The sequence below is a fragment of the Nonomuraea sp. NPDC000554 genome (assembly GCF_040300065.1).
Classification (GTDB): Bacteria; Actinomycetota; Actinomycetes; order Streptosporangiales; family Streptosporangiaceae; genus Nonomuraea.
In genome coordinates this window covers 281,476-336,416 of the sequence record NZ_JBEPDC010000003.1, presented here as the reverse complement: position 1 = coordinate 336,416, position 54,941 = coordinate 281,476, and the positions used below count along the sequence as shown (strand labels likewise).

The 54,941-nt window shown below is 71.2% G+C and carries 59 protein-coding genes (2 of these 59 only partly in view); 35 read left to right on the top strand and 24 right to left on the bottom strand.

Features of this window, described 5'->3' with window-relative positions; translation table 11 throughout:
* Positions 1-183, bottom strand: the 5' end (the start) of a protein-coding gene (gene rplK / locus ABT294_RS08035; RefSeq protein ID WP_350804364.1) for a 50S ribosomal protein L11. The gene continues 243 nt to the left of window position 1, outside the view; 183 of the gene's 426 nt are visible here — the first part of the coding sequence; the start codon lies at positions 181-183; the stop codon falls past the left edge of the window.
* 45 nt (positions 184-228) lie between these two features.
* On the opposite strand from rplK, the gene ABT294_RS08030 reads away from it, so the two are divergent.
* Positions 229-1,107, top strand: a complete 879-nt coding sequence (locus tag ABT294_RS08030) for a MerR family transcriptional regulator (RefSeq protein ID WP_350804363.1) — start codon at positions 229-231, stop codon at positions 1,105-1,107.
* Positions 1,108-1,112: 5 nt separating this feature from the next.
* Here ABT294_RS08030 and ABT294_RS08025 read toward each other — a convergent pair whose 3' ends face one another.
* Entirely contained in the window at positions 1,113-1,673 is a 561-nt protein-coding gene (locus tag ABT294_RS08025) for an ArsR/SmtB family transcription factor (protein ID WP_350804362.1), read from the bottom strand.
* Between the two features lie 80 nt (positions 1,674-1,753).
* Here ABT294_RS08025 and ABT294_RS08020 point away from each other — a divergent pair, with 80 nt between their 5' ends.
* Complete coding sequence (locus ABT294_RS08020; RefSeq protein WP_350804361.1) at positions 1,754-3,160, top strand: alpha/beta hydrolase family protein; 1,407 nt, start codon at positions 1,754-1,756, stop codon at positions 3,158-3,160.
* Between the two features lie 3 nt (positions 3,161-3,163).
* Here the strand turns inward: ABT294_RS08020 and ABT294_RS08015 are convergent, their stop codons facing one another.
* Both ABT294_RS08015 and ABT294_RS08010 read right to left on the bottom strand, forming a co-directional pair.
* Entirely contained in the window at positions 3,164-3,793 is a 630-nt protein-coding gene (locus ABT294_RS08015) for an NAD(P)-dependent oxidoreductase (protein WP_350804359.1), read from the bottom strand.
* Between the two features lie 23 nt (positions 3,794-3,816).
* A complete protein-coding gene (locus ABT294_RS08010; protein WP_350804358.1) occupies positions 3,817-4,737 on the bottom strand; it encodes an EamA family transporter in 921 nt (306 codons plus the stop codon).
* 91 nt (positions 4,738-4,828) lie between these two features.
* On the opposite strand from ABT294_RS08010, the gene ABT294_RS08005 reads away from it, so the two are divergent.
* The 3 genes from ABT294_RS08005 (at position 4,829) to ABT294_RS07995 (ending at position 9,824) form a co-directional block, all read left to right on the top strand.
* A complete protein-coding gene (locus ABT294_RS08005; RefSeq protein ID WP_350804356.1) occupies positions 4,829-5,344 on the top strand; it encodes a MarR family winged helix-turn-helix transcriptional regulator in 516 nt (171 codons plus the stop codon).
* A gap of 39 nt (positions 5,345-5,383) precedes the next feature.
* Positions 5,384-8,500, top strand: coding sequence for an AfsR/SARP family transcriptional regulator (locus ABT294_RS08000; RefSeq protein ID WP_350804354.1), 3,117 nt, complete (start codon positions 5,384-5,386; stop codon positions 8,498-8,500).
* Between the two features lie 160 nt (positions 8,501-8,660).
* Positions 8,661-9,824: an FAD-dependent monooxygenase gene (locus tag ABT294_RS07995; RefSeq protein ID WP_350804353.1), complete on the top strand. Its 1,164-nt coding sequence runs from the start codon at positions 8,661-8,663 to the stop codon at positions 9,822-9,824.
* Here ABT294_RS07995 and ABT294_RS07990 read toward each other — a convergent pair.
* Both ABT294_RS07990 and ABT294_RS07985 read right to left on the bottom strand, forming a co-directional pair.
* On the bottom strand, positions 9,807-10,211 hold the full coding sequence (locus ABT294_RS07990) for a hypothetical protein (protein WP_350804352.1): 405 nt from the start codon (positions 10,209-10,211) through the stop codon (positions 9,807-9,809). The genes ABT294_RS07995 and ABT294_RS07990 overlap by 18 nt on opposite strands.
* Positions 10,212-10,225: 14 nt before the next feature.
* Complete coding sequence (locus ABT294_RS07985) at positions 10,226-11,035, bottom strand: SRPBCC family protein (protein WP_350804350.1); 810 nt, start codon at positions 11,033-11,035, stop codon at positions 10,226-10,228.
* Positions 11,036-11,153: 118 nt separating this feature from the next.
* Between ABT294_RS07985 and ABT294_RS07980 the strand changes: the two genes are divergently transcribed.
* The gene (locus tag ABT294_RS07980; RefSeq protein ID WP_350804349.1) at positions 11,154-11,573 is read left to right on the top strand and encodes a VOC family protein; all 420 of its coding nucleotides are present in this window, start codon (positions 11,154-11,156) and stop codon (positions 11,571-11,573) included.
* Here the strand turns inward: ABT294_RS07980 and ABT294_RS07975 are convergent.
* From ABT294_RS07975 to ABT294_RS07965, 3 genes are read right to left on the bottom strand one after another with little or no spacing between them, the layout of a single operon-like run.
* A complete protein-coding gene (locus ABT294_RS07975; RefSeq protein WP_350804348.1) occupies positions 11,548-12,195 on the bottom strand; it encodes a TetR/AcrR family transcriptional regulator in 648 nt (215 codons plus the stop codon). The two genes, ABT294_RS07980 and ABT294_RS07975, sit on opposite strands and share 26 nt — an antisense overlap.
* 14 nt (positions 12,196-12,209) lie before the next feature.
* Positions 12,210-12,872: a DUF4166 domain-containing protein gene (locus tag ABT294_RS07970; RefSeq protein WP_350804347.1), complete on the bottom strand. Its 663-nt coding sequence runs from the start codon at positions 12,870-12,872 to the stop codon at positions 12,210-12,212.
* Complete coding sequence (locus ABT294_RS07965; RefSeq protein ID WP_350804346.1) at positions 12,755-13,495, bottom strand: hypothetical protein; 741 nt, start codon at positions 13,493-13,495, stop codon at positions 12,755-12,757. The genes ABT294_RS07970 and ABT294_RS07965 overlap by 118 nt, the downstream gene beginning before the upstream one ends.
* A gap of 89 nt (positions 13,496-13,584) precedes the next feature.
* On the opposite strand from ABT294_RS07965, the gene ABT294_RS07960 reads away from it, so the two are divergent.
* The 10 genes from ABT294_RS07960 to rfbD all read left to right on the top strand — a co-directional run bounded on the left by ABT294_RS07960 (position 13,585) and on the right by rfbD (position 21,497).
* Positions 13,585-13,953, top strand: a complete 369-nt coding sequence (locus tag ABT294_RS07960; protein WP_350804344.1) for an MmcQ/YjbR family DNA-binding protein — start codon at positions 13,585-13,587, stop codon at positions 13,951-13,953.
* A gap of 31 nt (positions 13,954-13,984) precedes the next feature.
* Positions 13,985-14,467: a GNAT family N-acetyltransferase gene (locus ABT294_RS07955; protein ID WP_350804342.1), complete on the top strand. Its 483-nt coding sequence runs from the start codon at positions 13,985-13,987 to the stop codon at positions 14,465-14,467.
* A gap of 100 nt (positions 14,468-14,567) precedes the next feature.
* Positions 14,568-14,945, top strand: a complete 378-nt coding sequence (locus tag ABT294_RS07950; protein WP_350804341.1) for a hypothetical protein — start codon at positions 14,568-14,570, stop codon at positions 14,943-14,945.
* 18 nt (positions 14,946-14,963) lie between these two features.
* On the top strand, positions 14,964-15,824 hold the full coding sequence (locus tag ABT294_RS07945; protein ID WP_350804339.1) for a DMT family transporter: 861 nt from the start codon (positions 14,964-14,966) through the stop codon (positions 15,822-15,824).
* A gap of 2 nt (positions 15,825-15,826) precedes the next feature.
* Entirely contained in the window at positions 15,827-16,453 is a 627-nt protein-coding gene (locus ABT294_RS07940; RefSeq protein ID WP_350804589.1) for a GntR family transcriptional regulator, read from the top strand.
* Between the two features lie 125 nt (positions 16,454-16,578).
* Positions 16,579-16,929 (top strand): hypothetical protein, encoded by a 351-nt coding sequence (locus tag ABT294_RS07935; RefSeq protein ID WP_350804338.1) that lies wholly within the window; start codon positions 16,579-16,581, stop codon positions 16,927-16,929.
* Between the two features lie 269 nt (positions 16,930-17,198).
* Positions 17,199-18,653: a sugar transferase gene (locus tag ABT294_RS07930; protein WP_350804337.1), complete on the top strand. Its 1,455-nt coding sequence runs from the start codon at positions 17,199-17,201 to the stop codon at positions 18,651-18,653.
* A gap of 2 nt (positions 18,654-18,655) precedes the next feature.
* Positions 18,656-19,723, top strand: a complete 1,068-nt coding sequence (locus tag ABT294_RS07925; RefSeq protein ID WP_350804336.1) for a glucose-1-phosphate thymidylyltransferase — start codon at positions 18,656-18,658, stop codon at positions 19,721-19,723.
* On the top strand, positions 19,720-20,649 hold the full coding sequence (gene rfbB, locus ABT294_RS07920) for a dTDP-glucose 4,6-dehydratase (RefSeq protein WP_350804333.1): 930 nt from the start codon (positions 19,720-19,722) through the stop codon (positions 20,647-20,649). The genes ABT294_RS07925 and rfbB overlap by 4 nt, the downstream gene beginning before the upstream one ends.
* Complete coding sequence (rfbD, locus tag ABT294_RS07915) at positions 20,646-21,497, top strand: dTDP-4-dehydrorhamnose reductase (protein ID WP_350804332.1); 852 nt, start codon at positions 20,646-20,648, stop codon at positions 21,495-21,497. Before rfbB ends, rfbD begins: the two co-directional genes overlap by 4 nt.
* Here rfbD and ABT294_RS07910 read toward each other — a convergent pair.
* Positions 21,479-22,057 carry a dTDP-4-dehydrorhamnose 3,5-epimerase family protein gene (locus ABT294_RS07910; RefSeq protein WP_350804331.1) on the bottom strand — a complete coding sequence of 193 codons (579 nt, stop codon included), beginning with the start codon at positions 22,055-22,057 and terminating at the stop codon, positions 21,479-21,481. The genes rfbD and ABT294_RS07910 overlap by 19 nt on opposite strands.
* Before the next feature lie 67 nt (positions 22,058-22,124).
* Here ABT294_RS07910 and ABT294_RS07905 point away from each other — a divergent pair, with 67 nt between their 5' ends.
* The 12 genes from ABT294_RS07905 (at position 22,125) to ABT294_RS07850 (ending at position 34,505) form a co-directional block, all read left to right on the top strand.
* Positions 22,125-23,330 (top strand): methyltransferase domain-containing protein, encoded by a 1,206-nt coding sequence (locus tag ABT294_RS07905; RefSeq protein ID WP_350804330.1) that lies wholly within the window; start codon positions 22,125-22,127, stop codon positions 23,328-23,330.
* Positions 23,327-24,103, top strand: a complete 777-nt coding sequence (locus ABT294_RS07900; protein ID WP_350804329.1) for a glycosyltransferase family protein — start codon at positions 23,327-23,329, stop codon at positions 24,101-24,103. The genes ABT294_RS07905 and ABT294_RS07900 overlap by 4 nt, the downstream gene beginning before the upstream one ends.
* Positions 24,082-24,750 (top strand): PIG-L deacetylase family protein, encoded by a 669-nt coding sequence (locus ABT294_RS07895; RefSeq protein ID WP_350804328.1) that lies wholly within the window; start codon positions 24,082-24,084, stop codon positions 24,748-24,750. The genes ABT294_RS07900 and ABT294_RS07895 overlap by 22 nt, the downstream gene beginning before the upstream one ends.
* 1 nt (position 24,751) lies before the next feature.
* On the top strand, positions 24,752-25,771 hold the full coding sequence (locus tag ABT294_RS07890) for an NAD-dependent epimerase/dehydratase family protein (RefSeq protein WP_350804327.1): 1,020 nt from the start codon (positions 24,752-24,754) through the stop codon (positions 25,769-25,771).
* Entirely contained in the window at positions 25,768-27,036 is a 1,269-nt protein-coding gene (locus ABT294_RS07885; protein WP_350804325.1) for a DUF4910 domain-containing protein, read from the top strand. Before ABT294_RS07890 ends, ABT294_RS07885 begins: the two co-directional genes overlap by 4 nt.
* A complete protein-coding gene (locus ABT294_RS07880; protein ID WP_350804324.1) occupies positions 27,033-28,004 on the top strand; it encodes a hypothetical protein in 972 nt (323 codons plus the stop codon). The genes ABT294_RS07885 and ABT294_RS07880 overlap by 4 nt, the downstream gene beginning before the upstream one ends.
* 9 nt (positions 28,005-28,013) lie before the next feature.
* On the top strand, positions 28,014-29,480 hold the full coding sequence (locus ABT294_RS07875; RefSeq protein ID WP_350804323.1) for an oligosaccharide flippase family protein: 1,467 nt from the start codon (positions 28,014-28,016) through the stop codon (positions 29,478-29,480).
* Positions 29,477-30,367, top strand: a complete 891-nt coding sequence (locus tag ABT294_RS07870) for a glycosyltransferase family 2 protein (protein ID WP_350804322.1) — start codon at positions 29,477-29,479, stop codon at positions 30,365-30,367. Before ABT294_RS07875 ends, ABT294_RS07870 begins: the two co-directional genes overlap by 4 nt.
* Before the next feature lie 36 nt (positions 30,368-30,403).
* Positions 30,404-31,300, top strand: coding sequence for a 2OG-Fe(II) oxygenase family protein (locus ABT294_RS07865; RefSeq protein WP_350804321.1), 897 nt, complete (start codon positions 30,404-30,406; stop codon positions 31,298-31,300).
* Positions 31,301-31,464: 164 nt separating this feature from the next.
* On the top strand, positions 31,465-32,427 hold the full coding sequence (locus ABT294_RS07860; RefSeq protein WP_350804320.1) for a hypothetical protein: 963 nt from the start codon (positions 31,465-31,467) through the stop codon (positions 32,425-32,427).
* A gap of 2 nt (positions 32,428-32,429) precedes the next feature.
* Positions 32,430-33,140: a YveK family protein gene (locus ABT294_RS07855; RefSeq protein WP_350804319.1), complete on the top strand. Its 711-nt coding sequence runs from the start codon at positions 32,430-32,432 to the stop codon at positions 33,138-33,140.
* Between the two features lie 3 nt (positions 33,141-33,143).
* On the top strand, positions 33,144-34,505 hold the full coding sequence (locus tag ABT294_RS07850; protein WP_350804318.1) for an O-antigen ligase family protein: 1,362 nt from the start codon (positions 33,144-33,146) through the stop codon (positions 34,503-34,505).
* Here ABT294_RS07850 and ABT294_RS07845 read toward each other — a convergent pair.
* Both ABT294_RS07845 and ABT294_RS07840 read right to left on the bottom strand, forming a co-directional pair.
* Positions 34,468-35,484, bottom strand: coding sequence for a hypothetical protein (locus tag ABT294_RS07845; RefSeq protein WP_350804317.1), 1,017 nt, complete (start codon positions 35,482-35,484; stop codon positions 34,468-34,470). The genes ABT294_RS07850 and ABT294_RS07845 overlap by 38 nt on opposite strands.
* Positions 35,485-35,509: 25 nt before the next feature.
* Entirely contained in the window at positions 35,510-36,058 is a 549-nt protein-coding gene (locus tag ABT294_RS07840; protein WP_350804316.1) for a dTDP-4-dehydrorhamnose 3,5-epimerase family protein, read from the bottom strand.
* A 28-nt stretch (positions 36,059-36,086) separates the two neighbouring features.
* On the opposite strand from ABT294_RS07840, the gene ABT294_RS07835 reads away from it, so the two are divergent.
* A complete protein-coding gene (locus tag ABT294_RS07835; protein WP_350804315.1) occupies positions 36,087-36,932 on the top strand; it encodes a glycosyltransferase in 846 nt (281 codons plus the stop codon).
* Position 36,933: 1 nt separating this feature from the next.
* Here ABT294_RS07835 and ABT294_RS07830 read toward each other — a convergent pair whose 3' ends face one another.
* The 11 genes from ABT294_RS07830 to ABT294_RS07780 all read right to left on the bottom strand — a co-directional run bounded on the left by ABT294_RS07830 (position 36,934) and on the right by ABT294_RS07780 (position 48,104).
* Positions 36,934-37,584: a class I SAM-dependent methyltransferase gene (locus tag ABT294_RS07830; RefSeq protein WP_350804313.1), complete on the bottom strand. Its 651-nt coding sequence runs from the start codon at positions 37,582-37,584 to the stop codon at positions 36,934-36,936.
* On the bottom strand, positions 37,581-38,768 hold the full coding sequence (locus ABT294_RS07825; protein WP_350804311.1) for a glycosyltransferase family 4 protein: 1,188 nt from the start codon (positions 38,766-38,768) through the stop codon (positions 37,581-37,583). The genes ABT294_RS07830 and ABT294_RS07825 overlap by 4 nt, the downstream gene beginning before the upstream one ends.
* A 252-nt stretch (positions 38,769-39,020) precedes the next feature.
* The gene (locus ABT294_RS07820; RefSeq protein WP_350804310.1) at positions 39,021-40,025 is read right to left on the bottom strand and encodes a GNAT family N-acetyltransferase; all 1,005 of its coding nucleotides are present in this window, start codon (positions 40,023-40,025) and stop codon (positions 39,021-39,023) included.
* Positions 40,022-40,924 (bottom strand): glycosyltransferase family 2 protein, encoded by a 903-nt coding sequence (locus ABT294_RS07815; protein ID WP_350804309.1) that lies wholly within the window; start codon positions 40,922-40,924, stop codon positions 40,022-40,024. Before ABT294_RS07815 ends, ABT294_RS07820 begins: the two co-directional genes overlap by 4 nt.
* Positions 40,921-41,580, bottom strand: a complete 660-nt coding sequence (locus tag ABT294_RS07810; protein ID WP_350804308.1) for a polysaccharide deacetylase family protein — start codon at positions 41,578-41,580, stop codon at positions 40,921-40,923. Before ABT294_RS07810 ends, ABT294_RS07815 begins: the two co-directional genes overlap by 4 nt.
* Before the next feature lie 50 nt (positions 41,581-41,630).
* Positions 41,631-42,527, bottom strand: a complete 897-nt coding sequence (locus tag ABT294_RS07805) for a Gfo/Idh/MocA family protein (RefSeq protein WP_350804307.1) — start codon at positions 42,525-42,527, stop codon at positions 41,631-41,633.
* Between the two features lie 56 nt (positions 42,528-42,583).
* Positions 42,584-43,150: a class I SAM-dependent methyltransferase gene (locus ABT294_RS07800; RefSeq protein ID WP_350804306.1), complete on the bottom strand. Its 567-nt coding sequence runs from the start codon at positions 43,148-43,150 to the stop codon at positions 42,584-42,586.
* Positions 43,151-43,306: 156 nt separating this feature from the next.
* Complete coding sequence (locus ABT294_RS07795; protein ID WP_350804305.1) at positions 43,307-44,353, bottom strand: 2-oxoacid:ferredoxin oxidoreductase subunit beta; 1,047 nt, start codon at positions 44,351-44,353, stop codon at positions 43,307-43,309.
* Positions 44,346-46,190, bottom strand: coding sequence for a 2-oxoacid:acceptor oxidoreductase subunit alpha (locus ABT294_RS07790; RefSeq protein ID WP_350804304.1), 1,845 nt, complete (start codon positions 46,188-46,190; stop codon positions 44,346-44,348). Before ABT294_RS07790 ends, ABT294_RS07795 begins: the two co-directional genes overlap by 8 nt.
* A gap of 121 nt (positions 46,191-46,311) precedes the next feature.
* Positions 46,312-46,401, bottom strand: a complete 90-nt coding sequence (locus ABT294_RS07785; protein WP_350804302.1) for a putative leader peptide — start codon at positions 46,399-46,401, stop codon at positions 46,312-46,314.
* A 68-nt stretch (positions 46,402-46,469) separates the two neighbouring features.
* Complete coding sequence (locus tag ABT294_RS07780; protein ID WP_350804300.1) at positions 46,470-48,104, bottom strand: polysaccharide deacetylase family protein; 1,635 nt, start codon at positions 48,102-48,104, stop codon at positions 46,470-46,472.
* Positions 48,105-48,189: 85 nt separating this feature from the next.
* On the opposite strand from ABT294_RS07780, the gene ABT294_RS07775 reads away from it, so the two are divergent.
* The 6 genes from ABT294_RS07775 (at position 48,190) to ABT294_RS07750 (ending at position 53,382) form a co-directional block, all read left to right on the top strand.
* Entirely contained in the window at positions 48,190-48,561 is a 372-nt protein-coding gene (locus ABT294_RS07775) for an NADH-quinone oxidoreductase subunit A (RefSeq protein WP_350804299.1), read from the top strand.
* A gap of 132 nt (positions 48,562-48,693) precedes the next feature.
* A complete protein-coding gene (locus ABT294_RS07770; RefSeq protein ID WP_350804297.1) occupies positions 48,694-49,953 on the top strand; it encodes a M48 family metalloprotease in 1,260 nt (419 codons plus the stop codon).
* Between the two features lie 143 nt (positions 49,954-50,096).
* Positions 50,097-50,627, top strand: coding sequence for an NADH-quinone oxidoreductase subunit B (locus ABT294_RS07765; RefSeq protein WP_502911984.1), 531 nt, complete (start codon positions 50,097-50,099; stop codon positions 50,625-50,627).
* A complete protein-coding gene (locus tag ABT294_RS07760; RefSeq protein ID WP_350804295.1) occupies positions 50,624-51,175 on the top strand; it encodes an NADH-quinone oxidoreductase subunit C in 552 nt (183 codons plus the stop codon). Before ABT294_RS07765 ends, ABT294_RS07760 begins: the two co-directional genes overlap by 4 nt.
* Entirely contained in the window at positions 51,168-52,109 is a 942-nt protein-coding gene (nuoH, locus tag ABT294_RS07755; RefSeq protein WP_350804294.1) for an NADH-quinone oxidoreductase subunit NuoH, read from the top strand. The genes ABT294_RS07760 and nuoH overlap by 8 nt, the downstream gene beginning before the upstream one ends.
* Before the next feature lie 295 nt (positions 52,110-52,404).
* Complete coding sequence (locus ABT294_RS07750; RefSeq protein WP_350804293.1) at positions 52,405-53,382, top strand: hypothetical protein; 978 nt, start codon at positions 52,405-52,407, stop codon at positions 53,380-53,382.
* A gap of 593 nt (positions 53,383-53,975) precedes the next feature.
* Here ABT294_RS07750 and ABT294_RS07745 read toward each other — a convergent pair.
* Positions 53,976-54,941, bottom strand: partial view of a serine/threonine-protein kinase gene (locus ABT294_RS07745; RefSeq protein WP_350804292.1) — the 3' portion only. It continues 300 nt past the right edge of the window; only the last 966 of its 1,266 coding nucleotides appear in the window; its start codon lies off the right edge, out of view; its stop codon occupies positions 53,976-53,978.

The window sequence follows — 54,941 nt, the reverse complement described above, 5'->3', positions numbered from 1 at the left end:
GTAGACGGTGATGACGGCGGGGACGACGAACCCGCGACTGTCCTGGGTCTGCGCGTTGTACTGCCGGCAGAACTCCATGAGGTTGATGCCGAGCGGGCCGAGGTCCTTGCCGACGTTCGCCGGGCCTGCCTCGCCGGCCTGGATGTGCAGGGTGACGACCCTGGCCACCTTGTTCTTTGCCATGGCGGCTACGCTAAAGTCTCCCGTTACTGGAGGCTCAACCGAATTATGGGCTACACGATCGGCCGGCTGGCGAAGCTGACGGGCCTGACGGTCAAGACCATCCGCTTCTACTCCGACGCGGGCGTGCTCCCCGAGCCCGAGCGCACCGCCGCCGGCTACCGCCTCTACGGCGACCAGGACCGAGTGCGGCTGGAGCTGATCCGCACGCTCAGGGAGATCGGCGTCGACCTGGCCACGATCCGCTCGCTCGGCGACCGCGAGTTGAGGGACGTCCTGGATCTCCACCTCAGGGCGGTCGAGACGCAGATCGGGTCGCTCCAGCGCACCAGGGCGGTGCTGAAGGCCACCCTCGCCCGCGACGGCGACCCGGCCGATGAGGACCTGCGCAGGCTGCACACGCTCGGCCGGCTCGGCACGGCGGAGCTGGGGGCTCTGTGCGACGCGTTCCTCCACGAGGTGGGCGGCGACGTCCCTGCGCGGCACGAGTGGCTGGCCCAGATGCGCGAGTGCATGCTCCCCGACCTGCCCGAGGAGCCGACCGCCGCGCAGCTCGACGCCTGGCTGGAGCTGGTCGACCTGCTGGCCAGCGAGGACTTCCGTGACAGCCTGCGCAGGCAGAGCGAGGAGTACTGGGAGGAGCGGGATTTCGCCGCGTGGCGCGAGGCCAACGTCCAGGTGATGCGGGAGGCGCTGGACGCCGTGCGCGCGGGCGTCGAGCCGGGCTCGACCGAGGCCGGGGTGATCCTCCAGCGGATCCTGTCGGCGTTCGGGCTGAGCCGGGAGGAGCTGCTGCGCGGGTTCGAGGAGCACGACCCGCGGGCTTCCAGGTTCTGGGAGCTGGTGTCGATCATCCGGGGCACGCCCTGGCCGTCGGAGCAGACGATCGCGTACGGGTGGATCGGGGCCGCGCTGCGCGCCGAGTGACGGGATCAGTCGTCGGCGGGGAAGGCGAAGAGCCGGATGTACAGGGGGCGGGCGTCCGGCGGGGCGTCCTCGGCGCGATGGCTGTGCTTCGTCAGCAGCGCCATGTACGCCTCGAAGAACTCCTCGAACTCCGCCCTGGTCATGCGGCCGAGCCCGCGTGACGCCTTGACCCAGTGGGGGTCGCGCTCGTAGAGCCCGGGGAGGCGCTCGAACAGCTTGAGGTCCTCCTCCAGGCCGACCCGGTGGAACTCGGTGAGCACCGGACGGTCCTCGGGGGCGAGCTGGTCGGGCGTGGGCAGCCGCAGGTCTCGGGGCCCTTCGGCCCTGCGCCACCAGCGTTCCCTGCCGGTCGAGCGTTCGGGGATCTCCTCGATGAAGCCGTACTTCTCCAGCTGGCGCAGGTGGTAGCTGGTCGTGCCCGTCTTGGCGCCGAGCAGTTCGCCGAGTGTCGTCGAGGTCGCGGGGCCGTGGACGCTGAGATGGCGGAGCATGAGCCGGCGCATGGGGTGGGCGAGCGCCTTGAGCCTCGCCGGGTCGTCGAGAAGGAACGACTCCTCATCCTTCATGGTGAGCAAGCCTAGTCCTGCAGAGGGATATCTGCCGACATTCATTTGCCGAGAAGTCTCTGCAGACTATCGTCGGCAATATGAGACGAAGCCTCCTGGCGGTGGTCGCCGCCCTGTGCCTGTTCGCCGCTCCCGCGGCCGCCGAACCGCCGCCCTCCGTACCCGCTGACCTGACGGCGACCGAGGTGAGCTTCCGCGGCGACCGCGGCCTGGCCATGCACGGCACGGTCCTGTCGCCCGCCGCAGCGGAGCCCGGCCGGCCGGGCATCGTCCTGGTGCACGGGGCCGGTACGGGCACGCCGCGCACCAAGCTGCTGGGCGAGGCCGTCGAGTTCGCCCGCAGGGGCATGTCCGTGCTGATCTACGACAAGCGCTCCGAGGACTACTCGCTCTTCGACCGGTCGTACGCGCAGCTCGCCCGCGACGCGCTCGGCGCCGTGGCCGAGCTGCGTACCCAGCCCGGCGTGGACCCGGCGAAGGTCGGCATCTGGGGGCTCAGCGAGGGCGGCTGGGTGGCTCCGATCGCGGCCTCCCAGTCGCGGGACATCGCCTTCGTCGTGCTCGTGGGCGCGAACAGCCAGGAGCCCTTGCGTCAGCAGTCCTGGGCCGTCGCGGCCGGGATGCGCAAGGCCGGGATGTCGGGCCCGCTCGTCGACCGGGCCGAACCCAACCTCTACCGGACGCTCGCCGACGGCGACCTGTTCCCCGAGCCCTACTACGACCCAGCGCCGACCATCGCCGCGGTCCGCCAGCCTGTGCTCGGCATCTGGGGCGTCCACGACCTGCTGACCCCGCCCAGGGAGAGCCCGCCGAGGTTCGCCGAGGCGCTGGAGCGGGGCGGCAACCGGCACTACACGTTCCGCTTCTTCCCCGACGCCGACCACGCCGCCCACCAGACCCCTGACGGCGGCGTCACCCGGCTGCCCGAGCTCGCCCCCGGCTACGCGGACCTGGTCGGCTCCTGGGTCCGCGACGTGACGGCGGGCGACCCGCCCACGGCGCAGACCTCGGGACCGGCTCCCGTGCAGGAGTCGCCGACCTTCTCGGTGGCTCCTCCGGCCTGGTGGGAGTCGGCGCCGGTGCAGCTCGCGGCGCTGGTGCTGCTGGTCGTGGCGTTCGCCGCCTACCCGGTGGTCGCCCTGGTGCGCCGCCTGCGCGGCAGCTCGCGAGCGCCGGTGACGAGAGCCGCGCGGCTCCTCAGCGCCGCGGGGCTGACGGCGGTGCTCGGGTCGTTCTCCTACGTGTTCTACCTGGTGATGACCGGCGGCAAGCTGTCCGCGCCCGGGCCGATGCTCGCCGGACGCCCGCTGGTCTGGCTGGCGCTACAGGCCGTCGCGGTGGCCTCGCTGGTGGCCACGGTGCTCACCGCCCGGGCCTGGCGCCGCGCCTCCGCCCCGCGAGGGGAGCGGGCGCGGCTCGGCTTGCTGCTCGCCGGCGGGCTGGTGCTCGTCCCGTGGGGGCTGTACTGGGGCTTGCTGCTCCCGTGAGCCTCAGTACGCGGCGGTGAACCGGGTCCGGTGGTGCTTGGGGCGTTCGGCCTCGTCCAGGAGCGCCACCGCGAGGTCCTCCATGGAGATCCTGGACGTGCCGTCGGCGTCCACCAGGAGCTCGTCGGCGCCCAGGCGGTAGTTGCCGGTGCGTTCGCCCGGTTCGAGGAGCGCGGCCGGGCTGAGGTAGGCCCAGTCCACGTCCGCGTCGGCGCGGCAGGCGGCCAGCTGCTCGTCGCACGCCCGCGCGATGGGACGCCAGGACGGGGGGAAGTCCGGGGCGTCGATCACGGTGCCGCCGGTGCCGGGCACGGTCAGGCTGCCCGCGCCGCCGACCACCAGCAGCCGGGCGCCCGTCCCGGCCAGCCCCGCCAGCAGCGCTCTGGCGACGGCGGCCAGCTCGCCCTCCCTGCCGGGCGCGGGGCGGGTCGCGGTGATGACGACGTCCTGGCCGGCGCTCAGCCGGGCGACGTCCCGGGGGTCGGAGGCGTCTCCGGCCCGGACGTCCGCGCCCAGCCCGTGAGCGCGGGACGGGTCGCGCACGACGGCGGTGACCTCGTGACCGCGCGACAGCGCCTCGGCGACGACCCGGCGTCCGACGTTCCCTGCCGCTCCGAACACGGTGATACGCATGCTTGCCTGCTCCTTCGAGGTGTTCATGACTTCCTGCCGAGCGTCTGGCCGGCGACCAGGGCGCCGAGGGCGACGGCGAAGCCGACGACCTGCCAGCCGGTGAGGGTCTGCCCGAGGACGGCGAGCCCGGCGAGCGTGGCGACCAGCGGGTTGGTGAGGCCGAGGAGCGACACCGAGGTGGGGGCGAGCCTGTCGATGCCGCGGAACCAGAGGACGTAGGCCATGGCCGTGCCGATGACGCCCAGGTAGGCGAAGCCGAGCAGGTTCGTCCCGGAAACGGACGTCGGCACGCCTTCGAGCGCCAGCGTGAGCGGTACCAGGACCAGCCCGCCGATGGTGAGCTGCCACCCGGTCTGGACGAGCGGCGGCGCCTCCGGCCGCCCCCACTTCTTGGCCAGGACGATGGCCGTCGCCATCAGCGAGGTGGCGGTGAGCATGGCGGCGATGCCGAGCGGGTCGACGCGGGCCTCGGCGGTGAGGGTGAGCAGCGCGACGCCGCCGGTGCCGATCACGGCCGCGAGCAGCACCCACCGGGACGGGCGGACCCGCAGCACCACCAGCGAGAGCACGGTCACGATCAGCGGCTGGACGGAGCCGATGGTCGAGGCGACCCCGCCGGGCAGGCGGTAGGCGGCGAAGAAGATCAGGGGGAAGAAGGCGCCGAAGTTGAGCAGGCCGAGCACGACGGACTTCCACCACCACGATCCGTGCGGCAGCCGCCGGGTGACGGCCAGCAGCACCAGCCCCGCGGGGAGGGCCCGCAGGGTGGCGGCGAGCAGCGGACGGTCTGGGGGCAGCAGGGTGGTGGTGACGACGTAGGTGGTGCCCCAGCTGGCGGGGGCGAGGGCGGTGAGCAGGAGGTCGCTCCAGCGCGGCGCGGTCCGCGGGGCGCCTGGGAGGGCGCTCGGCGTCGCCTGCCCGGCGTTTTCGGTGATGGTCGCCATGTCGGTCGCCTCTCATCGATAATCTCAACGTTGAGATACTCTATACCTGAACGCTAAGTATGTGAACGTTGAGATTATTCCTGGAGGTCGGATGAGCGACGCGGTGGACGAACTGCTGGCCCAGTGGGCGCGCGAGCGGCCCGACCTCGACGTCTGGCCGATGGGCGTCGTCGGCCGGATCTCGCGGCTGGCACGGCTGATGGAGCGGGAGCTGAACGGCTTCTTCGCCGCCCACGGGCTCGGCCCCGCGGAGTTCGACGTGCTGGCCACCCTGCGCCGGTCGGGCCCGCCGTACGAGCTGACCGCCGGGGCGCTGCTGAAGTCCTCGATGGTCACGTCCGGGGCGATCACCAACCGCGTCGACCGGCTGGAGGGCAAGGGGCTGGTCGAGCGGCTGCAGAGCGCCGAGGACCGCCGCTCGGTGCCGGTCCGGCTCACCCCGCGCGGGCTGGAGCTCGTCGACGAGCTCGTCGCCCTGCACGTCGAGAACGAGGCGCGGCTCCTGGCCGCACTGGACAGGGCCGACTGCGACCAGCTGTCCGGCACGCTCCGCCGGTTGCTGGAGTCGCTGGGCGACACCTCGCTGGGCGCCACCGTCCAGGGGTGAAGGCGACGTCTCCGTGGCGTTCAGGCGACAATCGGACACGTGCACTTCGGAATCCTCGGCCCGCTTGAGGTGCGGACCGACGAGGGGGAAACGGTCTCCGTCGGCGGGCCCAGGCCGCGCGCGCTGCTCGCGCTGCTCCTGCTCGACGCCGGCCGGCTGGTCGGCGTCGAGCGGCTGATCGACGGCCAGTACGGCGACGACCCTCCGGCCGGCGCGGCCAACGCGATCCAGGCCCACGTGTCCAGACTCCGCCGCAACCTGCCTGACGGCCTCGTGGAGTTCCACGGCTCGGGGTACCGCCTCGCGGTCGACCCCGAGGACGTCGACGTCTACCGGTTCGAGCGGCTGGCCCGCGACGGGCGCGGCCTTCTGGCGGCGGGCCGGCACGAGCGCGCCGCGAGAACGCTCAGGGACGCTCTTGCGCTGTGGCGCGGCCCCGCGCTGGCGGACGTGGCCGACGCGCCGTTCGCCCGGCCGCAGGCGGCCCGCCTCGAAGAGGCCAGGCTGGCGGCCAGGGAGGATCTCGTCGAAGCCGAGCTCACGCTTCCAGAGGGCCCCTCGATCGCCGAGCTGCGGCAGCTGGTGGAGGCGAACCCGCTGCGCGAGCGGCTGCGCGGGCAGCTCATGCGGGCGCTGCACGCGTCCGGGCAGCAGGCCGCCGCGCTGGCCGTCTTCGACGAGGTCAGACGGCTGCTCGCGGACGAGCTCGGCGCCGACCCCGCCCCGGAGCTGGCCGCGCTGCACCTGGCGATCCTGCGCGGCGAGGGCCCGCGCGAGCAGGCGACCCGCCGCCGGGTGCCCGCCCAGCTGACCAGCTTCGTGGGACGCGAGGCCGAGCTGGACCTGATCGACGCGCTCGGTGACGCCCGGCTGATCACCATCACCGGCCCCGGAGGCACCGGCAAGACCCGGCTGGCCATCGAGGCCGCCCGCCGCCGAGGGCCTGACCCGGCCCGCGCGGGCTCCCCCGAGGGACGCCGGCAGGCACGGGACGTGGGGTTCGTGGACCTGACGCTGCTCGACGACGGCGCCCAGCTCCCCTTGGCCGTGCTGGGGGCGCTCGGCCTGCGGGAGGCGGGGCTGCAGTCGCCGGCGCTGGACCGTCCCGACCCCGCCGACCGGCTGGTGGCGGCCCTCGCGGACCAGGACCTGCTGCTCATCCTGGACAACTGCGAGCACGTGATCGCCCCCGCCGCCGAGCTCGTCCGCCGGCTGGTCGACGCCTGCCCACAGCTGGCGATCATGGCCACCAGCCGCGAGCCGCTCGGGCTCACCGGCGAGAGGCTGGTCCCGCTGTCGCCGCTGGCCGTGCCGCCGCCCGGCACCGGCACCGACGACGCGCTCGCCTATCCCGCCGTGCGGCTGTTCGCGGAGCGGGCCGCCGCCGTGCGTCCGGGGTTCGCGATGCGTCCCGAGGTCGCCGAGATCTGCGCCACGCTGGACGGCCTGCCACTCGCCATCGAACTGGCGGCGGCGCGGCTGCGCTCGTTCACCGTGGCGGAGATCGCCGCCCGCCTGAACGAGCACGGACGCTTCAAGCTGCTCTCCCGCGGCGACCGCACCGCGGCGGCCAGGCACCGAACCCTGCGCGCGGTGGTGGACTGGAGCTGGAGCCTGCTCAGCCCGGAGGAGCAGACGCTGGCCAGGCGGTTCTCGGTGTTCTCCGGGGGCGCGTCGCTGGAGGCGGTCGAGCGGGTCTGCGGCGACGGCGACGTGCTGGCCGACCTGGTGGACAAGTCCCTCGTCGAGGCGAGCGGCGGACGCTACCGGATGTTCGACACGATCCGCCTTTTCTGCGCCGAACGGCTGGCCGAGGCGGGGGAGGAGGAGCAGACCCGCGACGAGCACGCCGCCTGCTTCCTCGACCTGGCCCAGCGCGCCGACCCGTGGCTGCGCCGGGCGGAGCAGCTCGACTGGCTGGCCAGGCTCTCCGACGAGCACGACAACCTCCAGGCCGCGCTGCGCCACGCCGTCCAGCAGGCTCCGGAGACGGCGTTGCGGCTGGTCGCGGCCCTGGCGGCGTACTCGTGGCTGAGCGGGCGGCGCGGCCAGACGACCTCGTCCGCGCTGCGGCTGCTCGACCGGATTGGCGGCGAGCCGATCGCGGGGCTGGAGGAGGAGTACGTGCTGTGCGTGCTGCAGGCCGTGCCCGACACCGGCCCCGGGCCGTGGGCGCGGGCCGAGGAGATCATGTGGTCGCTGGATCGGGAGCTACGCCACCCGTTCCTGAGCGTGCTGTGGGGGATGACGGCGGGCCCGCCGGACCCGGAGGCCACCGAGCAGCAGAAGTGGCTGCTCGACGACGACCCGTGGAACCAGGCCGTGGCCATGCTCAGCGAGGCGCTGATGGAGCTGCTCGACGGCGGGGTGGCCGACGCCGAGCGGCGGCTGGAGGCGACGCTGACGCAGTTCCGGTCCGTGGGCGAGCGCTGGGGGATGGCCCAGGCCCTCGAATGGCTCGCGATGATCTCCAACTGGCGCGGCGACTGGGCCGAGGCCAGGCGGCTCTGGGGGCGGGCGCTCGACCTGAACGAGCAGCTCGGCGCCCTGGACGAGCTGGTGGACGTGCTCTGCCGGAGGTCCGGCGGGCTGCTGCGGGAGGGTGATCTCGCGGGGGCCCGCGCCGACCTCGAACGCGCCACCGAGCTGGCCCGCAGCACCTCGCGCCGGTCGCCTCAGCTGGAGCTGGTGTGGGGCGAGCTGGCCCGCCACGGCGGCGACCTCGCGGAGGCGCGCGCCCGGTACACGACGGTGCTGGACGCCGCCACCCCCGGCGCGTACGTCACCGAGGGCGTCAGGCCGCTCGTGCTCACGGCGCTGGGACGGCTGGCCGAGGCCGAACGGGACCTCGCGGAGGCCAGGCTCCGCCACGGCGAGGCGCTGGCAGTGGTGCGCGCGTCCCACACGATGGCGATCGACGTGGCCGAGGTCGCCGAGGGGCAGGCCGGGCTGGCCCTGCTCGAAGGGGCCGCGGAGCGGGCCGCGTACCTGCTCGGCGTGGCCGTGGCCGTGCGCGGCACCACCGTGGCCGGCGACCGCGACGTCGCCAGGATCGCCGCCGGCGCCACGCGGCGCGTCGGCGCGGACGCCTTCGCCGCGCACTTCGCCAGGGGCGCCGCACTGAGCCGCGAAGAAGCGCTGACAGCCCTGTCCTGAGCGGTGCTGACAGCCCGCGCTGACAGCCCTGTTCTGAGCGGTGCTGACAGCCCGCGCTGACAGCCCTGTTCTGAGCTCCACCGGACGGTGCTGACAGCCCGCGCCTGACTGTCAGCCGACTGTCTCCGGCCTGTCAGCGCTCCGGACGAACGTGGTGGACATGAAGAACACCAACGTCCTCATCTCCGGGGCGAGCGTCGGCGGCCCCGCCCTCGCCTGCTGGCTGGCCCGCTACGGCTACCGCGTGACCGTCGTCGAGAAGGCGCCCGTCCTGCGCAAGGGCGGCCAGGCCGTCGACTTCAAGGGCGAGATCCACAAGACCGTCCTGCAGAGGATGGGCGTCATGGACGACCTCCTGCGGCTCCAGACAGGCGGGACCGACCAGGAGTTCGTCGACGCGAACGGCCGCAGGCTGGCGGTGATGCCCGGCGAGTTCAGCGGCGGCGAGATCGAGATCCATCGCGGTGACCTGGCGCGACTGCTGTACGAGAAGAGCGTCGCCGCCGGGTGCGAGTACGTCTTCGGCGACTCGATCACCTCGCTCACCGAGACCGCGAGCGGCGTGCACGTCACGTTCGAGCGGGGCGCCCCGCGCACCTTCGACCTGGTCGTGGGCGCCGACGGGATCCACTCCAACGTCCGCCGCCTGGCGTTCGGCCCCGAGTCCGACTACGTCGACTTCCTCGGCCACTACTACGCCCTGGCCGAGGTGCCGGAGCGGTTCGGGGCCGTCCCGAAGATCTACAACGAGCCCGGCAGGATGGTCGCCGCCGGTGGCCCCAAGGCCGACGCCTTCTTCGTCTTCGCCTCGCCGCGGCTCGACTACGACCGCTACGACACCGAGGAGATGAAGGGGGTCCTGCTCGACGCCTACGCCGGGATGGGCTGGCTGACGCCCGGCATCCTGGAGGCGGTCCGGCAGACGGACGAGTTCTACCTCGACTCGATCAGCCGGGTCACCATCGACCGCTACGCCAAGGGCCGCGTGGTGCTGCTCGGCGACGCCGCCTACGCCAACACGCTGGGCGGGTTCGGCTCCGGCCTGGCCCTGGTGGGCGCGTACGTCCTGGCCGGGGAGCTGGCGCTGGCCGGAGGCGACCACCTGGTCGCCTTCCGGCGCTACGAGGAAGGCTTCCGCGGTTACGCCAAGGTCTCCGAGAAGGGCAACGCGGGCTTCTTCCTCGCCCCCGCCACGCAGAGCCGGATCAGGATGCGGAACTGGATGTTCCGGTCCAGCCTCCTCCTCAAGCTGATGATGCGGATGACCGACGGCTTCGCCAACAACATCACCCTCAAGGACTACCCGTCACTGCTCCGCCGGTGAGGCGAACCAGGCCCCGGCGGGCGGAAGCAGCAGCAGGACGATCGCGGTCACGGGGAGGAACACGTTCGGGGCGAGCAGGTCGCCGGCCGTCAGGTCGTGGTCGGCCACCTGGACCCCGAGGAGCAGGGCCAGCTGGAAAGCCTCCACGGCGACCGCCGTCCACCTGGCCCGCCTCTCGCGCCTGCGCATGCCCCTCAGCGCCCACCACAGGGTCACCGCGGCCACGAGGGCCACGGCCAGCAGTAGCAGGGGGATCACGCCCCCTGAGGCGCCGAGGGCGAGCACGAACGCGGCGCCCACGATCGTCAGGCCCAGCTGCAGCGTCAGGACGAAGTCCGCGACGCCGACGATCCGCGGCCTGCGCGCTAACTCACTGGTGTCCGCCATGCGGGCATCTTCCCTTAATCGGGCGATCCCGTCATCGCTCTGATCGTCGCCGTCATGTTGGCGCGCAGGGCGGTCAGCCGGCCGTCGATGACGGTGGAGGCGTCGGCGCCGCTCCTGCGCGCCGCCACCCGCAGGCCGGTGTTGCCGGGCCCGTGGACGAACGTGTGACGCAGCAGCGTCTGCCCCGGCTCGGAGCCCGGCCGCAGGTCGTAACTCCACAGCGAGCCGGGGACGCCGGAGCCGTCGAGCACCTCCCAGGCGAAGCCGTGCGGCCGGTCCGCGCGGGTCACCACGCAGGTCACGTCCGCGACGAAGCCGTTGGGGTAGCGATTGCTCGCCTGGAACCTGGCGCCCGCGCGCGGCCCGGCGTCCGGCTCCAGCCAGGACGCCCGCGTGCACTCGGGGCTCCACTCGCCGAGCCGCGAGAGGTCGGTGACGAGGTCCCACACCTCGGACGGAGGCAGCGGCACCCGTACCTCCACCTCCGCAGTCGCGCCGGTGACCTCGTCGAACTCGCGTACCTCGACCGAGCCGAACCGCGCCACCGGATGCCTGGCGGCCACCTCGACCGCCTCTTCCAGCGTCGCGCACTCGATGATGTCGACGCCGCCGACCTGCTCCTTCGTCTCGGCGAACGGCCCGTCGCCGACGAGTACCTCGCCGTCGCGCACCCGCACGGCCCGGCCCTCGGCGGCCGGACGCAGCGCGTGCCCCCGCAGGCGGACGCCGCGCCCGTCCATCTCCTCGACCCAGTCGTGGGCTGAGGCTTCCTCCGGGCTAACCTTGATGGACTCGTCCGGACAGATCATCAACAGGAACTTCATCCAGAACCACTCCCTTCCCCAACGACGAACGACTCCGCTTAGACCGACAGGTGGACAGCGGCGGACGTGCAACGGATATTGGACAGGGCCGAGCAGTGCCCGACTACCGGAGGTCTTCTTGGACGCGCGTCTGGACCATCTCGTCTGCTGGGTCTCCGATCAGCTGCGGGCGCTCGACTTCTACGAGCAGGTCGTCGGCCTGCCGGGTGTGCGGGCCGAGGAGTTCAGGAACGGTGAGGCGGCCTTCCCCAGCGTACGCGTCGCAGAGGAGACGATCATCGACCTGATGCCCCAGGAGTGGGCGCCCCGGATCGACGAGGGCACCGGGGTGAAGGGCAGCGCCGGGCATCCGGTGAACCACTACTGCCTGGCGGTCGACCACGCGGAGTTCGAGGCGCTCAAGGCGCGCCTGGACAGGAACGGAGTGGAGATCACCGGGACGGGCGCCGACTCGTTCGGGGCCCAGGGCATCGCCCGCGAGGTGATCTACTTCCCCGACCCCGACAGCAACGTCATCGAGGTCCGTTACTACGCGTAGTGGTCCTGCGCAGCCGCCCTCGCACCGCCCTGCGCACCACGGGGCCCATGTCCTCCAGCGCCGTGACCAGGACGGCGAGCTGCTCCAGGGAGTCGAGCGCCTGCCCGGCCCCCTCCCGATCGACGCCCTCGTAGAGCTCCAGGCCGACGAAGGCGGCGGCGGTCGCTCTGGCCAGGCCGCCGATGTCGACGAACTCGGCCAGCGGGGTCTCGGCGAGCACCCGGGTGAGGGTCCGCTCCAGCTCCGCGATCCACAGGTTGAGCCCGTCGGCCGTGGCGGGGGCCAGCTTGGCGTCGGACTGGCTGCCCGCCAGCAGCTGGGCCAGCGCGGCGACGTGGCCCAGCGCCCGCTCCTCCTCGTGCAGCGCGCGGGCCAGGTCGAGCAGCTCGCGCAGGGTGCCGACCGACGCGAAGCGCTCGCGGTAGGCCGCCACCCGCTGCCGGGCGCCCTGCTCGCACGCCTCGGACAGGAGCTGGTCGACGCTGCCGAAGTGGTAGAACACCAGCGCCTGGTTGACCCCTGCCGCCGAGGCGATCGACCTGGCCGAGACCCCGGCGATGCCCTGCGTGCCGAGCGTCCGCAGCGCCGCGTCGAGCAGCTTGGATCTCGTGTCGGCCACCATGTGTCTCCCGGGGGTCAGCAGCGGGCGCTCTCGCGCCTCGGCCTCACCGTAGCGGGAACGGAGGCCGCCTCGACGTACGAGACGGTGAAGCTGCCCCAGTAGCCGAAGATCCGGCCGAGCAGGGGGTTGGAGACGGTGACCGCGATCGTGAAACGTTCCGACCGGTCGTCGAAGTGCTCGGTGACGGTGGCGGCGCCGGTCGCGCACGCCGGGATGGGCAGGGCGAGCGGGCCTTCGAGCAGGCGCTGGCGGCCCGAGCGGATGACGAGGCCGCCCCGGTCGTCCACCGACAGGTCGAGCGTGGTGACGAGGTGCTGGTGGGTGCCGAGGTAGTCGATCACCTGGCCGGTCGCGGGGTTGAGGACCATCGTCGCGTCGAAGCGTCCGCGCGGGAAGGTGCGGACGAAGGTGACGGTCTCGCGGCCGTACGAGTCGAGGTACGGGTAGTTCTCGATGACGAACGGGATGTTCCGGCCGGACTGGGCGACCAGCACGTTCCTGCGGCGGCCGAGCGCGAGGAACGGCCGGACGATCGGGCCCGCGTTCCAGATCCGGTCCATCACCCCGCGTCCGACGCACGCCTCGCCGGAGTCGAGCCCGACGCCGAAGCGCCGCTGGAGCTGGGGGTGCAGGCGGTCGAAGGCGTCGCCGAGCGCGAGCTGGAAGATCGAGGGCATGGTTCCTCCTGGGTGGGGGGACGGCGCAGGCAGCGGCGGGCCGCCGGGGTGCCGGGCAGCGGCGGCAGGACGATCGCGAGGACGGTGACCGCCACGGCGACCGGGCCGGGCACGACGGGAGTCCACGCGACCACCGCTGCGAGGGCCCTGGCGGCCAGTTCGGCGAGGGCCTGGAGCAGCGACCGCTCGGGCGTCCTCCCGGTCTCCAGCCACAGCCGGAGCCGGTCGAAGGACCAGGCCGTCGCCCACCACATCAGCCACCCGGGCAGCACGTGCGGCCGGTACCCGTACGCGGTCAGGAACCGCAGACCTCCGCGTACCGGGACGTAACGCCAGTAGCCCGAGCCGGAGCGGATCGGCGAGAGCGGGTGCCGGGAGCCGAACCGCAGCGCGGACGTGCGAGTGCCGTCGGGCCGGTGGCGCTCGCCCGCGCTGACGCCCACCCCGCTGACGCCGAGCGTCGAGTAGCGGAACCGCTGCGGCTCGCCCTCGGCCCGGGGGAGGTAGCGGATGCGGCCGAAGCGCAGGTCCCAGCGCTGGTGCAGGGCCGGGTCCTGGGTGTGCAGCCACAGCGCGTCGAGGTCGGCGCGGATGGACGTCTCGACGTAGAGATGACGGGCCACGCGAACCCTCCTTTTGAGCGGTCGCTCAAATGGTAGCCCGATTTAAGCGAGTGCTCAAAACGTCAGGACGTTCTGGTACACAGGAGCGCATGGGTGTGACCGTGGATGAGTTCCTCAAGCTGCTCGACGAGCTGCCCGAGGTGCGGGCGAGCGAGGCCGGCGAGTGGGTCGGCTTCAAGGTGCGGGGCAAGGGGTTCGGCTACCTGTGGGAGGAGACCGAGACCGTCGGGCTCAAGGCGACGCTGCAGGAGCAGATCGCGCTGGTCGCCGAGCGTCCCGACGTGTTCGAGGTGCAGTTCACCGCGGGCCAGTTCGGCTGGGTCGTCGTCCACCTCGACCGCATCGACGCCGACGAGCTGTTCGAGCTGATGGCCGAGGCGTGGTGCCTGACCGCGCCGAAGTCGCTGGTGGCGGCCTTCGAGGCGACGCACGACATAGGCGGAAGAATCGCGCAGTGAGGGCACGCTAATCTCGGGCAACGTGACCGCTATGTCCATCAAGCTGCGCGAATGGCGCGAAGACGACGCCCCGGTGGTGTTCCGCGCTTTCCAGGCCGCCGACATGCGCAGGCAGTCCCCGTGGCCGATCCTGTCCGTCCAGGACGCGGCCGGCTGGATCGCCGCCTGGGAGGGCGTCGGTCACGCGTTCGCCGTCACCCTCGACGACCAGGTCGTCGGCAACGTCGCCGTCAGCGGCATCGACGGCCACGACAACGGCTGGGTCTCCTACTGGACCGTCGAAGAGGCCAGGGGGCGAGGCGTGGCGGCGGCGGCGACGTCCGACCTCGCGGCCTGGGCGTTCCGTGAGCGCGGCCTCTACCGCCTGGAGCTCGGCCACCGCACCAACAACCCCGCCTCGTGCCGGGTGGCGACCAAGGCCGGCTTCCGTCCGGAAGGCATCGAGCGCGGCAAGCTCTGCTACGACGGCATCCGCTACGACGTGGAACGCCACGCCCGCCTGGCCACCGACTGACCCGCGGGGCCGGTCGGCCGGTTCTGCGGGGAGCGCCGCCGACGGACCCTGTGGGGCGGTCGGGTGGTTCGGTGGGGGTGGGGTGATCTAGGCTCGGGGTGTGGACAGCGAGAGTCTGGCCGCGGCCGGCCTGTTGGCGGCGCTGAGCCGGGCGGCGGAGCTGCTCTCCGGGTTGCACCACCCCTTCGTGAGAAGCGCCCCCTTCACCTATCTCATCCCGCCCGCCGGGGCCCGCACCGGCACCACCTTCACCCTCCCCGACGGCCGCGAGGCGACGTTCGCGGTCTCGATCGTCGTCAGGAGCGGCGCCTTCCACGTCGAGGGCGCGGCAGCCGTGGAGGGCGAGGACCTCCTCCGATTACCCGCCAAGAGCACCCACGACATCCACGCCGCCCTGGCCGTGCTCGACGAGCACGCGGCCGAGCTGGCGCAGCCCGCGGGCCGGCTCCTCGACCAGCTACTGGACGAAATTGTCTAGTTGTCAGACAATCGAGGCATGAAGAACGGTCCTCTGTCCGTCGTGGGCGCGTCCGTGCTGTGGGGCACGGCTGGCACCGCGGGCCTGCTCGTCTCCGCCGACCCGATCGCCCTGGCCGCCGCCAGGCTGGTCATCGGCGGGGCGGCGCTCGGGCTGCTCGCCCGGGCGGGCATCAGACGGGTCCTCACCCCGGGCCTGCTGCTGGCCGCCGCCGCGGTCGCCGCGTACCAGCTCTGCTTCTTCGCCGCCGTCTCCCGCACCGGCGTCGCGATCGGCTCGGTCGTCGCCATCGGCAGCGGCCCGGCCTTCACCGGGCTGCTCTCCTGGCTGCTTCACAAGGAGCGCCCGAGCGCCCGGTGGGCGCTGGGCACCGCGGCGGCGATCTCCGGCTGCGCGGCCCTGATCGTCGGCGGCGGCGCGCAGGCAGGCGGCCACGCCGTCTCGGGGGTGCTGTTCGCCCTGCTCGGCGGCCTGCTGTACGCGTTCTACGCGGTCACGGCCGCCCGCGCGATCGGCGGCGGCGCGCCCTCGAACGCGGTGATGGGCCTGATGTTCGGCGGCGCCGCCGTCGTCATGCTGCCGATCCTGCTGTGGAGCGGCGCGGGCTGGCTGGCCGAGCCGCGCGGTCTGCTCGCCGCGCTCTATCTCGGCCTCGGCTGCACCGCCCTGTCGTATCTCCTGTACGGCAGGGGCCTGCGCACCACCCCGGTGGCGACGGCCGCGACGCTCGCCCTGGCGGAACCGGCGGTCGCCGCGCTGCTCGGCCTGGTGGTGCTCGGGGAGCGGCTGCCTCCGATCTCGGTCGCGGGCCTCGTCATGCTCGCGATCAGCCTGGTGGCGGTGGCCGTCCCGGAAAGGCGACTAGAGTCGCAGCTGTGACGATGCCGCTCAGATCGGTCTCCGCCGTGGCCGCGCTCGCCGACGCGTTGCGCAGCCGGGTGCTCTCAGGTGAGATCGCGCCGGGCACCCCGCTGCCCGAGCAGGAGCTCGCCGCCGCGTACGGCGTGGCCAGGCCGACGGTGCGCGAGGCGCTGGCCGTGCTGGTCCACGAGGGGCTGCTCCGGCGCGAGCGCAACCGCAGCGCGCATGTCCCCGATGTGACGATCTCGGACCTGGACGACCTGATGTACGTCCGCAGGCCGCTGGAGGACCTGATGGCGCAGGCCGTGGCGGGGCGGCGGGTGCCGGAGGCGGACGCCGCGCTGGCCCGGATGGCCGCGCTGCCCTCCGACGCCCCGTGGGCGGAGCCGATGGCCGAGCACATGGCCCTGCACCAGGCGTTGATCGAGGCGGCGGGCAGCCCTCGGCTCGAGCGGCTCTACGGCGTGCTGGCCGCCGAGACCCGGCTCGGCCTGGTGCGGCTGCGTGACCTCTACACCGAGCGCGAGGTGCTGGTGCGGGAGCACCGCGAGCTGCTGGACGCCATCGCCGACGGCCCCGTCGAGGCGGCGAGAGCGGCCGTGGCCGCGCACCTGAGCCACGCCTGGGGCAACGAGACGCACGCCTGAGGCGCGTTGAGACGCGCGCCTGCCGCGCCCGGGGCACCGGGATGCACGCCTGAGCGACGCTTCGGGGTGCGAGATGCTCAGCAGGCTCTTGCGGGACAACCCCAGAACTCGCAAGAATCGCGGCCATGCACGGCAACCCGATGCCGGACTCCTACGTGTACGTCACGGAGGAGGGCGTCACCCGCCACTACGCGGACGGGAGCGTCGAGGCCCTCGCGTGGGAGGACGTGGTCGAAGTCCGTGTCGCGACCGAGTCCGAGGCGGATGTCCTGTTCATCCTGCTCGACCGCGACGGCGAGGGCTGCGTGGTGCCGCGCTCGGCCACGGACGCCACCTTCCTCGCCCGGCTGCGGTATCTGCCGGATTTCGACCTGGAACGGCTGACCCTTGCCGCGGAGTCGTCCCGTGACGGGGTTGTGGTCGTGTGGCGGAGCCCTGACCCGCCGTCCGCATTGCCGGATCTGGAGTACGACTAGCGGCGTCATAATCCGGCAACCTGCTGAAATAGCGCCCTAAATCTCACATTCCCGGTTCGGGACTGCTGCACTTGTGGACCGTTCCGTCAACCCCTGAAACGACGTTCTCTTCGTCCGATTGTGGACATTTGACGTTATTCCCCGCTACGGAATTGATCTTTACTCTTTAGTGGGGGCCGCCGCCCTTGATTGTGCATGGGGACTTGTCAACCCATGAGGTTCAAGGAACGTCACGTTAACGCGGTGCACACAGTTATCAGGGTGGTGGTATGAGGCTGGGGACTGGGGAGTCCGCTGTCGTGCTCCTCAAGGCCGTACCTCGCCATGCGTCGAGCATCTGGACGCGGGCGTACTTACGGCTCCTGCGGAGTGGCGACACGGCGTGCGCGCTGGCCGCGTGCGCCTGCGTGCTGGGCATCCGGCACTTGTCCGGCGTGTACATTCCGGCGGTCGAGTTGCTTCTCGGATGCGGCCTGATCCTCGCGTGGCCGGTCGCGCTCACGATGAGCGGCGCTTACCGGCAGCGCGCGCATGGCGAGGGAACGGAGGAGTTCAAGGCGGTCTTCAACGGGGGCGTCGGCTTGATGGCCGCCGTCGCGATCGGCGCTTATGCCACGCAAACCGCGGTGGCGCGGAGTTTCGTGATGGCGATGCTGCCGCTGGCGCTGCTTTCCACGCTCTATTTCCGCTACCGGATGCGCAAACGCCTGCATCGCAGGCGGGCCGTGGGTGAATACCTGCGCCATGTCGTCGCGGTCGGCCACCGCGAGGCGATTCTCGACCTGGTGGTGCAGTTCCGCCGTCAGCCGCATCACGGGATGCAGGTCGTCGGCGCGTGCCTGCCGCACAACAGCATGACCGCGGACCTCGACGGGCTGCCGGTGCTCGGCTCGTTCAGCGACGTCGCGGATGCGGTGGCCGAGGTCGGCGCGGACGCCGTCGCGGTGCTCGCCTGCCCGGAACTGGACGGTCTCACGCTGCGCAGGCTCGCCTGGAGCCTGGAGAGCGGCGGCACCGACCTGTTCGTCGCCCCCGCCCTCATGGACGTGGCAGGCCCGCGCATCAGCATCAGACCCGTGGCGGGCATGCCGCTCCTGCACCTGGAGCATCCCGAGTTCGAGGGGGCCAAGCGGGTGGTGAAGACCGTGTTCGACCGGGTGGTGGCGGTCGCGGCGGTGCTCCTGCTGGCCGTGCCACTGCTGGGGATCTTCCTGGCGATCCGGCTGACCAGCCCCGGCCCCGCGCTGTTCTACCAGACGCGGGTCGGCAGGCACGGCAAGGAGTTCCGGGTCGTGAAGTTCCGGACCATGGTGGCCGACGCGGAGAAGCTCAAGAGCGCGCTGCTCGACGCGAACGAGTTCGACGGCGTGCTGTTCAAGATCCGGAACGATCCAAGGATCACCCGCGTGGGCGCCTTCCTGCGCCGATACTCCCTCGACGAGCTGCCTCAGCTGTTCAACGTCATCCGCGGCGAGATGTCGCTGGTCGGCCCGCGCCCGCCGCTTCCGGAGGAGGTCGCCAAGTACGGCGAGGACGTCCGCAGGCGCCTGGTCGTCAAGCCGGGCATGACCGGGCTCTGGCAGGTCAGCGGCCGTTCCGACCTGACCTGGGAGGAGTCGGTCCGGCTGGACCTGCGGTACGTGGAGAACTGGTCGCTCATCCTCGACCTGCAGATCCTCTGGAAGACCTGGTCGGTCGTCACCCACGGAGAAGGGGCCTACTAGCGGTGAAAGCTCTCGTGCTCGCCGGAGGGGCGGGCACACGGCTCCGGCCGATCACCCACACCTCGGCGAAGCAGCTCGTCCCCGTCGCGAACAAACCGGTGCTCTTCTACGGGCTGGAGGCGATCGCCGCCACCGGCATCACGGAGCTGGGCATCGTCGTGGGCGACACGCACGCCGAGATCGAGGCCGCCGTCGGCGACGGGTCGGCGTTCGGGCTGCAGGTGACCTACCTGCGCCAGGACAGGCCGCTCGGGCTGGCGCACGCCGTGCTGATCGCCAGGGACTACCTCGGCGACGACGACTTCGTCATGTACCTGGGCGACAACTTCATCGTCGGCGGCATCGAGGACGTCGTGGCGGGCTTCGCCCGCGAGCGGCCCGCGGCCCGGATCATGCTCACCGAGGTCGGCGACCCCCGGCAGTTCGGCGTGGCCGAGCTGGACCCGGACGGCCGGGTGATCGGGCTGGAGGAGAAGCCGCGCGAGCCCAAGAGCGACCTGGCGCTCGTCGGCGTCTACCTGTTCACCCCGGCCGTGCACGACGCGGTCGCCGAGCTCAAGCCGTCGTGGCGAGGCGAGCTGGAGATCACCGACGCCATCCAGTGGCTGATCGACAAGGGATACCAGGTCGAGTCCACGGTGATCACCGGCTACTGGAAGGACACCGGCAACGTCGCCGACATGCTCGAGGTCAACCGGCTGGTGCTGGAGTCGCTCGAGCCGGGCGTCCACGGCCGAGTGGACGCGGCCAGCGAGCTGATCGGCAGAGTCGTCGTCGAGCCCGGAGCGGTGGTCGAGCGCTCCCGCATCATCGGGCCGGCGATCGTCGGCCCCGGGGCCCGCGTCACCGACGCCTACATCGGCCCCTTCACCTCGATAGCCGCCGGCTGCGTGGTCGAGCGCAGCGAGATCGAGTACTCGATCCTGCTGCCCAGGGCCTCGATCGAGGGGGTACGCCGGATCGAGGCGTCCCTGATCGGCCACGACGTCGAGGTCACCCCGGCACCCGACACCCCACGAGCCCACCGCCTGATCCTGGGCGATCACAGCAAGGTGCAGATCAGTCCATGACCAAGATCCTGGTGACGGGGGGCGCGGGATTCATCGGCTCCCACTTCGTGCGCACCCTGGAAGACGCGGACGTGACCGTCGTCGACAAGCTGACCTACGCGGGCGACCGCGCCAACCTCGAAGGAGTGCCGCACCGGTTCGTCCACGGCGACATCTGCGACGCGGAGCTGCTCGCCCAGGTGGTGCCCGGCCACGACCTGGTGGTCAACTTCGCCGCCGAGTCGCACGTGGACAGGTCGATCGACGGCGCCGCCGACTTCGCCCGCACCAACGTGCTGGGCACCCAGGCGCTGATGCAGGCGTGTCTCGAAGCGGGGGTCCCCCGCGTGGTGCAGGTGTCGACCGACGAGGTCTACGGGTCGATCGACATCGGCTCGTGGGACGAGTCGGCGCCGCTCCAGCCGCGCTCGCCCTACGCGGCGGCCAAGGCGGGCGGCGACCTGATCACCCTCGCGTACGCGGTCACGCACGGCCTGAACGTGTCGATCACCCGGTGCGGCAACAACTACGGCCCCCGGCAGTACCCCGAGAAGGTCATGCCGTTGTTCATCACGAACCTGCTGCGCGGCAGGAAGGTGCCGTTGTACGGCGACGGCGGGAACGTGCGCGACTGGGTCCACGTCAGCGACCACTGCGCGGGCATCCGCCTGGTGGCCGAGGCGGGCGAGCCGGGCGAGGTCTACCACATCGCCGGCACGGCGGAGCTGACCAACAGGGAGCTGACCGCCCGCCTGCTCGACGCCTGCGGCAAGAGCTGGGACCTGGTCGAGCAGGTCAGGGACCGCAAGGGGCACGACCGCCGCTACTCGCTCGACGACTCCAAGCTCCGCGCGCTCGGCTACCGTCCGCAGGTCCCGTTCGAGCAGGGGCTGAAGGACACCGTCCGGTGGTATGCGGGCAACAGGGACTGGTGGGTGAACCGATGAGATGGCTCGTGACCGGTGGCGACGGGATGCTCGCCTCCGACGTGCTCGGCCGGCTGGCCGTCACCGGCGAGCCGGTGCTCGCGCTCGGCCGCGCCGAGCTGGACCTGTGCGACTCGCGCGGGGTCCGCGACTTCGTCTCCGCCTACCGGCCGCGCGTCGTGGTCAACTGCGCGGCCTGGACGGCGGTGGAGGACGCCGAGAGCCACGAGCGCGAGGCGCTGGCGGTCAACGGCGACGCGGTCGGGGTGCTGGCCGAGGCGTGCTCGCGGGTGGGCGCCCGGCTGATCCAGCTGTCCACCGACTACGTCTTCGACGGCCGGGCCCGCCGGCCGTACCGGGAGGACGCGCCGACCGGGCCACTGAACGCGTACGGGCGCACCAAGCTGGCGGGGGAGCGGTCGGCGCTCGCCCACGGCGGCCACGTGGTGCGCACCGCCTGGTTATACGGCGCGCAGGGGCACAACTTCGTGAAGACCATGATCCGCCTGTCGGCCGAGCGGGACACCGTGGACGTGGTGGACGACCAGCACGGCCAGCCCACGTGGAGCGCCGACGTGGCCGACTTCGTGGTGCGCCTGGCCCAGTCGGACCTGCCTCCCGGGATCTACCACGGCGTCAGCTCGGGCCGCACCACCTGGTACGGCCTGGCCAGGGAGGTCTTCGCGCTGCTCGGCGCCGACCCTGACCGGGTGCGGCCGGTGCCGAGCGCGGCCTATCCGAGCCGCGTGTCACGTCCGGAGAACAGCGTCATGGCGAGCACGAGGTGCGCGCCGATCCGCGACTGGCGGGAGGCGTTGCACGCCGCCTGGCCGGTGCTGCTGAGGAGCCGTCAGTGCAGCCCCGCGTAGAACTCGCGGCACCTGTCGTACGAGGGCAGCAGCCCCGCCTCCAGCGCCTCGGCCAGCGTGGGGGCGGCGGCGTCCTTGTCCGACAGCAGCGGCGGCCCGGTGAGCGGCCAGTCGATGCCGAGGGCGGGGTCGAGCGGGTCGATGCCGTGCTCGGCCGCCGGGTTGTAGCCCTGCGAGCACAGGTAGACGACCGTGGCCTGCTCGCTCAGCGTGAGGAAGGCGTGCCCGAGCCCCTCGGCGACGTACATCGCGCGCCGGGTCTGGTCGTCGAGGACGGCGGTGGCGACGCGGCCGAAGCCGGGCGAGCCCACCCGCAGGTCCACGACCACGTCCAGGATGCTGCCGGACACGCACATGACGTACTTCGCCTGACCGGGAGGCACGTCGGCGAAGTGCAGGCCGCGCAGCACGCCGCGGCGCGAAACCGAGCAGTTCACCTGCGCCAGGTCGAAGGCCCGGGGCAGGTCCGCGGCGCGGAACGCCTCCAGGAACGCCCCCCGGGAATCAGCGTGGACGCGGGGGGTGAAGGTCCAGGCGTCCTCGACGTCGAGCGCTTCCATGAGCCGAAAAGTACCTGTAACAGGCACCGCTGAAACCACGAATTACCGCCGTGTTTGGAGCGTACCTATGACAACGTGCCGGTTGTGCGGGTCGGCCGACCTCGCCGGGGTCGTCGACCTCGGGGCCACGCCCCCGTGCGAGCTGTTCCTCACCGCGGAGCAGCTCGACCAGCCCGAGCAGACCTTTCCGCTGCACCTGCGGGTGTGTACGAGCTGCTGGCTGGCGCAGCTTCCGCCGCTGATCACGCCCGAGGACACGTTCACCGAGTACGCCTACTTCTCCTCCTACTCGACGTCGTGGGTGGAGCACGCCCGCGTGTTCGTGGCGGGGCTCGCGCTGAAGCCCGACGCCTTCGTGGTGGAGGTGGCCAGCAACGACGGCTACCTGCTCCAGCACGTGGTCGAGCGGGGCGTCCGGTGCCTCGGCATCGAGCCGTCGGCCAACGTGGGCCGCGCAGCCGTCGAGCGGGGGGTGCCGACCGTCACCGAGTTCCTGACACCCGAGCTGGGGCGGCGCATCAGGCAGGAGCACGGCCCGGCCGACGTGGTCGTGGCCAACAACGTCTACGCGCACATCCCGGACGTGGTGGGCTTCACCGAGGGCCTGCGCGCCCTGGTGGCCGACGACGGGCTGGTCTCCATCGAGGTGCAGCACCTGCTCACGCTGATGGAGCTGAACCAGTACGACACGATCTACCACGAGCACTTCCAGTACTACACGGTCGCCTCGGCCCAGCGGGCGCTGGCCGGCGGCGGCCTGACCCTGGTGGACGTGGAGCTGCTGCCGACGCACGGCGGCTCCATCAGGCTGCTGGCCAGGCCGCGCGGCGAGCCGTCGCACCGGGTCACGGACGTCCTCGCGCTGGAGAAGGCCGCCGGGCTGCACGACCTGTCGGGGTACGCCGACTTCGCGGCGCGGGTCGCGAAGGTCCGCCGCGACCTGCTCAGGTTCCTCATCGACGCGGCCGAGCAGGGCAGGACCGTCGCCGGGTACGGGGCGCCTGGCAAGGGCAACACGCTGCTCAACCACTGCGGCATCCGGCCCGACCTGCTGCCGTACACGGTGGACCGCAACCCGTACAAGCACGGCAGGTTCACGCCCGGCACGCGGATCCCGATCCTGCCGCCCGAGACGATCGCCCGGGACCGGCCCGACTACGTGCTCGTGCTGCCCTGGAACCTGCGCTCGGAGCTGGTCGAGCAGCTGTCCTTCGTCCGGGAGTGGGGCGGCCGGCTGGTTTTCCCCATTCCGAGGCTGGAGGTGGTCTCGTGAAGGTCGTCCTGTTCTGCGGCGGGCGGGGCACCCGGATGCGTAGCGACCTGCCGGGCGGCGACATGCCCAAGCCGATGCAGCTCGTCGGCCCCCGGCCGCTGGTCTGGCATGTGATGCGGTATTACGCGCACTTCGGGCACAAGGAGTTCGTGCTCTGCCTCGGCTACGGGGCCCAGCACATCAAGGACTTCTTCCTGACCTACCAGGAGACCGTCTCCAACGACTTCGTGATGTCCGGCGGCCAGGTGCGGCTGCTGTCGGCGGACATCTCCGACTGGACGATCACGCTGGCCGACACCGGCGTCGACTCGCCGATCGGGGAACGGCTGCGCAGGGTCCGCGAGCACCTCGACGGCGAGGAGATGTTCCTCGCCAACTACGCCGACGTGCTCACCGACGCGCCGCTGCACGACATCGTGGAACGGTTCACCGCCAGCGGGGCGGGCGCGTCGATGATGGTGGTCCCGCCGACGAACACCTTCCACGTCATCGAGCTCGGCGAGCGCGGGCTGGTGGGCGGCATCACGCCGGTCGCCGACCTGCCGCTCTGGGTGAACGGCGGCTTCTTCGTCCTCACGCCGGAGATCTTCGAGCACATCCCGGAGAACGGCGACCTGGTGGCCGACGGCTGCGCCGAGCTGGCCAAGCGCGGGCGGCTGGTCGCCTACCCGCACCGCGGCTACTGGCGGCCGAGCGACACCGTGAACCAGCGGATGGAGCTGGACCGGTCCTGGGCGCGAGGGGAGCGCCCGTGGGCGCTGTGGGAAGCATGACCGGCCTGCGGCCCTCGCGGTGCGACCGCGTCGTGGCGCTCGGCGCGCACTGCGACGACATCGCGATCGGGGCGGGCGCCACGCTGGCGGCCATCTGCCTGGCCAGGCCGGGCGTCAGGGTCGACGCGCTGGTGCTCTCGGGCGGCGGCACCGACCGGGAGCAGGAGGAACGCGCCGCCCTCGCGGCGTTCTGCCCGGACGCCGACCTCAGGCTCACCGTCCTCAAGATCCCGGACGGCCGCCTCCCCGCCCACTGGGACGAGGCCAAGAACGCGCTGGAGGACCTGCGCGCCCAGACCGAGCCCGACCTGATCCTCGCCCCCTGGAAGGGCGACGCCCACCAGGACCACCGCGGCCTGGCCAGGCTCGTCCCCACCGCCTTCCGCGGCCACCTCGCGCTCGGCTACGAGATCGTCAAATGGGACGGCGACCTCGGCCGCCCCTCCGTCTACCAGCCGATCACGCCCGAGCTGGCCGAGACGAAGGTGACGCTCCTGCAGCAGCACTACCCCTCGCAGCGGCACCGCCCCTGGTACGACAGGGAGGCCTTCCTCGGCCTGGCCCGCATCCGGGGCATCGAGTGCGGCGCCCGCTACGCGGAGGCGTTCCACGCGGACAAGTTGACCGTAGACCTGGCCGGAGGCTGACATGCGGGTACTTCTGACGGGACACCAGGGCTACCTGGGCACGGTGATGGCCCCCGTGCTGGCGGCGGCCGGGCACGAGGTGCGCGGCCTCGACTCGGGCCTGTTCGCCGACTGCGTGCTGGGTCCCCGCCCGGCCGATCCGCCGACGCACGCCGTGGACCTGCGGGACGTCCCGCCGGAGCTGCTGGCGGGCTTCGACGCGGTGGTGCACCTGGCCGCGCTGTCGAACGACCCGCTCGGGTCGCTCGCGCCGGAGCTGACCTACGACATCAACCACCGCGCGTCCGTCCGGCTGGCCAGGATGGCCCGCGACGCCGGGGTGCGCAGGTTCCTGTACGCCTCCACCTGCTCCGTCTACGGCGCCTCCGGCGGCGACGACCTGGTCGGCGAGGACGCGCCGTTGCGTCCCGTCACCCCGTACGCCGAGTCGAAGGTGCGGGTCGAGGACGACGTGGCCGCGCTGGCCGACGACGACTTCACGCCGGTGTTCATGCGCAACGCGACGGCCTTCGGCTTCTCACCCAGGCTGCGCGCCGACATCGTGCTGAACAACCTGGTCGGGCACGCCTTCCTGTCGGGCGAGGTGCGGGTGCTCTCCGACGGCACGCCGTGGCGCCCGCTGGTGCACGCGCAGGACATCGCCGAGGCGTTCACCCAGGCGCTCGCCGCCCCGCGCGAGGCCGTGCACAACCGGGCCTTCAACATCGGCACCGAGGAGAACAACGTGACGGTGGCCGAGATCGCCGCCCAGGTGGTGGAGGCGGTGCCGGGCTCCGTCCTGCGCATCACCGGCGAGACGGGCGCCGACCCGCGCTCCTACCGGGTGGACTTCTCCAGGGTCCGGGCCGCGCTGCCCGGCTTCGCCGCCCGCTGGACGGTCAAGAACGGCGCGAACGAGCTCGTCCGGGCGTACCGGACGTACGGCCTGAGCAGGCACGACTTCGACCGGATGTTCACCCGCCTGGCCCGGCTGTCCGACCGCCGCACGGTCGGCACCCTCGACGAGACGCTGCGCCCATGACAGGCATCCTGACGGGGCCGGAGATGCTCGCCCTGATCGAGCGGCTCTACCCCATCTGCCGGAGCATCACGGGCGACGGCGTGAGGCGGACGCTGGAGATCGTCGGCGAGCACCTGCCGCTGACGGTCTCGGAGGTGCCCACCGGGACGCCGGTCCTGGATTGGAACGTGCCGAGGGAGTGGAACATCCGCGACGCGTACGTCAAGGACGCCTCGGGCCGCCGGGTGGTCGACTTCCGCGCGTCCAACCTGCACGTGCTCGGCTACAGCGTGCCGGTCTCCGGCGTGTTCACGCTGGACGAGCTGCGTCCGCACCTGCACACGCTGCCGGACCAGCCGGATCTGGTGCCGTACCGCACCAGCTACTACGCCGAGACGTGGGGCTTCTGCCTCAGCCGGCGCACTCTCGACGCCATGGACGAGGGCCCCTACGAGGTGCTCATCGACTCGACGCTGGAGGACGGCCACCTCACCTACGCCGAGCATGTGGTGCCCGGCCAGGTCGAGGACGAGGTGCTGATCTCCTGCCACGTCTGCCACCCGTCGCTCGCCAACGACAACCTCGCCGGCGTCGCCGTGGCCGTGGCGCTGGCAGGGCGGCTCGCCGACCCGTACTACACCTACCGGTTCCTGTTCGCGCCGGGCACGATCGGCGCGATCACCTGGCTGGCCCGCAACGACACCGGCAGGATCAGGCACGGGCTCACCCTGGCCTGCGCGGGCGACCCCGGCACGCTCACCTACAAGCGCAGCAGGCGCGGCGACGCCGCGATCGACCGTGCCGTCACGCACGTCCTCAAGGGCCGGCCGCACACCGTCCTCGACTTCTCCCCGTACGGCTACGACGAGCGCCAGTTCTGCTCGCCGGGCTTCGACCTGCCGGTCGGCAGCCTGACCAGGACCCCGTACGCGGGCTACCCCGAGTACCACACCTCGGCCGACAACCCCGGTTTCGTCTCGCCCGAGGCGCTGGCCGACACCCTGGAGACGCTCTGGCAGGTCACCAGGGTGCTGGAGGGCGACCGGAGCTACGTCAACCTCAGCCCGTACGGCGAGCCGCAGCTGGGCCGGCGCGGCCTCTACGGCTCGCTCGGCGGAAGGAGTGACACGAAACAGGCCCAGATGGCGATGTTGTGGGTGTTGAACCTTTCCGACGGAGAGCACACCCTGCTCGACATCGCCGACAGATCGGGCATGCCCTTCGCGGTCGTGGCCGAGGCCGCGGACGCGCTCACTGGTGCGGGACTCCTGAAGGAGCGAGCATGACGAACCTGCGAGTCGGCGATCTCGTGGAAGTGCTCAGCGAGGCCGAGATCCTGGCCACCCTCGACGACAAGGGCGAACTGGACAGCCTGCCGTTCATGCCGGAGATGGCGCGGTTCTGCGGGCAGCGGATGACCGTCCACAAGGTGGCGCACAAGGTCTGCGACACGATCGGGCACGGCCGGATGCGGCGCATGGAGCGGGCCGTCCACCTGACCGGCGCCCGCTGCGACGGGCAGGGCCACGGCGGCTGCCAGACGGCCTGCTCGCTCTACTTCAAGGAAGCCTGGGTCAGGAAGGTCGAGCCGGACACGCCGCACCGCGAGCCCGCGCCCGACCCGCGGCTGCTGCCGCTGTTGGAGATCAACAGCAGGAAGGCCCCGGGGCCCGAGGGGGAGGAGCGCTTCTCCTGCCAGGCCACCGAGCTGCACCGGGCCGCGCCGTCGTGCCTGCCGCTGAAGGACGTCGGGCAGTACGTCGCCGACGTCCGCACCGGCAACACGGGCGTGCTGGTCACCCTGCGCGGGCTGTTCTTCGCCGCGTTCAACCGTTACCAGAAGATCTCCAGGCGGCTGCTGCCCCGATGGCTGTGGATCAGGGGCGGCCTGTCCTGGGGCTGGGTCCCGGGAGGGGCCACGGGCAGCACCCCGACCGGCACGCTCGACCTGCAGCCGGGCGAGCTGGTGCGGATCAAACCCAAGGCGGAGATCCTGCGCACGCTCAACCAGGACCGGCTCAACCGGGGCCTGGGCTTCGAAGAGGAGATGGCCCGCCACTGCGGCAGGACCGCGCGGGTGGTGGCCAGGGTCGAACGCTGCCTGGACGAGCGCACCGGCGAGATGCTGCGGATGAAGAACCCGTGCATCGCCCTGGAGGAGGTCGTCTGCGGCGGCGTGTACAGCGTCAACTGCCCGCGCGAGTTCGTCCCGTTCTGGCGGGAGATCTGGCTCGAGCGAATCAACGAGTCGTAAAGGGCGAACATGGAGCGAGTTCAGGGCGACACGGCCGGCTCGATCGGCAAGCTGGCCGGACGCGGCCTGCGATGGGGGCTGTTCGGCAACCTGGTGACCAGGCTCGGCTCGTTCGCCATGGGGCTGGTGCTCGCCCGCCTGCTCGCTCCTGAGGACTTCGGCCTCTACGCCGTCGCGCTCGCCGCAACCATGTTCGTGATGTCCATCAAGGACGTGGGCATCATGGCCGCGGTCGTGCAGTGGCGCGGCCGGGTGGAGGACGTGACCCCCACCGCGACGCTGGTGTCGTTCGTGACGGCCATGGCGATGTACGGGCTGTTCTGGGTGGGCGCCCCGGCGTTCTCGCAGTTGGCCGGGTCCGAGGCCGCCACGCCCGTGGTGCGGCTGCTGACCGCGGTGATCCTGGTGGAGGGGTTCACCGCGATCCGCAGCGCCATGCTGCTGCGCAGGTTCCAGCAGGACGTCCTCACCAAGGCGGTCGCCGCCGGGTTCGTGGTGAACGCGGCCGTGGCCATCGTCCTGGCCGCCGAAGGGGCGGGGGCGTACAGCTTCGCCTGGGGGCAGGTCGCCGCGGCCGTGGTCACCGGGGTGATCGTGCTGTTCGCCGCCCGGATGCCGATCAGGGTCGGGTTCGACGCGCCGACCGCGCGCAGCCTCATCGCGTTCGGCATTCCGTCCGCGGCCGGGGTCGGGCTGGAGAGCCTGCTGCAGAACGCCGGGTACATCGTGGTCGGCAACGTCATGGGCGCGTCCTGGCTGGGCTACTTCCTGCTCGCCTTCAACGTCTCCAGCTGGGTGCCGGGGCTGGTCGGCAACGCCATCCGCAACGTCGCCATCCCCGGCTTCTCCCGGCTGGCGGAGGAGCGGCCCGAGGCGCTCTCCGCGGGGGTGCGCAAGGCCGTCCCGCTGCTGGTGACCGCCGTGCTGCCGCTCGCGGTCGTGATGGGCGTGCTCGCCCACCCGCTGATCTCGTTCCTGTACGGCGACAAGTGGGGGCAGTCGGCGGGCGTCCTGCGCTGGCTGGCGATCGTCATGGTGGTGCGGATGCTGGCCGCCCTCGCCTACGACGCGCTCACCTCCCAGGGCGCGACGGGCTCCACCGTCTGGATGAACCTCGGGTTCGGGATCGCGCTGGTTCCGGCTCTGATCCTCGGCGCGCACCTCGACGGCATCAGGGGCGCCGCCATCGGGCAGGCCGCCGTCTCGCTGCTCGTGGTGCTGCCGCTGGCGGCGTTCTTCCTGCGCAGGGCCGGGGTGGACCTGCGCGGGACGCTGCCCGAGCTGATCCGCCCACTGGGCGCCGGCCTGCTGGCCGCCGGCGTGGCCGCGCTGCTCGACAGGCTGCTCGTGGCGGGCGACCCGCTGGTGCGTCTCTGCGTCGCCGGCGGTGGCGCGCTGCTCGTCTACATCCTGGCCGCCGTGCCCGTCACCCAGCTCAGAAGGCTGGTCCCGTCGCTGTCGAAGGATCCACGATGACTACCTCGGACGCCCTGGTCACCATCGGACTGCCGACCTACAACGGCGCCGACCGGCTGGAACGGACCATTCTGTCCGTCCTCGGCCAGGATCACCCCCACCTCGAACTGGTGATCTCGGACAACGCGTCCACCGACGGCACCGAGCAGCTGTGCCGCGACTTCGCGGCCAGCGACCCCCGGATCGTCTACCACCGGCAGCCGCAGAACGTCGGAGCGGTCGCGAACTTCACCCAGGCCATGCGGATGGGCAGGGGCGAGTTCTTCCGGTGGATCGGCGACGACGACTGGATCGCGCCGAACTGCGTCTCCCGCTCGCTGCGCGCGTTCGCGGCGGACGAGCGGCTGGTTCTGGTCACCGCCCAGACGTCCTACACCAGCGAGGGCAGGACCCACACCGCCAGGTACGAGGGCGCCGCGCTCGGCTCCGACGACCCGGCCGAGCGGTTCGCCGAGATGCTGAGGCTGCTCACCGAGAGCTACGCCGTGATCGACCCGCTGTACGGCATGCAGCGGCGCAGCGTGGGCGCGGCGATCCCGCGGCCCGTCCTGGTCCGCGAGGACGAGCTGGCCGCCGCCCGGTACGCGCTGGCGGGGCCGTGGGCGCACGTCAACGAGGTGCTGTCGCACCGCAACTGGTTGAAGGCCCGGCCCACCCGGATGAGCAGGCGCTTCCAGCTCCCCGCGTGGCGCGGCTACTTCGCGAACATCCTGCTCAGCAGGGAGCTGCTGCGCGCCCTCGACGAGGCCGGCCTCACCTCCGACCAGCGGCGCCGGGCCCGCGCCGCCGTCCTCAGGTCGTACGTCGCGCGGCAGCGGCTGGTCGTCAGGCGGGGTGGGCGCAAGCTCACCCGGCTTGCGTCCGCGATCGTCACAGGGCGGTCGTGAGGGATCTCGGGGGAGGAAGCACGGGAAAGGCACCACATGACCACCGTCTTCAGCAACAGCTCCGTTGACGACGACGCGCGCCGCGAGCTGCTGTTCCGGGGCGAGGTGTTCGTCTACACGGCGACGGCCGCGTCCAGGGAGCTCGTCGCGTTCGCCCGGGAGCTGGTCGCGGAGGCGTTCGGCACCCTCGACCCGCGGACGGCCCAGCACGAGCTGCCCGTCGAGGCGTTCGCCGCGCTCCTCGCCGAGCTCAAACCGAGGTTCATCCATCACCCCGAGTGCGCGAGGTTGCTGCCCGAGGTGATGCGGAGCATGGGGATGGACCAGGAGAAGACCTACTTCGACGTGCCGAGGTTACGCACGTCCACCTCCGACCACTACCTCGACTCCGGCATCTCCTACGCCTACCACGCGCACAGGGACTGCTGGTACGCCGCGCCGTTCTGCCAGGTCAACTGGTGGATCCCGGTGTACGACGTGGTGCCGGAGAACGTCTTCGCGCTGCACCCGCAGTACTTCGACAGGCCGGTGGCCAACGGCAGCGGGCGCTACGACTACGCCGTCTGGACGTCCGTCGACCGCCCCCAGGCCGCGCTGCACGTCCACAGCGACACCAGGGAGCAGCCGAAACCCGAGGAGGAGCTGGACCTGCACGCGCAGATCCGAGTCGTGCCGGAGCCCGGCGGGATCATGCTGTTCTCCGGCGCCCAGCTGCACTCCACGGTGCCGAACACCTCCGGCACGACCCGTTTCAGCATCGACTTCAGGACCGTGCACCTCGACGACGTGACGGCCCGCAACGGCGCCCCCAACGTGGACGCCACCTGCCGCGGCACCACGCTGCGCGACTTCAGGCGCGGCGCGGACCTGGGCGGCATGCCCGAGGAACTCGCCCTGCAGTACGAGAAGGAGGCGCTGGCCAAGGCCGGCTGACCCCGGCAGGCTCCCTCGCCCGGACACCCGGGCGAGGGACGTAACAGCAGAGATGGCACAACGATGTACATATGTCAGGGCGTAGGCGCTGAGGCGCTTACAGAGGGGGATGCTGACTCGTGAAATTCTGGAAGGCGCTCTTCGGCCTTCTCCGCCGAAGAGCTGTGGGTCCCCCCGTCGTCGCGTTCGCCGCGGTGCTCGCCCTGGCGGCGTTCCTGATCGTTCCGTCCAGGTACGTGTCGAGCACCATCCTGATGCTCGCGCCACCCGTCAACGGCGGCATCACCAACACCAACCCGCTGGAGCCCAGGGGCGGCACCAACCCGCTGCTGCTGCAGACCGAGGGCCTGCGCACGGCCGTGGCGACCCTCGTGCTGACGTTCACCGTGGAAGAGGTGCGCACCGAGGTCGGCGCGCCCAAGAACGGGCCCACCAAGCTGACCGTCAACGACGGCAGCACGCAGCCGCAGCTCATCGGCATGAACGGCCCCTTCGTCTACGTGGAGGCCGAGAGCACCTCGCCCGACCTGGCCACCGCGATCGTGCACCGCACCCGCGAGCGGCTCGCCGCCGAGCTGGACTGGCGCCAGCGCAACCTGCGCGCCCCCGCCAACACCTTCGTCGGGATCACGGACGTGGTGCCGCAGTCGGAGCCGGAGGCGTCCTACACCGACCGCGCGATGGTGGCGGCGCTGGCGTTCGGGCTCGGTGTCTTCCTCGGCCTCAGCGGGGCGTACGGTCTGCTGCGGGTCAGGGCGTCGCGGGCCGCGCGCCGGGCGGCGGACGCCCCGCAGGCCGCCGCGGACGAGGTGCCCGACCCCTGGGCGGCCTCCGCCGAAGCCGCGCAGCCCGCCCGGCCCGCGGAGTCGGCGCTCGCGCGGCTCGTCGACCCCACCGACTCCACCGACCCCGCTGATCCCGCCGAACCCGCCGCGCCGGCCGAGCCCGTCGCCGACAGCGACGCCACCGCCCCCCATCTCATCCCCCGGGCCGTCCGTGCCCCCCAGGCCACGCCGAAGGCCGAGCCCGAGCCCCCGGACGACGCCCCGACGGAGGCCATCCCGATCGTCGTGGTGGACGAGACGGCGCCGCACAACGGGCAGGCCCGCTTCTCCGCGAGGGGCTGAGGATGGACTTCTGGCGCACGGTCCTCGTGCTGGTCCGGCGGTGGTACGTGGTGGTGCCCGTGTTCGTGCTCTCGATCGGTGTCGCGTTCGCGGTCTACCAGAGCGTCCCGCCGGTCTACCTGTCGAACGCGGTCATCGCGCTGACCACGCCCACCACGGGCGGCTCGCTGCCGTACCGCAAGGACCAGCCGAACCCCGAGATCAACCCGCTGCTCAACTCCGACAGGGGGCTCAGCCTGGCCGCCTCGCTGCTCATCGCCGCGCTGAACGCGCCGGACCTGGCCACCCAGCTGGGCGCCCCGCCGGGCGGCGCCGTCGTCCTGGACGTCAACAACGGCACCACGAACGTGGAGAACCTGGCCAACGGCCCGTTCGTCTACATCTCGGCCGAGGCGCCCTCGGCCGAGCTGGCGCAGGGCATCGTCGCCAAGGTGAGCCGGCAGGCCCGCGCCGAGCTGCGCAAGCGGGAGCTGCAGGTGCGGGCCCCGATCGCCACCTACATCGTGATGACCGACGTGGTGCCCGCCACGGTCGCGGAGGCGCAGCAGGGCCGCAAGTCCCGTCCGGCGCTGATCGCGCTGGTGGTCGGCGCGATGGCGGCGCTCACGGCCGGGTTCGCCGCGGAGAGCTTCGCGGTGGCCAGGCGGGCCAGGCGGGAATCGGCGGAACAGGGCCCGGTCGAGGACGTCCGTCCCGTGGAACGGGTGCACTGAGGGATGGTGACGACCGCTCCCCGCCGCCCGCTGCTGCCTCCCGGCATCGTCGATCTCAGAGGCGAGCTGGTCGGCCAGCGCGCCGACGGCGCCACCGTGGCCGCCATCTACACGGCGGTGCTGCTGCTCACCCCGGCCGCGCTGATCGTCAGGGGCCTGCCGCTGTCCATCACGCCGGCCGCGCTGATCGGTCTGGGCGCGCTCGTGCTGTGGATGTGCGCCCACCTGACCACCACGCTCGGCGCGGCCAAGGGCTGGAACGCCGCCCGCACCGCCCTGTTCCTGTTCCTGGTGTCGAACCTGGTCAGCTACGGCTACGCCAGCGCCGGCTACCTGCCGAGGGACGAGCTGAACCTCGCCGACCACGCCATCGCCCTGGTACTGGCCAACCTCGGCATCGGGCTGCTCGTCTGCGACGGGGTCCGCGGCTTCGCCCGGCTCGACCTGGTGCTCAAGGTCGCCGTCGTGGCCGGTGCGCTCATCTCGGTGATCGGCGCGATCCAGTTCCTGACCGGCTTCGACCTCACCCGGTACATGACCGCCCCCGGCCTGCGGCTCAGCTACGACGACGTCTACGTGCTGGAACGCGGCTCGGTGCGCCGGGTGGCGGCGACGACCGCGCACCCGATCGAGTTCGGCGTGGTCTGCGCGATGCTGCTGCCGCTGGGCGTCCACTACGCGCGCATGGCCGCGCTGCGGGGGCAGCCGCGGCTGCGCTGGTGGCTGTGCACCGGCCTGATCGCCGTCGGGCTGATGTTCTCCGTCTCCAGGTCGGCCGTGCTGAGCATGGTGGCGATCGGCGCGGTGCTGCTGGCGGGCTGGCCGCGACGGCTGCGCTGGCAGGCGCTCGGCGTGCTGCTCGGCTTCCTGGCGTTCATCCGGGTGTTCGTGCCGGGGCTGCTCGGGACGTTCTACGACCTGTTCGCCAACTTCTTCAACGACAACAGCGTGACGGGCAGGACCCACGACTACTCCACCGCGCTGCGGGAGATCCAGCAGCACCTCCTGTTCGGCCGTGGCACCGGCACCTGGTACGTCCCGAAGTACGAGGTCTTCGACAACCAGTACGTGCAGGTGACCATCGACACCGGCCTGATCGGGCTGGTGATCTTCCTGGGGATGATGGTGTGCGCGGTCTTCGTGGCGCTGGCCGCCCGCCGCCGCAGCTCCGACCCGCAGGTCAGGGACCTCGGCCTGACGCTGGCGGCCTGCATGGTCGCCCCGATCATCAGCTCGGCCACGTTCGACTTCCTGTCGTTCGCGACCGTCGCCGGGCTGATGTTCGTGCTGGTCGGCGCCGCCGGGTCGCTGCTGCGCTCGGTGCGGGCTAACCCGTGCACTGCAGCGGGCCCACGGTCTTCGTGATCCGGTACGCCTGGTCGATCTCGACGATCTGGTTGTCCTTCCAGTCGGCCTTGCCGCAGTCGGCGTCCACGGGCAGGTAGTCCCAGGTCTTGTCGACCATCATGTTGTTGCGCGCGATCAGGCTGCCCGCGATCTCGCGGAGCTGGATGCTGTACGTCCCGCCGATCACCAGGTTGTTGGTGATCGTGATGTTGGCCGCCTTGGGGCTCTGCTTGGCGGGGAAGAAGATCGGCGCGGTCCTGTCGGCGACACCGCGCTGGTCGATCGTGTTGTGGTCGAAGAACAGGTTGCGGCCCGCCCCGTAGCCCTGGATGCCGTCGGAGTGGTCGCCGGGGTTGGAGCACAGGTCGACGAAGGAGTCCATGATGACGATGTCGTCGCCGGAGTCGCGGAAGCCGTCGCCGTGGTTGCGGATGTACACGCGTGCCGCCGTGTAGTGCCCCTCGCCGACCCCCGGCAGGCTGTTGCAGCCCTCGGCGGGCCCGACCGTGCTGTCCATGATCGTGTACGGCTGCTGGACGTTGTCCTTGTAGGCGAAGATGGTGCCGTCGATCACGCTGTTCTTGATCACCACGTCGCTGACCGGGATCACCAGGTCGCCGGGCACGTAGACGCCGTCGAGCGTGCTGCCCGGCACCGTCACCCGGTAGGCGTTGCCGTCGTTGAGCGGCATCTTCTGCAGCTTCAGCCCGGGGGGCGCACCCGTGCACGCGGGCGTCGGATGGTCGGGGCAGGTGCGGCCGTCGGGCGCGACCACCTGCCGCGGGCCGAACGCGGTCGGCTTGTCGGCGGGCTTCGGCGTCGGCCGCACCGTCCCGCCTGACGGCGGGGCGCTCACGGGGGTGCTCTCCGGGGCTCCTGGTGACGCCGTCACCGTGACCGTCACGGTCGCGGGGGCCGCCGACGGGCTCTCGCCGCCCGCGGGCGTGCAGGCCGCCACCGCGACGAGCAGGGCCAGCCCTGTGATCAACTGCCGCATCTCGTGACCATTCTCTTTCAGGCCCTCATCGGGCGAGGGTGTCGAGCAGATCCGTCCAGGACCCCGCCGACAGGTCCCGGGTGCTGACGGCGGAGACGGGCAGCGGCCACTCGATCTTGAGCTGGGGGTCGTCGTAGCGGACGGCCAGGTCCTCCGCCGGGTCGTGCTCCCTGTCGATGCGGTAGCAGACGTCCGTCTGCCCGGTCAGCGCCTGGAAGCCGTGCAGGAACCCGGGAGGCACGTAGAGGGTGACGAACGACTCGTCGTCCAGCACGACGGCGTGTCCCCGTCCGAAGGTGGGGGAGCCGGGTCGGATGTCCACGAGCACGTCGTGGATCGCGCCGCGAGCGCACCTGACCAGTTTGGCCTCCCCGCGCCCGGAGCGTCCGTGCATCCCCCTGATCGTGCCCTGCCGCGAGCGCGACTGGCTGTCCTGGACGAAGACGGACGCGTCCAGCCCGTGCTCGGCGGCCACGGCGGCGTCGAACGTCCGGGTGAACAGGCCTCGATCGTCACGATGCGGTGTCGGGACGAAGAGCAGTACCCCTTCCAGAGGCGCTCGCTCTACTCTCAAGGTGGTTCTCCTTCCGAAGGGAGCACGGGTGGATCCGATCGCCGGCGTCGTCATCCCCGCGCACGAGGAGGAAGCGGGTATCGCGGCGGGCCTGGCCCAGCTGCTCAGCGGGGCACGACCGGGGGAGTTCGAGGTCGTCGTCGTCGCCAACGCCTGCACCGACCGCACGGCCGAGGTGGCGAGGGGCGCGGGCGTCCGGGTCCTGGAGACCCCCGAGCCGGGCAAGGCCAACGCGCTGCGCCTGGGCGACGCGGCCTGCCGTACGTTTCCCCGGCTGTACCTCGACGCCGACGTGGAGCTGACCTGCGAGTCCGCGCGGGCACTGGTGGCGGCCCTGGCCGAGCCCGGAGTGCTGGCCTGCGCGCCGACCCCCGGCTGGGACCTCGACGGCGCGGGCCCCGTCGCGAGGAGGCTGCACCGGGTCCACGACGCGCTGGTCGCCCCGAGCCGGGGGCTGGCGGGAGTGGGCTGCTACGCGCTGAGCGAGGAAGGGCACGCCAGGGTCTTCCCGCTGCCCGACGTGATCTCCGACGACGGCTGGGCGCACGCCGGCTTCGCGCCGGAGGAGCGCCGCTCGGTGCCCGGCGCGCGCACCCGCGTCCGTCCGGCGCGCTCGGTCGCCGCCCACCTGCGCCGCCGCGTGCGGGTGCGGCTGGGCAACCGTCAGCTCGCCGAGCTGGGCCGCCCCGTGACCGCGCAGCCGCTGCGGCTGGGCATGCTGGCCGCCCTGGTCCGGCAGCGCAAGGCCGGCCCGCTCGACGCCGCCTGCTACCTGGCCGTGCTGATGGTCGACCGGGTCGCCTCCCGGCTGCGGCGCAACCGGCAGGTGAGCTGGGGCCGCGACACCAGCAGCAGGCCAGCGGTCGGCGCATAGGTCAGGCGCCGGGCTTCGGCAGGACCTCGTAGGTCCTGATCGTGCCGAACGGCGGACCGAGCGGGTCGTTGCGCCGCGTCACGATCGTGCCGGTGTGCTCGAAGCGGCCGGTGCTCAGCAGGTACTCCTCCTCCGCCGGGTTGCCGTAGACCATCCGGACCCGGCGCGGGTTCCTGTCGACCGACACCAGCAGCCGGTCGATGACGTTGCTGAAGATCTGGCCGCGGAACGGGTTGTTGAAGAAGGCCACGGTCACGTCGTCGGGGATGTCGTACTCCAGCACGTCCGAGGCGACCAGCTCGATCTCGCCGCAGCGGCGCCGCACCCGCATGGCGGCCACGTTCTGCCTGGCGATCTCGGTGAGCTGTTCCGACAGCTCCACCCCGATCACCCGCCTGAACGGGTAGGACGCGGCCTGGACGAGGGCGCGGCCCATGCCGGAGCCGAAGTCGATGAACACGTCCTGGCCCGTCACCTCGCGCACGGGCAGCGCCCGCCGCAGCGCCCGCCAGTTCAGCGCCGCGTAGTAGACCCGGTCCTCGCCGGCCAGGCCGATGTCCTCCAGGTCCACCCGTTCCGCCGTGCGCACGCCGTACCTGCGTTCGTAGAGCAGGTTGGCCGCGTTGCGCCGCAACCACGTGTAAGGGTTCATCCACGCTCCTTGAGTGCGGCCTCGTAGGCGGCGACCAGGGCCTTGCTGGAGTGCTCCCAGGACAGCGGCCCGCTCACCCGGGCGCGACCGATCTCGCCCATCCTGCGGCGCTCGTCCGGGTCGTCCAGCAGCCGGGAGACCAGCTTGGCGAACGCCGACTCGTCGTTGGCGGGCGCGTACAGCGCGGCCTCGCCGGCCGACACCCGGCCCTCCCGCAGGTCGAACGAGACGACGGGACGGCCCATGGCCATGTACTCCATGATCTTGTTCATCGTGGAGACGTCGTTGAGCGGGCTGAGCGGGTCGGGCGCCAGGCAGACGTCCGCGGTCGACAGGTACGGCAGCAGACCGTCGTCGCCGAGGCGGCCGGTGAACGTCACCAGATCCGACAGGCCCAGCTCGGCCGTGAGCGCGATCATCGCCTCGTAGGTGTCGCCGTCGCCGATGAACGCCGCGTGCCAGTCGGTGCGGCCCTGCTCGTCGCGGAGTCTGGCCAGGGCGCGCAGCGCGTAGTCGACGCCGTCCTGGGGGCCCATCACGCCGAGGTAGCAGAGCAGGTACGGCTTGCCGCGCTTGAGCGCGGGGTCGGCGGGCACCTCGCGGAAGCGGTCGAGCTGGGGCGCGCTGCGTACCACGAACACCTGCTCCGGCCGCTTGCCGCCGCGGGTCAGCGCGATCTCGCGGTAGCTGTCGTTGGTGGAGATGACCACGTCCGCCTTGCGGTAGGTGCGCCGCTCCAGCCACTTCACGGCTCGGTACAGCCAGTCCTCGCCCCGGCCGAACCGCGACAGGTACAGCTCAGGGCCCAGGTCGTGCTGGTCGAAGACGAACCTGCCTCGGGCCAGCCTGCCGCGGACCAGCAGGAAGAACAGGTCGGGCGGGTTGCACGCGTGGACCACGTCCACCGGGCCGACCCGCCTGGACAGGCGCCAGGTGTGCCAGAGGGCGGCGCTGTACTCGCGCAGGTAGCCGAGCGGCCCGCCGGTGGCGGCGCGCAGCGGGTAGCGGTGGATGGCGACGCCGTCGATCAGCGCGTACGGCTCGGTGTCGCGCTCGGCCCCCTGGGGGCAGATGACGTGCACCTCCCAGCCCGCGTCGCGCAGGACCGTGCTCTCCTGCCAGACCCGCCTGTCCATCGGCACCGAGAGGTTCTCGACCAGGATGAGTGCTCTTCTACTTGGCAAGGCCCACGATTCCCTGATGGGCCCGCCGCCGCTCGGCGTCGGGCAGGCGGACGACTCTTTTCCAAGAAAGAGACGAATGAGTGGTGCGTTGCGCTCTTTCGGTGGCGGGGGCGTGGAATGCCTTTTCCGATAATTCCGGATATAACCCGGCGATCCCGTCTCCCGTCGAGGCGGCGCGTGCCGTGCGGCACGCGGGTCCGCTGATCGTCATGTGACCCCCCGGCTGGTATGTCGGAAACGTCGATTGGAACGTTACGGGCGCTTCCCCAGGGTGCGGCGGAGCCAGGGATTGCGCCTCAGCGACTCCCGTGCCGCCCGCGCCCCCAGCCGCAGCGGGTTCCTGGTGACCAGCCCCTGGCAGACCTCCACCTCGCCGGTCCTGGCCCTGCGCTTGTACTCGTCCTCGCCGCGTCCCAGGTCGATGCGGGTGACGCCGAGTTGAGGGCTGGCCGCCACCAGCTCGCGCAGCAGGATCCAGCCGGGCGCGAGCCGCGCGTAGGCCGGGTCGTACACGGGGAACCACCAGTGCAGCACGCCGCCCGAGCGCAGCCCGAAATGGGCGGCGACCAGGCGCGAGCCCACCCGCAGGGTCGACAGCAGCCCGCCGAAGTCCGGCTCGCGCGTGCGCAGCAGCCGCTGGACCAGCAGCCGCCGCCCCGGCGAGGCGAAGTAGTCGCGCGCGCCCGTCGCCGCGTACTGCGCCCGCTTCAGCGCGATCAACTGCTCCAGGTCGGCCTGGTCGGCCGAGTCCGCCACGAACGTGACCGGACCCTCCTCGCGCTCCGCCCGCGCCGCGCGGCGGCGGGCCTGCCCCATGTTCTCCTTGCCGCTGCGCGACGCGCGGCTGAGATAGCCGCTCAGCCCGCCCGAGGTGTCCAGGTACGGCGAGGGCCGCCGCGTGACGACCCACGGCCCGAACCCCGGGCAGGACTCCAGCAGGTGATCGAACTCGAACGCGCGGACACCCGCGGTGAGCAGGGCCAGCGGGTCGAACGCGGTTCCCGGCGCCAGGATCGGCGCCTGGAAGTCGGCGCCCGGCCAGCCCGCCGGGCGCAGCAGGCCGCCGTCGCGGTGGCACGGCAGCAGCACGTCCAGGCCGTCCCCGACCGCGACGGTGACGGGGGTGCCGCACGCGTGGACCGCCTCGGCGAACGAGGGGTGGAAGTACGGGCTGTCGAGCTGCGGGTTCTTCGCGCGCAGCGTGTGCCAGGCGTCCAGCTCCGCCGTGCCCAGCTCGTCGAACGGCACCAGCCTCATCGTGGACCCTCCAGCGTGGTGATCCGGCGGGACGGCAGCACCAGCGCGGCGAGCGCCGCCCGCGAGGTGCGCCGCCCCGACAGTGCGCGCACGGCCTCGCCCGACACGACGACCAGGTAGTAGGCGAGGGCCGACAGCGGCCCCCTGCGCATCCGGAACAGCCGCACCTTGTTGACGGTGAGCAGCGCGGCCAGCATCGGGTTGACCGCCGAGTCGCCGCCGATGTGCTCGATCACCGAGGCGGGCTCGTACCAGGTGACCCAGCCGCGGTCGGCCGCCCGCAGGCAGAACTCGGTCTCCTCGCTGTAGAGCAGGAACGACTCGTTCCACGGGCCGGTCGCGCGCAGCGCGGCCACGGAGATCAGCATGGCGGCGCCGGTGGCCCAGACCGCCACGCCCGCCCGCTCGTACACGCGCGGGTGCGTGACCAGCTCGCCCAGCCTGCCGATCCGGCCCGCGCGCAGCCCGCCGATCAGCGCCTCCACCACGGCCCGCCAGATGGTGGGCATCCGGCGCAGCGAGGGCTGCAGGCTGCCGTCGGGGTTGAGCATGAGCGGCACGGCGATGCCGCGTCCGGGGGTGAGCGCCCCCGCGAGCGGTGCGATGGACGCGGGCCGCAGACGGCAGTCCGGGTTGAGGACGTAGACGGCGTCCAGCGCGTCCAGGTCGAGCGCCGCGACGCCGGCGTTGACCGCCGCGGCGTACCCCGCGTTGCGCCCGAGCTGGACGACCCGCGCCCCGCCCTTCTCCGCGATGGCCACCGAGTCGTCCGCGGAGGCGTTGTCGGCCACCACGACGTCGGCCAGCTCCACCCCACGGGCGCCGTCCGCCAGCGAGTCGAGGCAGCCGCCCACCACGTCGGCGCTGTTGTAGGTGACGATCACCACTGCGACCCTCATCCGCGGAACCGCTTGTAGACGCGGGCGGCGAGCTTCATGATCCGGTCTCCTCCGTTCAGCACCTGCTCGATCCATCCGGCGTCGAGGTCGTGGACGAGGCTGTTGCGCGCCTGGAGCCAGGCGTCGGGGTCGGCGCGTCCGCTGTCGCTGGTGTAGGCCCTGGTGACCCCGGCCTGCCTGAGCCTGCGCAGCACCCGCCTGTCGTAGGAGCCGAACGGGATCGCCACCCGCGAGACCGGCTGCCCCGTCAGGTCGGCGATGACCCGGTGCGCGTCGGCCAGCTCCTGGACGGCCGCGCGCTCGTCGATCCGCCGCCAGTCGCGGTGCGCCCAGCCGTGCGAGCCGACCGGCATGCCCGCCTTGGCCAGCTCCCTGACCCCGTCGCGGGTGAGCCTGCCCGGCTTGCCGAGCAGGCCGGCCAGCACGAAGAACTCCGCGGTCAGCCCGCGTTCGAGCAGCCTGGGCAGGGCGATCTCGACGTCGGAGGCGTTGCCGTCGTCGAAGGTGATCCGGATGCCCGGGCGGTCGGCGACGGCGTCCAGCACCTGCTCGAACTGGGCGACGCTGACCCAGGTGGCGTCCTCGCCGGGATCGAGCTGGCGGCGGGTTGTCTCTCCGATGCCGTGAACGGTCAGGTTGACGATCGAAGCTCCCATAACCCCCACTTCCAGTCGAGCTCTTGTGTATCGGCCCGCCCTCTGGACCGTTACAGGTTGAGCACCTCCGCCATCAGGCGTTGCAGGTGCAGGCCCCGCCGGACGTCGATGGGGTGGGAGACGCCGGTGCGGACGGCGGCGGCGAACTCGGCGCGGAGGTTGGCCCTGGTCTGGGCGGAGTCGCCGGTGAGGTCGCGGAAGTCCAGCCTGAGCTCGCCATGCGGCCCGTACAGCTCGTAGACGGTGTGCCGGCCGATGCCGGGGATCTTGCCGCTGAGCGCGAGCTGGCTGACCGCCCCGCCCTGGTGCAGGCAGGTGAGGGCGAGGTAGTTCTCGGGGTCTCCCGCCGTCCTGATCTCCTCGATCGGGCCGAGGGCGGTGTCCAGGATGTCCAGGCCGTGCGGGCCGGTGTTGTAGAGGATGCCTCCACGGTCGCGCCACGGGCTGTGCTGGAACGTGCCGTCCAGGAACTGGCCGGTGAGCTGGCAGGCGCGGGCGCCGGTCACGACCAGCTTGTCCGCCTGCGCCAGGAACTCCCGCACCGCCGGACGAAACCGGTTGGTCAGGACGAGCTGCGTCACCACGCCCGCCTCCTCGACGGCCGCGGCGAGCGCGGCGGCGTCGCCGACCGTGAGCGCGACCGGCTTGTCCAGCAGGAGCGCCAGGCCCGCGCGGGCGGCCGTCACGGCCAGGCGGGCCTGCACGTCCGGAGGGACGGCGAAGGCCACGGCCTCGCACGAGCCGAGCAGTTCCGCGTAGTCGCCGCAGGCCGGGACGCCGAACTCGGCGGCCAGGGCGGTGGCTGCCTGGGGGCGTCTCGACCAGACCCCCGCGAGGGTGGTCTCAGGCCCGGCGGCCAGGACGGGCGCGTGGAACGCTCTGGCCCACGGTCCGGCGCCGACGAGTCCCACGGCCACCGGGTTGCACGACAGGTCTGAGCTGGGCACGCACTCTCCCCCGATTGTCGACTGTGCGGCGAATTGCCGTCATATACGGCGAAAAATCATGCCTTTATGGCAATTAGGGACTTCACCAGTCCGGCGACCCTTTCCGCTCTGAGCTGGGAGGAGGGAAACAGGAGGGACATTTCGGCTCTGCCGATGAGTTCGACCTCCAGCGCGTCCCGCAGCGCCGCTTCCTGGTCCGCGGACTTGGTGTGCACGAGCGGCCAGGTCCTGCTGATCCGCGCCCGCATGCTCACGGGCAGGAACTGGTAGAAGGGGAACAGCACGTGCGGCTCGATCGGGAAGTAGCGGTACGGCGTCTGCACCCAGTGGCGCTCCGCCAGCGCGTGCACGGAGTCGGCGAAGGCGCGTCGCCGCAGGTAGCCGCCCACGTGCTCGATGACGGCGTTGGAGAAGACCAGGTCGTACCGGCCGGCCAGGACGTGCTTGGGCAGCTCGCAGGCGTCACCCACCTCGGTGCGCAGCCAGCCCGGAAGGTCCTCGTCGTCGTGTTCGAGGTTGATGACATGGACGCTGGCCGGCCGTACCGGCGCGCGCAGCCAGGCGGTGGCTCTGCCGCCCAGGTCGACGACGTCCATGCGGGGCAGATCGGGAAAACTGCTCACGACCCACTGCCAGCGGCGGGCCCGTGCTTTCGCCGCGAGAGAATCGGGCCCGTCGACAAATTTCTGGCGTAATGGGGATCCCTGTTTCACCGGCTCATCTTCGCCGAAGGGATCCCCAATTTCAATGCATCATTTTGTTTATATGGATTTAACCGTTCAGCTGATGCGCCAGGTGTCTCCACCCATCAGGAGGTCGGCGAGGTCGCCGGCGCCCTTCTGCGCCACCGCCTCGTCGAGCTGCTCGGCCATGAGCACGTCGTAGGCCGGGCGGCTGATCTGGCGGAAGACGCCGATCGGCACGTGCTCGAAGGCCGGCTCGTCCAGCCTGGACAGCGCGAACGCCACCGACGGGTCGGGGTTGTGCGCGTCGTGCACCAGGACCCGGCTCTCGTCGACCTCGGAGCGGGGTACCACCTCGAGCCCGCCGTTCGCGCCCCGCACGACCGCCTTCGACGCGCTCACGATCGGCTGGCCGTGCTCCAGCCTGAGCGTGATGTCGTCGCGGACCTCGGGGTCCTTGAGCTGCTCGAAGGCGTTGTCGTTGAAGATGTTGCAGTTCTGGTAGATCTCCACCAGCGAGGTGCCGCGGTGCGCGGTGGCCTCGCGCAGCACCGACTGCAGGTGCTTGCGGTCGGAGTCGATGGTGCGCGCCACGAACGACGCCTCGGCGCCGATCGCCAGCGAGATCGGGTTGAACGGCTTGTCGAGCGAGCCCATCGGGGTCGACTTGGTGATCTTGCCGACCTCGGAGGTGGGGGAGTACTGGCCCTTGGTCAGGCCGTAGATCCTGTTGTTGAACAGCAGGATGTTCAGGTTCACGTTGCGGCGCAGCGCGTGGATCAGGTGGTTGCCGCCGATCGACAGCGCGTCGCCGTCACCCGTGATCACCCACACCGACAGGTCGGGACGCGACGCGGCCAGGCCGGTCGCGATCGCCGGCGCGCGGCCGTGGATCGAGTGGAACCCGTAGGTGTTCAGGTAGTAGGGGAAGCGCGAGGAGCAGCCGATGCCGGAGACGAACACGATGTTCTCGCGCTTGAGCCCCAGCTCGGGCAGGAAGCTCTGCACCGCGGCCAGGATCGCGTAGTCGCCGCAGCCGGGGCACCAGCGGACCTCCTGGTCGGACTTGAAGTCCTTCAGGGTCTGCTTGACGTCGGTCTTGGGGACGAGCGAGAGGCCCTTCCCGTTCACGAGCTCAGTCACTGTCGATCACGTCCTGGATGACTCCGGCCAGCTCCTCCGCCTTGAAGGGAAGGCCGCGCACGCGGTTGTAGCTGATGATGTCGACGAGGTAGCGGCCACGCAGCAGCAGTGCGAGCTGGCCCAGGTTGATCTCGGGCAGCAGCACCTTGCGGTAGCGGCGCAGCACATCGCCGGTGTTGGCGGGCAGCGGGTTCAGGTGCCGCAGATGCGCCTGCGCCACCTTGCCGCCGCTCTTCCTGACGCGGCGGGCGGCCGCCGCGATCGGGCCGTAGGTGGAACCCCAGCCGATGACGAGCACGTCAGCGTCGCCGTCGGGGTCGTCGACCTCCAGGTCGGGGACGTCGATACCGGCGATCTTGCCGGCCCGCACCCTGACCATGAGGTCGTGGTTGTTGGGGTCGTAGGAGATGTTGCCCGTGCCGTCGGCCTTCTCGATGCCGCCGATGCGGTGCTCGAGGCCCGCCGTGCCGGGGATGGCCCACGGGCGGGCGAGCGTGCCGGGGTCGCGCTTGTAGGGGAGGAACTCGCCGTCGTCACCGTTCGGTGTCGTGGTGAACTCCTGGGAGATGTCCGGCAGTTCGGAGATCTCCGGCAGGCGCCAGGGCTCGGAGCCGTTGGCCAGGTAGCCGTCCGACAGCAGCATGACCGGGGTGCGGTACTTGACCGCGATGCGCGCCGCCTCGATCGCCGCGTCGAAGCAGTCGCTCGGCGACATCGGCGCCACGATCGGCACCGGCGACTCGCCGTTGCGGCCGAACATGGCCATCAGCAGGTCGGTCTGCTCCGTCTTGGTCGGCATGCCGGTGCTCGGGCCGGCGCGCTGCACGTCCACGATGATCAGTGGCAGCTCGGTGGTGACCGCGAGGCCGACCGTCTCCGCCTTCAGCGCCACGCCCGGCCCCGACGTCGTGGTGACGCCGAGCGCCCCGCCGAACGCCGCGCCCAGCGCCGCGCCGACGCCCGCGATCTCGTCCTCCGCCTGGAAGGTGCGGATGCCGAAGTGCTTGTGCTTGGACAGCTCGTGCAGGATGTCGCTGGCCGGGGTGATCGGGTACGACCCCAGGAACAGCGGCAGCTTGGCCTGCACGGACGCCGCGATCAGGCCGTAGGCCAGCGCCTGGTTCCCGGAGATGTTGCGGTAGAGACCGGGAGGCAGCGGCGCGGGCTTCACCTCATAGGAGACCGAGAAGGACTCGGTGGTCTCGCCGTAGTTCCAGCCCGCCTGGAAGGCCGCGATGTTCGCCTTGGCGATCTCGGGCTTCTTGGCGAACTTCTGCTCAAGGAAGGAGATGGTGTGCTCGGTCGGCCGGTGGTAGAGCCACGACAGCAGGCCGAGCGCGAACATGTTCTTGGAGCGCTCGGCGTCCTTCTTGGACAGGTCGAAGCCCTCCAGCGCCGTCACCGTGAGCGAGGTCAGCGGCACCGCGTGGACGCGCCACTCGCTCAGCGAGTCGTCCTCCAGCGGGTTGACCTCATAGCCCACCTTCTGCAGGTTGCGCTTGGTGAACTCGTCGGTGTTGGCGATGATGTCGGCGCCACGCGGCAGATCGCCGAGGTTGGCCTTGAGCGCCGCGGGGTTCATGGCGACCAGCACGTTCGGCGCGTCGCCCGGCGTGAGGATGTCGTGGTCGGCGAAGTGCAGCTGGAAGCTCGAGACGCCCGGCAGGGTGCCTGCGGGAGCCCTGATCTCGGCGGGGAAGTTGGGCAGCGTCGACAGGTCGTTGCCGAACTCCGCGGTACCCGCGGTGAAGCGGTCGCCGGTCAGCTGCATGCCGTCGCCGGAGTCGCCGGCGAACCTGATGATCACACGATCGAGTTGCTGAACCTGCTTGGTCACAGCTCAGTCCTCCTCGACGCGCAGATGCGCGGTCGCTTCTGGCGCGTTCTCTTTTTCCATGCTAGATCCTCGGAAGGTCACGCGTTTGCCAGCTATGCAAAGCGGGTAACGCGGGTGCAGTTCAGGGCAAGACGGGAGAACGACGACACAGCCCTGACGCGAGCCTGCAGAGGTCGACGTGCAAGCGCGCGAAGAGGACGGTTCGGGTCACGAGCGCCAACTATACGTCCCTCCGAGACGAGCGCCGCGTCAGGGAGGTCCCCCCGGCGCGCGGTGTCATCACCCGTAAAGCAGCCCGGGCTGCGGGCCGGTTCCGCCGTGAATGTCGGGAACGGTGACGAAGGTGTAGCCCTTCCCGCGAAGCCGTTCGATGATCTCCGGAACCGCGTCGACAGCCGCGCGGCGGACGTCGTGCATGAGGATGACCGCCCCCGGATGAGCCCCCTCGACCGCCCTGTCCGCGATCTCCTTCGCACTGCGCGCCTGCTGGTCTCCGGTGTCGACGTCCCAGGTCACGAGGGCCAGACCCAGCTGCTTGGCGATGTCCGTCAGACCGCTGCCGATCGCGCCGTACGGCGGGCGGAGGAGCGTCGGAGCCTGGCCGGTGGACGTCCTGACCGTGTCCTGGGTGCGGCGCAGCGAGTCGGTGATTTTGCTGGTCGCGGCCTTGGACAGGTCCCGGTGGTTCCAGCTGTGGTTGCCCACGAGGTGGCCCTCGGCGGCCATCCTGCGCAGCAGGTCCGGCTGGGCGGCCGCACCGCTTCCGACCACGAAGAACGTCGCCCGGGCGGCGCCCGCGCGCAGCTCGTCGAGCAGTCTGCCGGTGTTGGGGCCGGGGCCGTCGTCGAAGGTCAGCGCGACGCACTTGGCCCTGTCGCAGTCGACCGTGCCGGGGGCGTCGCTGGGGGCTTCGGGAGTGGGGAGGGGCGTCTCTTTCGTGCGTCCTTTGGATACCGTCGGCGCCCCTTCCGGTGCCGCCGACCCCTTCTCGGGGGCCTGGGGGGTTCCTTCTCCCGGTGGCCGCGGCGCTGCTTTGGATATCCCGGAAGTTCCCTTGGAGATCGGGTTCTCTCCTGAAGACCCGGCCGGCGGGCTCTGGGACTCGTCTTCCAGGCCGGTCTGCGGCGCGCTCCCGGGGATGGCCGGGGGCGCGGCCGCGGCTGCCGCGCTGACGGCCTGCTGCGCGCGGCGTCCCGACTCCGACAGGAGCGGCTCCGCCTGCTGGCTGGGGACGGCGACCGCGAGGCGGCCGAGCGAGCACGCCCCGATCTGGCAGTCGTCGAACTCCACCACCAGATCGCCCGAGCGGTTGAAGGCCAGCGCGTCGAACTCGTCCCGGTCGGCCTTCACCTCGTTCCTGTCGACCTGGGGGCCGCGCTCGCGCAGCTGCTCCCTGACGAGCTCGGTGAGGTCGCGCAGCGCGTCCTGCCCCTTGAGCAGGCCGGTCGAGTCGAACGCCTTGCCGGTCTGCCCGTCGTACCAGAACGTGCGGATGGAGTTGCCCCATCCTCCCTTGTGGAACTCGCTGGTGCGCATCCGCACGCCGGCGATCCCGCCGGAGGCGGCGGCGAGCTGCCACTCCACGTTCAGCTCCGGGCGGGGCGGCGCTTCGCCGGCGCCGGTGGTGCCGCGGAAGCCGCGGAGCTGCCGCTCGGCCTCGGTGTGCAGGGCCGCGCTGAGCTGGGGTGCGGCCGCGAGCTCCGGATAGCTGACGTGCACGTAGCGGGGGGCGGAGTCGCCCTCGGTCAGCGTCCTGACCGTCAGGCCGGGCACGGACGCGGGATCGACGAAGTAGAGCATCGTCGGATCTCCGGGGACCGTGAGGTCCCGATGGGGGGAGGCGGCGCCCAGGCTGCAACCCGCGACTGAGACGGCCAGCAGCACGATTCCTCCAAAGAATCGGCTTTTGTGCATAAAAGTCAGGTTAAGTCGGTGATCTAGGCTTTTGCCCCGATTTGGGGTTATGGGGTCCGAGGTTTGACTGGGTTACGATCGCGGTATGGACGGCTACTTCGGGTCCTATCTGCTGGTCGCCGCGCTGCTCGCGATCGGGGTCGCCATCGTGGCGGGAGCCCTCCTGGCCAACCGCCTCCTCCGTCCCACCAGGCCCACGCCTGACAAGCTGACCACCTACGAGTGCGGCGTCGATCCCGTCGGCGAGGGCTGGGCCCAGTCGCAGGTCCGGTACTACGTGTTCACGTACCTGTACGTGGTCTTCGCCGTCGACGCCGTCTTCCTCTTCCCCTGGGCGACGATCTTCTCCGCCCCCGGCTTCGGCCTGACCACCCTCGTGGAGATGTTCGTGTTCCTCGGCTTCATCGCCCTCGGCATCCTGTATGCCTGGCGCAAACGCGTCCTGACCTGGACCTAGGCAGGGCGTTCCGGGCGAGGCAGGAGCGCCGACCGCAGGCCGACGGCGCACCAGGACGCGGCGATCTGGACACTCAGCTGGGCCTGGCGGATGATCTAGATCATCGATATGGCTTCTGTCACACTCTCGGCCATGCCGACCGAAAAGCCGTGTCCGAAGTGCGGTGTCGCCGTCGTCAAGGACGGCCGCTACCCGTCCTGGTGCCCGTCGTGCGAGTGGAACCTGCCCGCGCGTCCGCGCAGGCGCCGTCTCGGCGTGATGCTCGCGGACCGGCTGACGGCAGGGCTGCACGCCCAGGTGCTGAAGACGGGCGTCGAGCTGGTCGGCGGGGGGTTCGCCCGGGTCGCGTCGTCGTTGCTGGCCGCGCTGATCCACCTGCTCACCCTGAGCGCGGCGGTCGCGGGCGTGTGGGTCGCCGTCCTCGTGCCCAACGTCGTCGGATTCGCCCTGGGCGCGCTGTTGCTGGGGGTCGCCTGGCTGATGCGTCCGCGGCTGGGACGCCTGTCGAAGAAGGCGCCCGTGCTCACCAGGGAGTCGGCGCCGCGCCTGTTCGGCCTGCTGGACAGGGTCGGGGCCGAGGTCGGCGCGGACAGGGTCGACGCGGTCCTCGTGTGGCCCGCGTTCCAGGCGGCCTTCGCGCAGCTCGGCCTGCGCGGCACGCGGGTGCTCTTCCTGGGCGCTCCTCTCTGGGCAGTCCTGGAACCCCAGGAACGCGTCGCGCTCCTCGCGCACGAGCTGAGCCACTCCAGCAACGGTGACTGCAGGCATGGCCGGTTGACGAGCACCGCGATCAGCGCGCTCTACGCGGTCCAGGACGCCACCCGCAGCACCGCGAAGACCGGGGAGGACACGGTGGAAGCCGTGCCGGAGAGCATCGCCAGCCTGCTGGCGATCGTGCTGGTCGCCGTGATGCGGCTGGCCGGGATCGTGATCGGGCTGCTGAGCATGCTCCTCGTCATGATCACGGCTCGTTCCTCGCGGCAGGCGGAGTACGTCGCGGACGAGCGGGCCGCCCGTGTGGGGTCGTCCGAGGCCGCCGCCGGCATGCTCGACAAAGTCGTGACCGCGCCCGTCGATCTCAACGACCTGAGCTGGCTGGCGGCCTCGCTCGGCACGTCGGTGTGGCAGCGGCTCCGCGACATGCAGGCGAAGGTGCCCGAGTACGAGCTGGAGCGGCGGCGCCGGCTGTCGGCGAGGGAGGTCAGGCACGTCGCCGACTCCCACCCGCCGCTCGACCTGCGCGTGGAGTTCGTGCGGTCACTGCACTACGACGCGCCCGCCGTGCGGTTACGCGACAACGAGGACGAGGCCATCCAGGCGGAGCTGGACCCGTTGTTCACGGCCATCGCGACAGAACTCGGCGAGGCAAGACGAGCGGCCTCCTATGCCTAACCTTGCCTGACCCATACCGGAGAATGTCCTTTTTGCCTGCTGCGTGACGCAGGGGAGAAGAAGTGATCCTTCTGCTCCTCCTGTGATCCACAAGGTGAGCGGTCTTCTTTGCCTTGCCTGTGATCCGCGCAAGAATGAGAGACATGGCAGCGACGGATCTCCCGATGCCCACCGTGGGGCCGGTCTCCAGGTTGGCGCCCAAGCCGATGCGCTTCGTGCTGAACTGGGGCAGGAAGTACTCGCTGTGGGTGTTCAACTTCGGGCTGGCCTGCTGCGCCATCGAGTTCATCGCGACCTCGATGAGCCGCCACGACTTCATCAGGTTCGGCGTGATCCCCTTCGCCAACGGCCCCCGCCAGGCCGACCTGATGATCGTGTCGGGCACCGTCACCGACAAGATGGCCCCGGCCGTCAAGCGGCTCTACGAGCAGATGCCCGACCCCAAGTACGTGATCTCGTTCGGCGCCTGCTCCAACTCCGGCGGCCCGTACTGGGACTCCTACTGCGTGACCAACGGCGTCGACCAGATCATCCCGGTCGACATCTACGTCCCCGGCTGCCCACCCAGGCCCGAGGCCCTGCTGTACGGGATCATGAAGCTGCAGGAGAAGATCGGCGACGAGCGGCTCAGCGACCGTTACATCTGGTCGCGCTCCCACGGGGAGGACTCGTGACCGACTCCCAGCCGGAGTCCCTGGCTGCGCGGTTCGGTGAGCGCGTGCGGATCTCCGAGTCCTTCGGCGAGACCACCGTGGACGTCGCCGCGGCCGACTGGATCGAGGTCCTGACGTTCGTCCGCGATTCCGGCTACGCCTTCTTCGACTGGCTGACCGGCGTCGACGACCAGCCCGAGGGGTTCCAGATAGTCGTCCACGTCTACGACCCGGAGTCCTGCCGGCAGCTGCTGGTGCGCACCCACGTGCCCCTCGCCGACCCGCGCCTGCCGTCCGCCGTGGACGTCTACCGCGGTGCGAACTGGCACGAACGCGAGACGTACGAGATGTTCGGCGTGACCTTCGACGGCCACCCGTACCTGGTGCCGCTGCTCCTGCCCGACGGCTTCGAGGGCCACCCGCTGCGCAAGGACTTCATCCTGGCCGCCCGCGTCGCCAAGCCGTGGCCGGGGGCCAAGGAGCCCGGCGAGTCCGGGCACGGCGCGCCGAGCCGCCGCCGCACGCTTCCGCCCGGAGTACCGGCCGACTGGGGGTCACCGGATGCTTGACGTGGTGCTGAGCTTCGCCGTCATCCTCGTCGTGTTCCTGCTGCTGCCGCTGATCGTCGGTCAGACCGAGCACAAGGTCATGGCCCACATGCAGTCGCGGCTCGGCCCCATGTACGCCGGACGCTTCCACGGCTGGGCGCAGCTCATCGCCGACGGCGTGAAGTTCGCCCAGAAGGAGGACGTCATCCCGGCCGCCGCCGACCGGCGCGTCTTCATGATCGCCCCCGGCGTGGCGCTGGTGCCGTACCTGGTCGTGCTGATCGTCATCCCCTTCGACCGCGGCCGCGTCGCCGTGGACCTCGACCTCGGCCTGTTCTTCGTGCTCGCCGTGCTGGGCATCGGCGTGCTCGGGGCGATCATGGCCGGGTGGGCGTCCGCCAACAAGTACTCGGTGCTGGGCGGCATGCGCGCCGCCGCGCAGCTCATGTCGTACGAGCTGCCGCTGGTGCTGGCCGCCTCCTCGGTCGCGATGGCCGCGGGCACGCTGTCGCTCCCCGCCATCGTCGAGTCGTGGCAGTGGTGGTGGCTGCCCTGGCAGGCGATCGGCGGGGTGGTCTTCTTCACGGCAGGGCTGGCCGAACTGCGCCGCCCGCCGTTCGACATGCCGGTCGCCGAGTCCGAGATCATCATGGGCCCGATGACCGAGTACACCGGCATGCGTTTCGCGCTGTTCATGCTGTCGGAGTACGTCGGCATCGTCGTCCTGTCGTTCCTGACGACGGTGCTCTTCCTCGGCGGCTGGCACGGGCCGCTGCTGCCAGGCTGGCTGTGGACCCTGGTCAAGGTCTTCCTGCTGGCGTTCGTGGTGATCTGGCTGCGGGTCAGCTTCCCCCGCCTTCGCGAAGACCAACTGCAGAAACTCGCCTGGGTCGGCCTCGTCCCCCTGGCCCTGCTGCAGCTCGCCCTCACGGGCATCGTCAAGGTCCTCGTCTAGAAGAGCAGGCGATCAGGCGCTCCCACTCCCGGACCTTGCGCGCCCACCTTCCACACCAACCCCAGTACGCCCCCTTCGCCCTCCATCTCCACGCAACCCGTCCGAGCAGTCGCCGCACGCGTATCCCGTCCACGTGCTCGCCCTATGTGCCACCGTTTCCGAGGCCACCTGCTGCCCAGCCCGTCCGACGGGGGGCGTCGGCTGGCCCGCCCCCGAGGACCTTTGGTGTGTCCTGAAACTCCACGCCGTCCTCATCCGTCTGTAGTTTGGGGGCCGGGGCCATTGGAGTGATCGAATGGATTCTCAACTAGTTCCACACGGCGGCGCGATCGTCGGCGCCGCCTGTCCGGAGACGGCACTGTCGTGGGACGGCCACTCCCTCTCGGCCACGGACGCCACAACCGGCGACTCCTTACGCCTGACCCCCGCGGCGCTCTTCCACTACCAATACGACGAGCCGATCACCACGTCCAAGGGTGGGCAGCAGCAGTCGGTCACCGGCCTGGCCGCGCTGGACGCCGACGGCCTGGTCCTCCTGGACCTCCCAGGCAGTTGGCACGCCCCCGACGTCCACGCGTTCACCGTCAACGCGGGAATCCCCGTCGTGGACGGCCGAGCCCACAGACCGTACCGGGTGCGTGCCACCCTCGCCGCCAGAGCCCCCGGCTGGCGCCGCCTGCGCGGCCTCCGCCGCCCCTTCCTGGCGAGATGGCGCAAACACGTGTCCATCGGCGTCGGCGTAGCCGGACTCGCCCTGATGGTGTACCTCGCGTCAACCGGCATGTGGTTCGCATGGCGCGGCCTCTCCTCAGTCGGCCGCATCCTGCTGGACATCCTCGAAGCGAAGTGGCTCTTCGTCGCCTTCAGCCCGGCGCTCCTGGTGCTCCGCCCCATCTCGGCCCGCCTCCAGAGACGCCGGATCGCCCGTGGAGAAGTGGTCAGCACGCCGGGCGGTCTCACCCTGACGACCAAGGAAGACGCCCACCGAGGCCCCAGACTCCAGGTCCACCGCGGCCAAACCCTGGTCGCGAACCTCCCCTTGCGCAGGACCCCACGCCGAGCCTGTGGCCTCCTGCTCTACAGCTACGAGGACCGCACCGGCCTCTTCATCATGGACGCCGACGGCTCCCCCCTCCACCACCTCCCCGGCCCTTGGCCCGCAGAGCAGCTCAACCGCTTCGCTCAGCACATCGGGATGTCACTCGCGGTGCACCGGCTTCCACGCGAGGAATACCTCAACCTCATCAAAACCTGCCCAGAAGCCACCCCCTGACCACTCCCCAAGGCCGACCAGGGGGTCCACACAGGCATCCCAGCGACGCGCCCTGCCTGTCGGCAGAGGGAGCCCTCTGCCGACAAGAGCCCCTCTACCGACAGGAGACCTCCGCCGGGACGCCCCCCGCCAGCAGGAGCCCCGCCGGGACGAGCCCCTGCCGGGAGGAGACCCCGCCGGGAGGAGACTCCACCAGCAGGAGCCCCGCGGGGACTCTTGCCCACGGGGCGTCTCCCTCTCCGATGATCCGCAGTGGCCCCCTCGGAGGCAGCATCCATGGACAGCGAGCCTTACCAGCGGGACTGTCCCGCGAACGTGGAAGTGTCAGCCGAAGCGGTCGCACGCAGTCGGCTGCTCGCGATACGCCCTGCTGGCAAGCCACCTGTCCAATACGAGCTCTCCCCTACGGCCGGACTATCTGCGCGGCAGCTGGTCCAGGGCGGCTATGCCAGGGCAGTGCTCCTGTGGACGGCGCTCCTGTGGACGGTGCTTCCGCCGGAGGGGTTCTGTGGACGGTGCTTACGTGAGAGGTGCCTCTGTGGACGGCGCTTCCAAGAGGAGTGCTGCTGTGGAGAACGAGCGAACGTAGCTGGTCAGTGGATGATGGCGAGCATGGCGTCCGAGGCCGAGGGACGGTCTTCGGGGCGTTTGTTGAGGCAGGACCCCACGATTCCGCGAAGGGCCGGCGGTAACGGGGATAAGTCCGGATGAAAGGTAAGCACCCGGTTGAAGACGGCCGGCACGGTGTCCTCGCCGAATGGTGGACGTCCCGTAGCCGCGAACATGATCGTCACAGCCCAGCTGAACACGTCGGACGCCGGCCCCACCGGCGCCCCCGAGAGCTGCTCGGGTGACATGTAGGGCGGCGTGCCCACCATCTTCCCGGAGGTCACCGTCATCTGGTCGAGCGCCCGCGCGATGCCGAAGTCGATGACTCGCGGGCCGTCGTGGCCGATCAGGACGTTGCTCGGTTTGAAGTCGCGGTGGACGATCCCCGCCTTGTGGATGGCCGCCAGCGCTCCGGCTGTGGACAACGCCAGACGCGTGAGACTGTCCTGATCGCGCGGGCCCTGCTTGCGGACCAACTGCTCCAGCGAGGGCCCCTCGACGTACTCGCTGACAATGTAGGCGTGCTGGCCCGTGATGTTGACGTCGAGCACCCGGGCTGTGGAAAACGTCGCCACCCGGCGGGCCGCGTCCACCTCTCTGGCGAACCTGGCCCGCGCCGTCTCGTCGACCAGATCGTGCAGGACCTTCACCGCCACCCGCACACCGTTGGGCGCCATCGCCAGGTAGACCGCGCCCTGCCCGCCCCGCCCGAGCGGCTGGAGGACCCGGTAGTGACCGATCCATTCGGGCTCGCCCGGCCTCCGCTCATGACCGGTTCGCGGCTCGCCGGGCCGCGGGTCGTGCGCCGTCACAGGCGGGCCGGGCCGCCGCCCGCTCCCGGCCCATCCAGGCGCGACCGCCCGCGGACGGTACGTAGGGGACGTGGCGCGCTGGTGCAGGTCAGCCGGATGCCGCACCTTGACCCGGGCCCTGGCCATGGCTGGGACGAG

Coding starts and splice junctions, on each gene's coding strand:
- ABT294_RS07765 (WP_502911984.1), top strand. CDS start 50,097: ATGGCAGCGACGGATCTCCCGATGCCCACCGTGGGGCCGGTCTCCAGG.
- ABT294_RS08010 (WP_350804358.1), bottom strand. CDS start 4,737: ATGGCGACCATCACCGAAAACGCCGGGCAGGCGACGCCGAGCGCCCTC.
- ABT294_RS08025 (WP_350804362.1), bottom strand. CDS start 1,673: ATGAAGGATGAGGAGTCGTTCCTTCTCGACGACCCGGCGAGGCTCAAG.
- rfbD (WP_350804332.1), top strand. CDS start 20,646: ATGAGATGGCTCGTGACCGGTGGCGACGGGATGCTCGCCTCCGACGTG.
- ABT294_RS08030 (WP_350804363.1), top strand. CDS start 229: ATGGGCTACACGATCGGCCGGCTGGCGAAGCTGACGGGCCTGACGGTC.
- ABT294_RS08020 (WP_350804361.1), top strand. CDS start 1,754: ATGAGACGAAGCCTCCTGGCGGTGGTCGCCGCCCTGTGCCTGTTCGCC.
- ABT294_RS07905 (WP_350804330.1), top strand. CDS start 22,125: ATGACAACGTGCCGGTTGTGCGGGTCGGCCGACCTCGCCGGGGTCGTC.
- ABT294_RS07945 (WP_350804339.1), top strand. CDS start 14,964: ATGAAGAACGGTCCTCTGTCCGTCGTGGGCGCGTCCGTGCTGTGGGGC.
- ABT294_RS07810 (WP_350804308.1), bottom strand. CDS start 41,580: ATGGGAGCTTCGATCGTCAACCTGACCGTTCACGGCATCGGAGAGACA.
- ABT294_RS07995 (WP_350804353.1), top strand. CDS start 8,661: ATGAAGAACACCAACGTCCTCATCTCCGGGGCGAGCGTCGGCGGCCCC.
- ABT294_RS07820 (WP_350804310.1), bottom strand. CDS start 40,025: ATGAGGCTGGTGCCGTTCGACGAGCTGGGCACGGCGGAGCTGGACGCC.
- ABT294_RS07770 (WP_350804297.1), top strand. CDS start 48,694: ATGCCGACCGAAAAGCCGTGTCCGAAGTGCGGTGTCGCCGTCGTCAAG.
- ABT294_RS07875 (WP_350804323.1), top strand. CDS start 28,014: ATGGAGCGAGTTCAGGGCGACACGGCCGGCTCGATCGGCAAGCTGGCC.
- ABT294_RS08005 (WP_350804356.1), top strand. CDS start 4,829: ATGAGCGACGCGGTGGACGAACTGCTGGCCCAGTGGGCGCGCGAGCGG.
- ABT294_RS07870 (WP_350804322.1), top strand. CDS start 29,477: ATGACTACCTCGGACGCCCTGGTCACCATCGGACTGCCGACCTACAAC.
- ABT294_RS07750 (WP_350804293.1), top strand. CDS start 52,405: ATGGATTCTCAACTAGTTCCACACGGCGGCGCGATCGTCGGCGCCGCC.
- nuoH (WP_350804294.1), top strand. CDS start 51,168: ATGCTTGACGTGGTGCTGAGCTTCGCCGTCATCCTCGTCGTGTTCCTG.
- ABT294_RS07855 (WP_350804319.1), top strand. CDS start 32,430: ATGGACTTCTGGCGCACGGTCCTCGTGCTGGTCCGGCGGTGGTACGTG.
- ABT294_RS07970 (WP_350804347.1), bottom strand. CDS start 12,872: ATGCCCTCGATCTTCCAGCTCGCGCTCGGCGACGCCTTCGACCGCCTG.
- ABT294_RS07830 (WP_350804313.1), bottom strand. CDS start 37,584: ATGAACCCTTACACGTGGTTGCGGCGCAACGCGGCCAACCTGCTCTAC.
- ABT294_RS07890 (WP_350804327.1), top strand. CDS start 24,752: ATGCGGGTACTTCTGACGGGACACCAGGGCTACCTGGGCACGGTGATG.
- ABT294_RS07985 (WP_350804350.1), bottom strand. CDS start 11,035: ATGAAGTTCCTGTTGATGATCTGTCCGGACGAGTCCATCAAGGTTAGC.
- ABT294_RS07815 (WP_350804309.1), bottom strand. CDS start 40,924: ATGAGGGTCGCAGTGGTGATCGTCACCTACAACAGCGCCGACGTGGTG.
- ABT294_RS08015 (WP_350804359.1), bottom strand. CDS start 3,793: ATGCGTATCACCGTGTTCGGAGCGGCAGGGAACGTCGGACGCCGGGTC.
- ABT294_RS07960 (WP_350804344.1), top strand. CDS start 13,585: ATGGGTGTGACCGTGGATGAGTTCCTCAAGCTGCTCGACGAGCTGCCC.
- ABT294_RS07880 (WP_350804324.1), top strand. CDS start 27,033: ATGACGAACCTGCGAGTCGGCGATCTCGTGGAAGTGCTCAGCGAGGCC.
- ABT294_RS07885 (WP_350804325.1), top strand. CDS start 25,768: ATGACAGGCATCCTGACGGGGCCGGAGATGCTCGCCCTGATCGAGCGG.
- ABT294_RS07845 (WP_350804317.1), bottom strand. CDS start 35,484: ATGCGGCAGTTGATCACAGGGCTGGCCCTGCTCGTCGCGGTGGCGGCC.
- ABT294_RS07850 (WP_350804318.1), top strand. CDS start 33,144: ATGGTGACGACCGCTCCCCGCCGCCCGCTGCTGCCTCCCGGCATCGTC.
- ABT294_RS07930 (WP_350804337.1), top strand. CDS start 17,199: ATGAGGCTGGGGACTGGGGAGTCCGCTGTCGTGCTCCTCAAGGCCGTA.
- ABT294_RS07780 (WP_350804300.1), bottom strand. CDS start 48,104: ATGCACAAAAGCCGATTCTTTGGAGGAATCGTGCTGCTGGCCGTCTCA.
- ABT294_RS07990 (WP_350804352.1), bottom strand. CDS start 10,211: ATGGCGGACACCAGTGAGTTAGCGCGCAGGCCGCGGATCGTCGGCGTC.
- ABT294_RS07935 (WP_350804338.1), top strand. CDS start 16,579: ATGCACGGCAACCCGATGCCGGACTCCTACGTGTACGTCACGGAGGAG.
- ABT294_RS07910 (WP_350804331.1), bottom strand. CDS start 22,057: ATGGAAGCGCTCGACGTCGAGGACGCCTGGACCTTCACCCCCCGCGTC.
- rfbB (WP_350804333.1), top strand. CDS start 19,720: ATGACCAAGATCCTGGTGACGGGGGGCGCGGGATTCATCGGCTCCCAC.
- ABT294_RS07955 (WP_350804342.1), top strand. CDS start 13,985: ATGTCCATCAAGCTGCGCGAATGGCGCGAAGACGACGCCCCGGTGGTG.
- ABT294_RS07775 (WP_350804299.1), top strand. CDS start 48,190: ATGGACGGCTACTTCGGGTCCTATCTGCTGGTCGCCGCGCTGCTCGCG.
- ABT294_RS07940 (WP_350804589.1), top strand. CDS start 15,827: ATGCCGCTCAGATCGGTCTCCGCCGTGGCCGCGCTCGCCGACGCGTTG.
- ABT294_RS07865 (WP_350804321.1), top strand. CDS start 30,404: ATGACCACCGTCTTCAGCAACAGCTCCGTTGACGACGACGCGCGCCGC.
- ABT294_RS07975 (WP_350804348.1), bottom strand. CDS start 12,195: ATGGTGGCCGACACGAGATCCAAGCTGCTCGACGCGGCGCTGCGGACG.